Origin of the sequence: Streptomyces pallidus (ex Mingjun et al. 2026) (genome assembly GCF_051550185.1) — a bacterium.
Taxonomy (GTDB): Bacteria; Actinomycetota; Actinomycetes; order Streptomycetales; family Streptomycetaceae; genus Streptomyces.
Genome location: NZ_CP196181.1, coordinates 2,831,313 through 2,888,106, shown reverse-complemented (window position 1 = coordinate 2,888,106; position 56,794 = coordinate 2,831,313). Strand labels below are relative to the sequence as shown.

The following is a 56,794-nucleotide window of genomic DNA, read 5'->3' as shown; positions in this document are numbered from 1 at the left end:
CTGGAACCGTCGAACGCCGAGGTCGAGGGCGGCTGCCAGGGCACCCTGCGGGTACTGCTGCGCACCACCGGCGAGCGCGCCCACTCCGCCCGCAGCTGGATGGGCTCCAACGCCATCCACGCGACGGCGCCGATCCTGGCCCGGCTGGCCGCGTACGAGCCCCGCAGGCCCGTCATCGACGGCCTGGAGTACCACGAGGGCCTCAACGCGGTCCGCATCGAGGGCGGCGTCGCCAACAACGTCATCCCCGACGCCTGCACGGTGACGGTCAACTTCCGCTACGCCCCCGACCGCACCGAGGCCGAGGCCCTCGCCCACGTAGAAGAGGTCTTCGCGGACTGCGGCATCGCCGAGTTCGTCGTCGACGACTCCTCCGGCGGCGCCCTGCCCGGCCTGTCCCACCCGGCGGCGGTCGCCTTCATGGCGGCGGTCGGCGGCCGCGCGATGCCCAAGTTCGGCTGGACCGACGTCTCCCGCTTCAGCGCGCTCGGCGTCCCGGCGGTCAACTACGGCCCGGGCGACGCCCTGCTGGCGCACAAGGTCGACGAGCGGGTGGAGACCAAGGCGATCCTGCACTGCGAGGAACGACTCCGCGCCTGGCTGACCTCCTGAATTCCGCTTCCCTTCACCTTCGTGGGCCTAGGCTGGGCCAACGATCAGCAGGAGGGAGCACATCATGGGCAACCACCGCAACTCCGACGGTTCCGCCCGCCGACGTCCCGAGGAGCAGCAGCTCGGACCGGTACTGCGCCGACGGGGGCAGGTGCAGGCGGGCAGCACGACGGACCAGCGGCTGCTGGACTCGGCCGGCCCCACCGAGTGGGTGCACACCGATCCCTGGCGGGTCCTGCGCATCCAGTCGGAGTTCATCGAGGGCTTCGGCACGCTGGCGGAGCTGCCGCCCGCGATCAGCGTGTTCGGCTCGGCGCGCACGCCGGCCGGCTCGCCCGAGTACGAGGCGGGCGTCCGGATCGGCAGCGCGCTCGTCGACGCCGGCTTCGCGGTGATCACCGGTGGCGGGCCGGGCGCGATGGAGGCGGCGAACAGGGGCGCGCGGGAGGCCAACGGCATCTCGGTGGGCCTCGGCATCGAGCTGCCCTTCGAGCAGGGCCTCAACGCGCACGTCGATCTGGGGCTGAACTTCCGGTACTTCTTCGTCCGCAAGACGATGTTCGTGAAGTACAGCCAGGGGTTCGTGGTCCTGCCGGGCGGACTCGGCACGCTGGACGAGCTGTTCGAGGCCCTGACCCTGGTCCAGACCCAGAAGATCACCCGGTTCCCGATCGTGCTGTTCGGCACCGAGTACTGGAGCGGCCTGGTCGACTGGCTGCGCAACACGGTGGTCGCGCAGGGCAAGGCCTCCGAGCGCGACCTCTACCTCTTCCACGTCACGGACGACGTGGAAGAGGCGATCGCCCTCGTGACGAAGGAAGTCGGCAAGTAGCGCGGCGCCGCCGCGCAGCGGCGGCCGGATCCGGCCGCCGCGCCGGCCGGCCGGGGCCGTGCGGTCGCCGGGGACGGGCTCAGGCCAGTCCCCGGCGGGCCACCGCGGGCTCCCGCAGCCCCTGGATCGAGCGGACCATCTCCAGGACCTGCCGGGTCTCGGCGACCTCGTGGACGCGGTAGACCTGCGCGCCCAGCCAGGCCGAGACCGCCGTCGTGGCCAGCGTGCCCAGCAGGCGCTCCTTGACCGGCCGGTCGAGTGTCTCGCCGACGAAGTCCTTGTTCGACAGCGACACCAGCACCGGCCAGCCCGTCTCCGTCATCTCCGCCAGGCGCCGGGTGGCCTCCAGCGAGTGCCGGGTGTTCTTCCCGAAGTCGTGCCCCGGGTCGATCATGATCGCGTCCCGCCGGACGCCGAGGGCCGCGGCCCGCTCGGCCAGGCCCACGGTGACCCGCAGGATGTCCGCCATCACGTCCTCGTACCCGGTCCGGTGCGGCCGGGTGCGCGGCTCGACCCCGCCGGCGTGCGTACAGACCAGGCCCGCCCCGTACCGGGCGGCGACCTCCGCGAGCTTCGGATCCACCCCGCCCCAGGCGTCGTTGAGCAGGTCCGCGCCGGCCTCGCAGACGGCCTCGCCGACCTCGTGCCGCCAGGTGTCCACGCTGATCACCACGTCCGGGTGGCGCCGCCGGACCTCGGCCACGAAGCCGACCGTGCGCCGGGCCTCCTCGGCCGCGTCCACGTGCTCGCCCGGACCGGCCTTGACCCCGCCGATGTCGATGATCGCCGCGCCCTCGGCCACCGCCTGCTCGACCCGGTCCAGGGCGGGCTCGTCGCGGAACGTCGCGCCCTGGTCGTAGAAGGAGTCCGGCGTGCGGTTCACGATCGCCATGATCACCGGCTCGTGGGTGTCGAACTCGCGCCTGCCCAGTCGCAGCATCCCGTTCTTTCCTCCTCAGGCGGCCCGTGCGCCGCGCCTGTGACCTTAACCTGGTGATCGGAGTGGTCCCCAGCTACCGCTGGGAGGTGCCCCCAGAGTCTCTCAGGGAGTCGATCGTGTTCTGGTTCTTGCTGATCGCGCTGGTCGTGGTCGTCGCCGCGGTCACCCTGGCGGTGGTGGGCGGCGGCTCGGAGCCCGTACTGCCCGAGGCGGAGCCGGACCGCGTGGCCGACGCGCTGCCCGAGAGCCGCCCGGTCGTACCGGCCGACATCGACGCGCTGCGGCTGCCCGTGGCGCCCCGCGGCTACCGGATGGCCGAGGTGGACGACGTGCTGGAGCGGCTCGGGGCCGAGCTCGCCGAACGCGACGCCCGGATCGCCGAGCTGACGGCGGCTGCCGCGCACCGCGGGGCCCCGGGTGTCCCGGGTGTCCCGGATGTTGCCGGTGCATCCGCTGCCGGGGACGTCACCGCTGCTGCCGATCACGACGCCGACGCCGATGCCGGCGAAGCCGAGCGGTCGCAGGAGCCGGACGCCGTCGACCTGTCGAAGGACGCCCGGTGACTGCCCTCGCCGGACCCGACGGGGGTCTGCGCTGCCCGTGGGCGCTGTCCACCGAGGACTACATCGCGTACCACGACACCGAGTGGGGCCGCCCGGTGCACGGGGACGACGCCCTCTACGAGCGGCTCTGCCTGGAGGCCTTCCAGTCGGGGCTGTCCTGGCTGACGATCCTGCGGCGGCGCGAGGGCTTCCGCGCGGCCTTCGCCGACTTCAAGATCGCGGCAGTCGCCCGGTACGACGCGGACGACGCCGCCCGGCTGCTCGGCGACGAGCGGATCATCCGCAACCGGGCCAAGATCGAGGCGACCCTCGCCAACGCCCGGGTCCTCGCCGAGTGGGAGCCGGGCGAACTCGACGCCCTCGTCTGGTCCCACGCCCCGGAGCCCGGCCGGGCCGCCCCGCAGGACATCTCCGAGGTCCCGGCCGTGACCCCGGAGTCCACCGCCCTGGCCAAGGCCCTGAAGAAGGCCGGCATCCGCTTCGTCGGCCCCACCACCGCCTACGCCCTGATGCAGGCCTGCGGCCTGGTCAACGACCACCTGGCCGCCTGCACGGCCCGCACTCCCGCCCCCGCCGCCTGACGGGGGCGGGCCCGGGCGGCCGCCGCCCGGGCCCGCGCCCAGACGCACCGGTTAGCGGCCGGTGTACTTCGGCTTCTCCTTGGCCAGGAAGGCCGCGACCGCGATCGCGTGGTCCTCGGAGGCGCCCGACCGCGTCTGCAGCTCGTCCTCCTTCTCCAGCGCCTCGGCGAGCGACCGCCCCGCCCCGAACGCCAGCGCCTGCTTCAGCCCGGCGTAGGCGACCGTCGGCCCGTCCGCCAGCCGCCGCGCGACCTCGGCGGCGGTGTCCGCGAGCTCCGCCGTCGGCACCAGCCGGTTCACGAGGCCGAGCTCCTGGGCCTCCTGCGCGGAGATCGACCGCGGGAACAGCAGCAGGTCCGCCGCCCGGCCGGGGCCGATCAGCCGGGGCAGGGTCCACGACAGCCCGGAGTCGGCGGACAGCCCGACCCCGGCGAACGCGGTGGTGAAGCTCGCCGTGTCGGCCACCACCCGGTAGTCCGCGGCCAGCGCGAAGCCGAAGCCCGCCCCGGCGGCGACGCCGTTCACCCCGGCGACCACCGGCTTCGGCATCTCCGTGATCGCCCGCACGATCGGGTTGTAGTGCTCGCTCACGGTGCCCAGCGCATTGCCCGAGCCGGACTCCCGGGCCGCCTGGAGGTTCCCGACGTGCTCCTTCAGGTCCTGGCCCACGCAGAAGGCCCGACCGGTGGCCGTCAGCAGGACCGCCCGCACGCCCGGGTCGGCGCCCGCCGCCTGCAGGGTGTCCCGCAGGGCGACCTTCAGCTCCGTGTTCAGCGAGTTCATCGCGTCCGGACGGTTCAGCGTGATCGTGGCGAGCCCGTCGGTCACGTCGTACAGCACGGTGTCGGCCATGGCAGGTGGTGTTCCCCTCCGTCGCGGACCCGGCCAGCGGATCGATACTGGCCGGTACAGGGCCAGCATGGCGGACCCGGCCGGTCCAGGGCATGTGATGTGCGTCAAAGAAAGCGGTCGGCGGGCCGCCGCAGAGCGGGCGAAGTATCGCAGGCAGGTCCCCGAAATGAGTGGTTTTGGCAGAGCGCGTTGCGCAAGCGTTCCCCGCTGATGTTGGTCATCGGGTCCTGACATGCGGGATAATGGCCTGGAAGCAATGTGTTCGATGCCGGGTTCCAGGCGCCTGAATGGGGCCGTCGGCTGACGATGAGCTGGTTTCAGGAAGGGGAACGAGCATGGCGGCCATGAAGCCGCGGACGGGCGACGGCCCGCTCGAGGTCACCAAGGAGGGGCGGGGCATCGTCATGCGCGTACCGCTCGAGGGCGGCGGTCGGCTGGTCGTCGAGCTGACGCCGGACGAGGCGGACGCCCTGGGTGACGCCCTGAAGAAGGTCGTCGGCTGACCCGTCGGCACCACCTGCACACTCTGCACACTCTGCGCTGCCCCGGCCGCCGCGATCCGCGGCCGGGGCAGCGTTGTGCCGGGCGGGCTCTGACCGGCCCCCCGCGCCCGGGCCGCCGCTGATCCGGCTGCGGATCGCGTGCGCACGCGCGCCTGCCTCCCCCCGGTCCCTGCGTTCCCCTTCTTCCCCTTCCGTCCGCGCTCCCGCCGTCCGCAGCGCCGCGCGGGGCTGCCGCCTGCCGAGAGCCGTGCCGTGACCTTCACCGCCCCCGCCCCGCCCGCCTTCGCCGACTGCACCCCCCGTCAGAAGACGGCCCGGGTCCTCACCGACGCCCTGGCCCCCGCCCACCTCGTGGTCGCCCTGCTGCTCGCCGTCGGCTGGCACAGCACCCGCTCCTGGTCCGGCCTCGGTTGGGGGCTGCTCGCCGCCCTGTTCTGCGGGGTCGTGCCGATCGGGATCATCCGGGTCGGCGTGAAGCGCGGCGCCCTGACCGACCAGCACATCCGGGTGCGCCGCCAGCGGGTCGTGCCCATGGTGCTGAGCCTGGTCTCCGTCGCCGCGGCCATGGCCCTGGGCCACGTCCTCGGCGCGCCGCGCGAGGTGGTCGCGCTCGTCGTCGCCATGCTCGTCGGGCTGGTCTCGTCCCTGCTCGTCACCCTCGGCTGGCAGATATCCCTCCACATGTCGGTGGCCGGCGGGGCCGTGATGGTCCTGGTGCTGGCCTTCGGGACCCCGCTGCTGCTCGCGGTGCCCGCCGCCGTGGCCGTGGGCTGGTCCAGGCTGGTCCTCAAGGCGCACACGCCCGCCCAGGTCCTGGCCGGCACCGTGCTCGGCGCGACGACCGCTCTCACCTTCGCGCTGCTGCGCTGACGCCCCCACCCGCCGGGCCGCCCGGCACCGCCTTCCGCCTCCCGGCGCCTTCCGCCGTCCGGCGCGCCCGGGTCAGCGCCTGACCGCGCAGAGCAGGCCGTCGCCCACCGGCAACAGGGCCCCCTCCAGCGCGGGGCTCTCCCGGACGCTGCGCAGCAGCTCCCGGACCCGCAGCACCTCGGTCTCCTGGGCGGAGGAGTCGACCGTGCGCCCGTCGCAGAAGACCCCCTCGAAGCACACCAGTCCGCCGGGGCGCAGCAGGCGCAACGATTCAGCGAGGTATTCGAGGGACTCGGCGGGATCCCCGTCGCAGAACACGAGGTCGTACCCGCCGTCGGCGAGCCGGGGCAGCACGTCCAGCGCCCGGCCGGGGATGAAGCGGGCGCGGTTGCCCGCGAAGCCGGCGGCGCGGAAGGCCTGGCGGGCGAAGGCCTGCCGGTCCGGCTCGGGGTCGACGGTCGTCAGCACCCCGTCCGGGCGCATGCCGTGCAGGAGGTGGATGCCGGAGACACCGGTCCCGGTGCCGATCTCGGCGACCGCCTTGGCGTCGGCGCTGGCGGCGAGCAGGCGCAGCGCGGCCCCGGTGCCGGGGGAGACGGAGCGCAGGCCCGCTTCCCTGGCCCGGTCGCGGGCCCACCGCAGAGCGTCGTCCTCGGCGACAAACGCGTCGGCGAACGCCCAGCTCGTCTGCCGGTTGCCGGTAATGACCCTCTCCTGTCCCCATAGTTGGCGCAACGGTGACTGTATCCGCTGACGTCGGGAACCCGCAGATGGGACCGGGCGTTGGACCAGTGGCGGCAACGCGCCGACGAGCGAGGCAAAAGGGGCGTACGGGCGAGACGGGGGCGGGACGGATGGGGACGGCACCGGGCAGATCGGCGCCGCGGGCCCTCCGCGCCGCGGGCAAAGAGAAGGCAAAAAAGCTTATCCGGAGCTGACGGGAGGGGTGGCTATGGTAGGGGCTCCACTGGACACCACCAGAGCCGATAGGGGAGGTGCGGCTGCGCCTGTGGATCGTCGAGGCGTACTGAGGCGTCTCTTCTGGTCGGCGGGTGAGCCGAAATCCGTGACCGACATTGCTGACCGCATCCACACCGCCGACACCGCAACCACCGCGACCTTCGCCGCCGATGCGGGCTCGCAGGCGTGGACCCCTCCCACGTGGGAGGAGATCGTCAGCACGCACAGCGCGCGGGTCTACCGTCTCGCCTACCGCCTGACGGGAAATCAACACGACGCCGAGGACCTGACGCAGGAGGTCTTCGTCCGCGTCTTCCGCTCGCTGTCCACGTACACGCCGGGCACGTTCGAGGGCTGGCTGCACCGGATCACCACCAACCTCTTCCTCGACATGGTCCGCCGCAAGCAGCGGATCCGTTTCGACGCGCTCGCCGAGGACGCCGCCGAGCGGCTGCCGAGCCGCGAGCCGTCCCCGCAGCAGGTGCTGCACGACACCCATTTCGACGCCGACGTGCAGCAGGCGCTGGACACCCTCGCGCCCGAGTTCCGCGCGGCCGTGGTGCTCTGCGACATCGAGGGCCTGTCGTACGAGGAGATCGCCGCCACGCTCGGCGTGAAGCTCGGCACCGTGCGCAGCCGTATCCACCGCGGCCGTTCGCACCTGCGCAAGGCGCTGCGGCACCGCTCCCCCGAGGCGCGCGCGGAGCAGCGTGCGCTGACCGGAGCCGCCGTGGGTGCCCCGGGTGCCGGGGGAGAGGGCGGGGCCGAGTGAGCGGAGTCAGCCCTTCCCCCGCCGAACAGCACCTGGGTGACCGCCTGGCCGCCCTGGTCGACGGGGAGTTGAACCACGACGCGCGCGAGCGGGTCCTGGCCCACCTGGCCACCTGCGCCAAATGCAAGGCCGAGGCCGACGCCCAGCGCCGCCTGAAGACCCTGTTCGTCGAGAGCGCCCCGCCGCCGCTGTCCGCCGGACTGCTGGCGCGGCTCCAGGGGCTGCCCGGCGAAGGCCCGGACGGCGCGTCCGGCCCGCCCGGCGCTTCCGGGCCTTCAGGACCGTCCGCAGCCGGCACCTTCGGGTACACGGCTCCCGCGCCGCCGCAGCAGGGCTTCCGGATCCACGAGGTGGGGCGGCCGCGGCGCCGCTTCGCGTTCGTGGCGGCCGGGGCGGTGTCCCTGGCGGCGATCGCCCTGGGCGGGACGCTCCCGCTGGACCTGGTCGAGCCGAACGCACGGGGCGAGGCCCCGGCCTCCAGGCCCGGCTCCGCCGTGCCGGCGGCCCCCGTGTCCGGGACCGGTCCGGGCCCCGGCCTCGGCTCCGGCCCGGCCGTGTCCGTGGCCGACGCGGTGATCCGCGACCGGGAACCGCGCACCGGGATCACCGCCTCCCCGCTTCCCACGGCTCCGCTGCCGCCGGTCCACCCCTCGGCGTCCGCCACCCCGCGCCCGGTCTCGCTGCTCCGCTGACCCCTCGCCCGGGCGGGAGGGCGGTGGCCGCTCCCGGCCGGGCACCCGCCTGGTTGAATCTGCGCAGGCGCGCCGCCCGGCGGTGCCACAGGATTCCGGGGAGGGCCCATGGCCGACCAGCAGCAGTCCGACCCGGCCCCGACCTGGTGGAGCCGCCCCGCCGGTCCCCCTCCCGGGCTCCGCCCCGAACCCGAACCCACCCGCGCTGCCGGGCCGGGGCGGGTCGAGGAGCCCGGCGCGGAGCCCGCTGCCGCGGGCGACGGCGCCGACCACGGCGAGGTCGCCCCACCCCCGGCCGCAGCCGCCGCGGGAGGGCCCGAACCCGCGACCGGGCCGGCGTACGACCCGTGGAGCGTCGCCCCGCTCCAGGTCGCCGACCGGGGCCGGGAAGCCGGCGGCCGCGTGGTGCGGCTGCGCCACGTGCTGGCCCTCGGCCTCGGCATCGCCCTGCTCGCCGGCGGCGCCGGGGGCTGGCTCGGAGTGCTCGCCGAGCGCCGCAGCAGCACCCGCCTCGAACTCCCGCAGGCCGCCGTCGACGCCAAGGGCCGCGCCCCCGACAGCGTGGCCGGGATCGCCGCCGCCGCGCTGCCCGGCGTCGTCACCCTGCACGTCCGCGGTGCCACGGGCGGCGGCACCGGCACCGGCTTCGTCCTCGACCCGCAGGGCCACATCCTGACCAACCACCACGTCGTCGCCGGCGCCAAGGACATCACGGTCACCTTCGGCACCGGCGAGAGCGTCGACGCGGAGCTCGTCGGCCAGGACAGCGGCTACGACCTGGCGGTGGTCCGGGTCGCCGGGGTCCGGGGCCTGCAGCCGCTCGCGCTCGGCAACTCCGAGGACGTGCAGGTCGGCGATCCGGTGGTGGCCATCGGCGCCCCCTTCGACCTCTCCAACACCGTCACCGCCGGCATCATCAGCGCCACCGGCCGGCCCATCACCGCGGGCGGCGACAAGGGCGACGGCAGCGACATCAGCTACGTCGACGCCCTGCAGACCGACGCCCCCATCAACCCCGGCAACTCCGGCGGCCCGCTGCTGGACGCCAAGGCCCGCGTGATCGGCATCAACAGCGCCATCCGAGGAGCCGACAAGGCCGGCAGCGAGAAGCAGAGCGGCAGCATCGGCCTCGGCTTCGCCATCCCCGTCAACCAGGGCAAACGGGTCGCCGAGGAGCTGATCCGCACCGGCCGGGCCACCCACCCGGTCATCGGCGTCACCCTCGACATGCAGTACACCGGCGACGGCGCCCGCGTGGGCACCGAGGGCGAGGGGGGCAAGCCGGCCGTCACCCCCGGCGGCCCCGCGGCCCGCGCCGGGGTCAAGGCAGGCGACGTGATCACGAAGGTGGACGGCCGGCGCGTGCACGGCGGCGACGAGCTGATCATCAAGGTCCGTGCCCTCCGGCCGGGCGCCCCGCTGCGCCTCACCGTGCTCCGCGACGGCCGCGAGCTCACCCTGTCGCTCGTCCTCGGGTCGGCGAACGGATCATGACGAGCGGGGGAAAGCACGGCTGATGCAGTACCGATGTAGGGCCTGACCGGCCGGGCCGGGTACCGTTGTCGTGGCCCGACGGGAAGAGAGCCGAGGAGCGGCAAGGTGTTCAACGACATAGGCGCACTCGAGCTGGTCACCATCGTGGTTCTCGGCATCCTCATCTTCGGCCCGGACAAGCTGCCGAAGGTCGTCCAGGACGTCACGGGCTTCGTCCGGAAGATCCGCGCCTTCTCCGACAGTGCCAAGCAGGACATCCGCTCCGAACTGGGCCCGGAGTTCAAGGACTTCGAGTTCGAGGACCTGAACCCGAAGACGTTCATCCGCAAGCAGCTCGCCGAGAACGAGGACCTGCGGGACATCCGGAGCAGCTTCGACCTGCGCAAGGAGCTGAACGAGGTAACCGACGCCGTCAACAGCAGCGAGTCCGAGGCCGCCCCGGACCTGCTGAAGAAGCCGGCCGCCCCGGCCACGCAGCAGCGGACCTGGTCCGACGCCGACGCCACCTGAGCCTCGTCCTGCCCGGCGATCCGGGGTCCGGTGGCTATCCTCCATGAGTCCGGACCAGGGCGCCCGAGGTGGGGGTCCCCCCAACGACCTGTGGGGGAGGGCCGTTCCGGACCCAACGGAACGAGAGGCCGCATCGATGGAGACGACGAGCAGCAGCCGGGTCGGCGCACAGCCCGCAGAAGCACCCGAACTGCCCGAGCTACCCGACCCGCCCGCAGCCGCAGCACCAGCCGAACCCGCCGCGGCGCCCGCGGCGGCCGCAGCACCGGCAGTATCCGCCGCCCCGGCGACGGCCCCCGTGACGGCCCCGGCGGCCGCCGGGCCGTCCCAGGAGACCGCCCGGCCCGTGCCCGCGGCCCAGCGCACGGCCGAGGGCTTCCTGCGTGCCGACTTCCCCTGGTACGGGCTGGACGAGGCCTTCACCGGCCCGCGCTGGCTGATGCACGTCGGAACCGGTGCCGACGGCACCGTCGAGCACGGCTCCACCGGCCACGGCGACGAGCCGTCCGTCCGCGGGGAGATCGCCACCGGCGAGAAGGAGCGCTTCGCGGTGGTCGTCACCGTCGCGAGCAACCCGCTGCGCCGCAGCGGCGACGGCACCGGCGTCCTGGAGGCCACCTCGGTCTCCTCCGCGGCCTGGCTGGCCGGCTCCGGCCTGCTGGCCTACAGCTGGCCCGGCCAGATGGACCACAGCCTGCGCGACAACTGGCTGGAGCAGCAGACCGAAGCCGCCTGGGAGCTCGCCGACGACCTCGACGGGCCCGACTGGTCGGTGCTCTCGCTGCCCGTCGACGGCGAGCCGACGTCCTTCCACTACCGCGAGTCCGAGTTCGGCTGGGTGCTGGCCGGGTCCACCGCCGCCGGCGTGCACCTGGGCGCGTACGGGCGCGGCATGAGCGCCTACGGGCTCGGCTTCTCCGTCATCGGCGACCTCGCCGCCTACCAGCAGTAGCCCGCGGCCGGCAGAAGCCCACGGCCGGACGCAGCCCGCAGCGGGTACGCGAAAGGGCACCGCAGGCGGCGGTGCCCTTCGCGGAGGCGGCCCGGATCCCGGGCCGCGCGGTCAGAACTTGTTGCGCGGGGTGATGCCCAGCGACATGCCGGCCAGGCCCCGGGCACGGCCGCCCAGCTTGCCCGCGATGGCGCGCAGCGCCGCGCCGGCCGGAGAGTCCGGGTCGGCCAGGACGACGGGCTCGCCCGCGTCGCCGCCCTCGCGCAGCCGGACGTCGATCGGGATGGAGCCCAGCACCGGGACGGTCGCGCCGACCGTCCGGGAGAGGCCGTCGGCGACCTTCTGGCCGCCGCCCGTCCCGAACACGTCGACCATCTCGTCGCAGTGCGGGCAGGGCAGGCCGGACATGTTCTCGACCACGCCGACGATCTTCTGGTGGGTCTGGACGGCGATCGCGCCGGCCCGCTCGGCGACCTCGGCCGCGGCCTGCTGCGGGGTGGTGACGACGAGGATCTCCGCGTTCGGCACCAGCTGGGCCACCGAGATCGCGATGTCGCCGGTGCCCGGCGGCAGGTCGAGCAGCAGCACGTCCAGGTCGCCCCAGAACACGTCGGCGAGGAACTGCTGGAGGGCGCGGTGCAGCATCGGCCCGCGCCACACCACGGGCGCGTTGCCCGGGGTGAACATGCCGATGGAGATGACCTTCACGCCGTTGGCCGACGGCGGCATGATCATGTTCTCGACCTGGGTGGGCTTGCCCTCCACGCCCAGCATGCGCGGCACGCTGTGGCCGTAGATGTCCGCGTCGACGACGCCGACCTTCAGGCCGTCCGCCGCCATCGCCGCGGCCAGGTTCACCGTCACCGACGACTTGCCGACGCCGCCCTTGCCCGAGGCGACCGCGTAGACGCGGGTCAGCGAGCCCGGCTTGGCGAACGGGACCTCGCGCTCGGCGGTGCCGCCGCGCAGCGTGGCCGCCAGCTCCTTGCGCTGCTCGTCGCCCATCACGTCCAGCGACACGGAGACCGAGGTGACGCCGGGGACCTTCGCCACGGCCTCCGAGACGTTGCGCTGGATCGTCTCGCGCATGGGACAGCCCGACACCGTCAGGTAGACCGTGACGGCGACCGCGCCGCCGTCGCCGATCTCCACCGATTTGACCATGCCGAGCTCGGTGATCGGCCGGTGGATCTCGGGGTCGTTCACCGTCGCCAGTGCGTCGAGGATCGCATCCTGCTCGGGCACGGCGGCGGAGCTTGTGTCGGTAGCCATGCCCCCGATGGTACGGCTCGGTAGCCTGCCTCCGGTAAGGCTGCTAGCGGTCGCCTTCGTCACTCTCCGCTGGGAATAGACGACGCTCGTCCATCTCCTTGATCAGGTCCTGGAACTCCGAGCGGATCCAGTCGCGCGTCGCGACCTCGCCCAGGCCCATCCGCAGCGCGGCGATCTCCCGGGTCAGGTATTCGGTGTCCGCGATGGACCGCTCGTTCTGCTTGCGGTCCTGCTCCAGGTTGACCCGGTCGCGGTCGTCCTGCCGGTTCTGCGCGAGCAGGATCAGCGGGGCCGCGTACGAGGCCTGGAGCGACAGCATCAGCGTCAGGAAGATGAACGGGTACGGGTCGAAGCGCAGGTGGTCCGGGGCGAAGATGTTCCACAGCACCCACATGACGATGACCAGCGTCATCCAGACGATGAACCGGCCCGTGCCCAGGAACCGGGCCACCCGCTCCGACAGACGCCCGAAGGCCTCCGGGTCGTACTCCGGCAGCAGCGAGCGGCGCGGCGCCCGCGGCTGGTCCAGGCGCACCCGCGACCGGGTCAGCGCGCTCGACCCGGTCGACTGCCCGGACCTCGCGCGCTCCGCCCGCTCGGCGGCCCGCTGCTCCGCCCGCTCGGCCCCGTCCAGCAGCCCGCTCTCGCGCGCCTGGGCCCGCGCCTGCTCGCGCCGCTCGCGGATCTGCTCGCGGCGCCGCTCGCGGGCCTGCTCGCGGTCCCGCCCCCGGTCAGTAGCCACGTACGGCCTCCTCCGCGTGGAAGTCCGTCTCCCGCCAGTCGTCCGGCAGCAGGTGGTCGAGCACGTCGTCGACGGTCACCGCGCCCAGCAGCGCGCCGCCCTCGTCGACGACCGGTACCGCGACCATGTTGTACGCGGCCAGGAAGCTGGTCACCGCGGCCAGCGAGGCGTCGGGCCGCAGCGGCGGCAGGTCCGTGTCCACGATCGAGCTGACCAGGGTGAACGGGGGGTCCCGCAGCAGCCGCTGGAAGTGCACCGTGCCCAGGTACTTGCCGGTCGGCGTCTCGTCCGGCGGCCGGCACACGTACACCTGCGCGGCCAGGGCCGGCGACAGGTCCGCCTGCCGCACCCGGGCCAGCGCGTCCGCGACCGTCGCGTCCGGGCGCAGCACGATCGGCTCGGTGGTCATCAGACCGCCCGCGGTGTTCTCCTCGTACGACAGCAGGCGGCGCATGTCGGCCGCGTCGTCCGGCTGCATCAGCGTCAGCAGCCGCTCCTTGTCGTCCTCCGGCAGCTCCGACAGCAGGTCGGCCGCGTCGTCCGGGTCCATGGCCTCCAGGACGTCGGCGGCGCGCTCCTCCTTCAGCTTGCCGAGGATCTCCACCTGCTCGTCCTCGGGCAGTTCCTCCAGGACGTCCGCGAGCCGGTCGTCGTCGAGGGCGCTCGCCACCTCGGCGCGCCGCTTCGGGGTCAGGTGGTGCAGGACGTTCGCCACGTCGGCCGGGCGCATCTGCTCGAAGGTGGCGACCAGGTTCTCGGCGCCCTGGCCCTCCTCCTCCAGGGAGAAGCCGGTCACCGCCGACCACTCCACGGTCAGGGTCTCGCCGCGGCGGCGCAGCGCCCCGCCCTTGCCCTTGCGGACGAAGATCTTGTCGATCTCCCAGTCGCGGCGGGCCGGCAGCTGCTGGATGGCCACGTCGAGGACGGTGGCCTCCTCGCCGGTCGCGGTCAGCCGCACCCGCCGGTCGAGCAGTTCGCCGAGGACCAGGCGCTCGGTGGGCCGCTGCTCGAAGCGCCGCATGTTCACCACCCCGGTGGTGATCACCTGCCCGGACTCCACGCCCGTCACCCGGGTCATCGGCAGGAAGATCCGGCGTCGGCTGACCACCTCGACCACCAGGCCCAGCAGCCGCGGCGGGCGCCCGCCGACGCGCAGCATCGCCACGAGGTCGCGGACGCGGCCGACCTGGTCCCCGTTGGGGTCGAAGACGGGCACACCCGACAGATGGGACACGAAGATCCGCGGGGCGCCTCCAGCCATACCGGCGCCTCCTGTTGCCTCGTGTCCACCGACAGTCCTGCCGCCCCTCAGGCTAGCCCGTACGCCGCGCAGACGTCCTGGTGGGGCCGTCCGGCCGGGGAGGCCCCGCGGGCGCGGTGCCCGTCGTACGGCCGGGTACGCTGCCTGCTGCCCGAAGACGTACGACGAGAGGCACCTGCCCGTGACCGCCTACTTCCCCGCCGCGCGCCTGCGCCGGGCCGCGTTCGCCGGCGTCCTGTGCGCGGGCCTGGCCGTCACCGGCACGGGCTGCGGGGCGGACCCCGACGAGGGCACGAACGGGGTCGGCAAGCTCTCCGCGGGCCAGATCGAGGGCAAGGCGAAGGCCGCGGCCGGCGCCGCCTCCTCGGTGCACCTGTCGGGCACCCTGGTCAGCGGCGGAAAAACCTTCACGCTCGACGTGCGCCTGGGCAAGGACGGCGGCTCCGGCGAGGTGAAGTCGAAGGAGGACACCTTCCAGCTGCTGCGCGTCGGCGAACAGCTGTACCTGAAGGCGAGCGCCGCTTTCTGGGGGACGTCCGAGGCGGCCGGGAAGCTCGGCGACAAGTACGTGAAGGTGCCCGAGAGCGACCCGACGTACAAGCAGTTCCGCGGCTTCACCGACATGCACGTGCTGCTCGACGGGCTGCTCGGGCTCGACGGCAAGCTCGCCAAGATCGAGGACTACACCAAGGTCGGCCCCACCCGCGCGGTCCAGGTGACCGCCGACCAGGGCAAGGGCGGCAAGCTGTCGGTCTCGTTGGAGGGCACCCCGTACCCGCTGCGCATGGAGCGGGCCGGCGGCGCCGGCGCGGTCGACCTCAGCGACTGGGGCAAGCCCCTCCCGCTGGAGGCGCCCGCGGCGGACCAGACCCTCGACTACGGCTCCCAGCTGCCCACGACGAAGGACAAGGAGTCCGGCGGGTCGGCCTCCCCGGCGCCCGGCGGCAGCAAGGGCACGGGCCAGGGCTCGAACCCGGGGCAGTGAGCCCGGGCCCGCAGCCGGGGCCGGTGAACCCGGGCCGCCTAGCGGGCGGACCTGCGGCGCTTCAGCAGCAGCTTCGGCAGCCCCGCCGGGATCGGCCGGCGGGTGACCGCCGGCGCGCCCTGCGGGACGGCGGCCAGCGACCCGTCCGGCAGGTCCGTGGTCGCGGCGACGGGCTCCAGGCGCAGCAGCCGGCACTCGCGGGCCCACCGCGCGGTCATCGTCTCGGAGTCGGGGGCGTTCAGCCGCTTGCCCTTGAGCTCGGCGACGGCGGCCTCCCACGGCTCGCTGCCGGGCGCGAGCTCCCGTACCGCAGCCGTCCAGGCCACCAGCCGGCCGCCCTTGTCCTTGCTGCGCACGGTCACCTCGGCCGCGGCCCCGTCCGCGAGGTCCGGCAGCGGCTGCTCGCCGGGCCCGTCGCCCAGCACGTGGGCCGCGCCGTCCACCCAGGCGTGCCACAGGGCCCGGTCGGCCCCGGAGCCGCGGACCCAGATCAGGCCGGACTTCTTGGTGGCCTCCTCGACGAGGGCCAGGTCGAGCGTGCTGAGAGTCATGCGCACAGCGTAGGGGGTCGCGGCGGGCGGGCCGGGGGCCGCCCCGAGGGCCCTACAGCCAGCCGTTGCGGCGCAGCGCGCGGTGGATGGTGAAGCAGGAGCCGACGATGGCCGTCATCACCATCGGGTAGCCGTACTCCCAGTGGAGCTCGGGCATGTGGTCGAAGTTCATCCCGTAGACCCCGCAGATCATCGTGGGCACGGCGATGATCGCCGCCCAGGAGGTGATCTTGCGCATGTCCTCGTTCTGGGCGACGGTCGCCTGCGCCAGGTTCGCCTGGAGGATCGAGTTCAGCAGCTCGTCGAAGCCGACGACCTGTTCGTTCACCCGCGCCAGGTGGTCGGCGACGTCGCGGAAGTACTTCTGGATGTCCGGGTCGACCAGCCGCATCGGCCGCTCGCTGAGCAGCTCCATCGGCCGCAGCAGCGGGGCGACGGCCCGCTTGAACTCCAGGACCTCGCGCTTGAGCTGGTAGATGCGGCCCGCGTCGCCGCCGCGCGCGCTGCCCTTGGCGGGCGCGGCGAACACCGCGCTCTCCACCTCGTCGATGTCGTCCTGCACGGCCGCCGCGACCGCGATGTACCCGTCGACGACGTGGTCGGCGATGGAGTGCAGCACGGCCGAGGGGCCCTTGGCGAGCAGTTCGGGGTCGTCCTGGAGGCGGTGGCGCAGCCCCCGCAGGGAGCCCTGGCCGCCGTGCCGGACCGTGATGACGAAGTCGGGGCCGGTGAAGCACATCACCTCGCCGGTCTCCACGACCTCGCTGGTCGCGGTGAGTTCGGCGTGCTCGACGTAGTGGATGGTCTTGAAGACGGTGAAGAGGGTGTCGTCGTAGCGCTCCAGCTTCGGTCGCTGGTGTGCGTGGACCGCGTCCTCCACCGCGAGCGGGTGCAGACCGAAGACGGTGGCGATCCCCGCGAACTCCGCCTCGGTCGGCTCGTGCAGGCCGATCCAGGCGAAGCCGCCGTCCTCGCGGACCCGCCGGATCGCCTCACGCGGCGTCAGGCAGGCCGGTCCGGCGACGCGGCGGCCGTCGCGGTAGACGGCGCAGTCGACCACGGCGCTGCTCGCCGACGGGTCGCGGGTGGTGTCGTAGCCGGGCTGGACGGGAGTGGACCGGCGCAGGGCCGGGCGTACGGCGGCACGCAGGTAGGGCAGCATCGACATGGCAGGCTCCTTCGCACGCACGGCGGCAGCCGTACGGGGTGTGGAGGCCCCTTCCGGGCGGCACGGCACGACACCGTCGGCGGGCACGCGGAAGCGGCCGGAAGGAACAAACAGGACGGGAGGACAACGTTCTGCCGTCGCTCTTCTGCTGATCAGACGATCAAAACGGGCGGAAGGCGCCCGTACGGGACGCGGAAGAGCGGTTGGTACTGCACGATCGACTTCGCTTCATCGCAGTCCCCACCTCCTCCGGCCGGTCCTCCGTAGAGGACTTCCTGTCGCCTGATGCCCGGAGACATTCCCCAGCTACCGCTGGGGGCGCCCCCATACATGCGGCATCGGCCAGCGGACAACACTATCAGCCGACGGATGGTCAAGACCCGCCCTTTACCCGCCTCATACGAGTTCTATGCTCGCTCCATGGCAGAAATTCTGGCTCTCGTGGAAGCCCGGCTGCGCAGCGCCCTCGGTGAACCCGACGCCCGCGCCGCCGTCACCTTCCTCGGCACCGACCGCATCGAGGTGCTCCGTTTCACCGGCGGCGGACTCGTCCGGTACGCCACCCTCGGCATGTCCGCGAACCCGATGACCGATCCGACCGCCGTGGTCGCCGACCCGCTGCGCGGCCCCCGCGCCGAGCTGGTGCTGACCGTGCGGGCCGGCCGCGCGGCCACCGACAAGGTGCTGCGTCCGCTCGCCGTACTGGCCGCCTCCCCGCAGGTCGAGGGACTGGTCGTGGCACCCGGCGCCTCCCTCGACGTGGGGGAGCCGCTGTGGGAGGGGGCGCCGTTCACCTCGGTGCTCGTCGCCGAGCCCGGCGGGCTGGTGGAGGACCTCGAACTCGACGGGCCGAGCGACCCGGTGCAGTTCCTCCCGCTGCTGCCGATGACGTCCAACGAGGCGGCGTGGAAGCGGGTCCACGGTGCGGCCGCCCTCCAGGAACGGTGGCTGGCACAGGGTACGGACCTGCGTGACCCGCTGCGCTCCGCCGTGCCGCTGGACTGAGACATCCGGACGGGTGATCGTGTCTTGACGGGGCGCCGGGTGGGGAGGAGCGTGGCTTCTTATGAGGGGCGAACCGAGTTGCCCGAAGTGCGGTGGCCGGGTCAGGGCGCCCGGACTCTTCTCCGACTCCTGGCAGTGCGCGGTGCACGGCGCGGTGCAGCCGCTCCAGCCCGTCATCCCGCCCAGCGTGGAGGGTCTCAGCGTGGTGGTGCACCGGGCGCGGGTACCGGTGTGGATGCCGTGGCCGCTGCCGGTGGGCTGGCTGTTCACGGGGGTGGCCTCGGCCGGTGACGACCGCAGCGGCGGCAGGGCGACCGCGGTGGCCTGCTCGGGGCCCGGACCGCTCGGCGGAATGGGGGAGTTGCTGCTGATCGCCGAGGAGCTGGGCGTCGGACTGGGCGCGCGGTTCGCCGGTATCGACGGCCCCGACCCGGGCGCGTACCTCGACGTGTCGGCCCCTCCGCACGCCAAGGTCGTCGCGGCGGGCCGCCCCACGCCGCTGTGGCACGTGAAGGGCGCCCCCGACGACCGGGCCGTCTTCGCGGGCGAGGCCCGCGGGCTGTGGCTGTGGGCGATCGCCTGGCCGGAGCGGTCGGGCATGCTCATGTACGACGAGCTGGTCCTGACGGACCTGCGGGACGCCGGCGCCGAACTCGAACTCCTGCCCTGCGGCGCCGTGAGCCCGCGGATCCTGGACCCGTAGCGGCGGCGGTCAGCGGCGGCAGGGCGCCCGCCGCGGGGGCCGGGGCGGACGCCCGGGCGGCCGGACGCTATCCTGAGGTGTCCCCCGTACCCGCGACCCCTGGAGCCATGGCCGTGCGCATCGACCTGCACGCCCACTCCACGGCTTCCGACGGGACCGACACCCCCGCCGAGCTGGTCCTGGGCGCGGCCGCCGCCGGGCTCGACGTGGTCGCGCTGACCGACCACGACACCGTGCGGGGATACGCCGAGGCCCTCGCCGCGGCCCCGCGCGGACTCACCGTCGTCACCGGCATGGAACTCTCCTGCCGCCTCGACGGCATCGGCATGCACCTGCTCGCCTACCTCTTCGACCCCGAGGAGCCCGAGCTCGCCCGCGAGCGGGAGCTCGTCCGCGACGACCGCACGCCCCGCGCCCAGGCCATGATCGGCAAACTGCGGGCCCTCGGCGTGGACGTCACCTGGGAGCAGGTCTCCCGGATCGCCGGCGGCGGCTCCGTGGGCCGGCCGCACATCGCGACCGCCCTCGTCGAACTGGGCGTCGTCCCGACCGTGTCGGACGCGTTCACCCCGGACTGGCTCGCCGACGGCGGCCGCGCCTACGCCGAGAAGCACGAGCTCGACCCCTTCGACGCCATCCGCCTGGTCAAGGCCGCCGGCGGCGTCACCGTCTTCGCGCACCCCGCCGCCGTCAAGCGCGGCCGCTGCGTGCCGGAGACCGCGGTGGCCGAACTCGCCGCCGCCGGTCTGGACGGCATCGAGGTCGACCACATGGACCACGACGCCGACACCCGCAGCCGACTGCGCGCACTCGCCGGCGAGCTGGACCTCCTCGTGACCGGCTCCAGCGACTACCACGGCAGCCGCAAGAGCTGCCGGCTCGGCGAGTACACCACCGACCCCGAGGTCTACGGCGAGATCACGCGCCGCGCGACCGGGGCCTTCCCCGTGCCGGGCACCGGCGGAGCCGCCGGCGCGTAAGCCGCGCCCGCCCCTCTCCGGCCCCGACCGGAGGGCGCTCCGCGCTGCCCCGCCCCCCTCGTCCTCCTTCGAAACACCCCACTCTCTGCAAGGCATCACTGTGTTCGACTTCGCCGTCTTCGGATCCCTTTTTCTCACGCTTTTTGTGATTATGGACCCGCCGGGCATCACGCCGATCTTCCTCGCGCTGACCTCCGGCCGACCCGCCAAGGTGCAGCGCCGGATGGCCTGGCAGGCCGTCTGCGTCGCCTTCGGCGTCATCGCCGTGTTCGGCATCTGCGGCCAGCAGATCCTGGACTACCTGCACGTCTCCGTTCCGGCGCTGATGATCGCCGGTGGTCTGCTGCTCCTGCTCATCGCGCTCGACCTGCTCACCGGCAAGACCGACGAGCCCAAGCAGACCAAGGACGTGAACGTCGCCCTCGTGCCGCTGGGCATGCCGCTGCTCGCCGGGCCCGGTGCCATCGTCTCCGTCATCCTGGCCGTCCAGAAGGCCGACGACGTCAGCATGCAGGTCTCGGTCTGGTGCGCGATCATCGCGATGCACGTGGTCCTGTGGCTCACCATGCGCTACTCGCTGGTGATCATCCGGCTCATCAAGGACGGCGGCGTCGTCCTCGTGACGCGCCTCGCGGGCATGATGCTCTCCGCCATCGCCGTCCAGCAGATCATCAACGGCGTGCTCCAGGTCGTCCGGGGAGCATGACCCGGCCGGGCCCCGCCCCGGGCCACGCACGCGAACGCCCCCGCACCGATCCGGTGCGGGGGCGTTCGCGTGGGGCGCTGCGCGTCCCGAAGTGTCAGGAGGACGCACTCCCGGCCGGTCGGATCAGGATGCGCTGGCCGATGGCGGCCGCCTGCTGCACGATCCGGTTGACGGAGGCCGCGTCCACGACGGTGCTGTCCACGGCGGTTCCGTCGACGTCGTCCAGGCGCAGAATCTCGAAGCGCACGGCTTCTCCCTTCGTCAGTGTTCTCCTTGCATCGGTTCCCAACGAAGTGTAAGACTCAAACATTCCCTACGCTAAGGAAATTTTTTCCTTGGCTAACTACCGGGTCTCGACAGCAGCCCAGAACGCGGCCAACGCATCCGCCGTGACCTGGGGGTTCTCCGCATTCGGAGAGTGTTCCGCACCTGGCACCACCACGCGACGAGCTCCCAGACGCTGTGTCATGTCGTCCATCAGCGGGACCGGCCAGGCGTAGTCCACCTCGCCCGACAGCACCAGCTTCGGCAGGCCGACCCCGCTCAGCTCCGCCACCCGGTCCGGTTCGGAGACCAGCACCCGCCCCGTCGCGATCAGCTGCTCCGGTACGGTCGCCAGCCACCTGTCCCGCAGGAACTCCGCCAGCTCGGGGGCGTCGGGCACGGCGTCCTCCGGGTCGTACGCGCGCATGGCCGTCCACACGCCCGCCATGTCCTCCCGCATCGCCTCCAGGGTGGCGACCAGCAGCTTCGTCCGCTCCCGCTGCCCCTCGGCGATCGCGGCAGGACCGCTGCTCATCAGGGTCAGGGAGGCGAAGGGCGTCACGTCGCGCAGCACGGCGGCCCGCGCGATCAGCCCGCCGAGCGAGTGCCCGACCAGGTGGAGCGGGCCCACGTCGAGGGCGGCCGCCTGCGCCAGCACGTCCTGTGCCAGCTCGTCCAGGGCGTACGCCGACTCCTCGCGAGGCCCGGGGGTCTCGTGCTGGCCGCGCCCGTCGACGGCCACGACCCGGTAGCCGTGCGCGGCCAGCGGTTCCAGGAGGCCGATGAAGTCCTCCTTGCTCCCGGTGAAACCGGGAACCAGCAGGGCCGTACCGCGAACCGGCTCGCCCGCCTCGTGCACGGCGAACGCGCCGCGGGCGGTCGGGAGGCGGTACGCACGGGCGTCGGACGGCAGGGTAAGGCGCGGCGGCTTGCTCATGGCCCGAGGTTACCGGTCCGTAGCAAGCCGTCGGGACCGGGATCCCCGCCCCGTACGCCCGCGGGCCCCGGCCCCCTGCGAAGGGGAACCGGGGCCCGCGTCAGGGCACTGCGGGGGCTCAGGCCTCCGCGGTCGGCGCCACGGTCTTGCGGGTCCGGGTGCGCTTCGGCTTGACCGGAGCCTCCTCAAAGACCGCGGCGGCCTCGGCCACCGGGGCCTGCGCGGCAGCGGCGGTCTTGCGGGTCCGGGTGCGCTTCGGCTTCGCCGGAGCCTCCTCGGCCGCGGGAGCCTCGACCGCCGCGACCTCCGCGACCTCCGCGGCGGGTGCCACGGCCTTGCGGGTCCGGGTGCGCTTGGGCTTGACCGGGGCCTCCTCGGCGACCGGGGCCTCGGCGGCGGGCGCCGTGACGGCCGGCGCCACGACGGCCTCGACGGCCGGGGTCACCGCGGCGGCCGGGGCGGCCTTGCGCGGGGCCCGCGTGGTCCGGCGGGGCCGGGCCGGCTCGGACGGCGGGGCGATCTGGAAGTCGGGCTCGGGGCCCGCCGGGACCCGCACCGGAGCCTGGACGGGCGCGGCCGCGGCCGCCGCCAGGATCGAGGTCTGGGTGGGCTTGCGGGTCCGGGCCTGCCGCGGCGCGGCCGCGGCCCTGGCCGGAGCGGCGGGAGCCTCGGCGACGGGCGCCTCGACCACGCGGGCCTCGACCACGCGGGCCTCGACCACCGGGGCCTCGACGACCTGCACCCCGGCCACGGGAGCCGCGGCGACCGGAGCCGCCGGGGCCGCCGCGGCGGCTGCGGCCGTGGCCGACACCCGGGTGCGGCGGCGGCGCGGCCGGCGCGGCTGGTCCGCCGCGGCCTCGTCGACCGCCGGGGTCGCGGGAGCCTCGACGGCCTGCGCCTCCGGAGCCGCGTCCACCGTACCGGCGGAGGCGACCTCGGAACCGCCGCGCGTACGGCGGCGCTGGCGCGGGGTCCGCGTGCGCTCCGGGCGCTCGGCGGGAGCGGGGGCCGCACCGCGGCCGCCCCGGCCGCCGCGGCCGCCGGTCTCGCCCAGGTCCTCCAGCTCCTCGGCCTTCAGGCCGGCCCGCACGCGCTCGGAGCGCGGCAGGATGCCCTTGGTGCCGGCCGGGATGCCCAGCTCCTCGAACAGGTGCGGGGAGGTGGAGTAGGTCTCCACGGGGTCGTGGAAGTCCAGCTCCAGCGCCTTGTTGATCAGCTGCCAGCGCGGGATGTCGTCCCAGTCCACCAGGGTGATCGCGGTGCCCTTGGCGCCGGCGCGGCCGGTGCGGCCCACCCGGTGCAGGAACGTCTTCTCGTCCTCGGGCGTCTGGTAGTTGATGACGTGGGTCACGCCCTCGACGTCGATGCCGCGGGCGGCGACGTCGGTGCACACCAGCACGTCGACCTTGCCGTTGCGGAACGCGCGCAGCGCCTGCTCGCGCGCGCCCTGGCCCAGGTCGCCGTGGACGGCGCCGGACGCGAAGCCGCGCCGCTCCAGCTGCTCGGCGATGTCGGCGGCCGTGCGCTTGGTGCGGCAGAAGATCATGGCCAGTCCGCGGCCCTCGGCCTGCAGGACGCGGGCCACGAGCTCCGGCTTGTCCATGTTGTGCGCACGGTAGACGCGCTGGGTGATGTTGGCGACGGTCGCGCCCTCGTCGTCGGGCGAGGTGGCGCGGATGTGCGTCGGCTGCGTCATGTACCGGCGGGCCAGGCCGATGACCGCGCCCGGCATGGTCGCCGAGAACAGCATGGTCTGCCGCTTGGCCGGCAGCTGGTTGATGATCTTCTCGACGTCGGGCAGGAAGCCCAGGTCGAGCATCTCGTCCGCCTCGTCCAGGACCAGTGCCTTGACGTGCGAGAGGTCGAGCTTGCGCTGGCCGGCCAGGTCGAGCAGGCGGCCCGGGGTGCCGACGATCACGTCGACGCCCTTCTGGAGCGCCTCGACCTGGGGCTCGTACGCGCGGCCGCCGTATATGGCGAGGACGCGGACGTTGCGGACCTTGCCCGCGGTCAGCAGGTCGTTCGTGACCTGCGTGCACAGCTCGCGCGTCGGGACGACGACGAGGGCCTGGGGGGAGTCGGTCAGCTGGTCGGGGGTGGCCCGACCGGCCTCGACGTCCGCGGGGACGATGACCCGCTCCAGCAGCGGAAGGCCGAAACCGAGCGTCTTGCCGGTTCCGGTCTTCGCCTGGCCGATGACGTCCGTGCCGGAGAGGGCGACGGGGAGGGTCATCTCCTGGATGGGGAAGGGGGTCACGATGCCGACGGCTTCGAGGGCCTCGGCGGTTTCGGGAAGGATCCCGAGTTCTCGGAACGTAGTCAGGGTGCTGCCTCTTCTGTGAGACGCGGCGCGGGGCGGCGAGGGGGGTCCTACCGTGCCGGGCTTGCAGTACTGCACGTACGTACGAAGCTGCGCGGGACCACTGCCTTCGCTCAAGCGCTTGAGCCGCTGAGGGGGCCCCTCGTGGGAGGCGGTACGCATGGACGTACGCATCACCCGAGGGCGGTCGGGTTGGAGCCGATCGGGCCACCGACCGGGCATCCTCATTCGGATGGCCCGCCGAGTATTCGGCAGGCGCTTTACCACTGTACCCCGGAATCGCGCAGGCGTGTCGGGTGAATTCACCTGGTCGTCGCGTTCGGGTGGACGGAAGGCAGTGCGACGTGGTGGCGTCGGGGGTGTCGGGGCGGGCTATTGTGCGGAGCATGTCGACCGTAGAAAACGCATCGCCCGCCGACGACGGCGCCCCCGCCGAGGCGACCGGTATCGCCGCCCAGGACTGGGCGACCGCCTCCGCCTCGCCGCAGTACCGGGCCGCCGTCGTGGACCTGCTGGGCGCACTCGCGTACGGCGAGCTCGCGGCCTTCGAACGACTCGCGGAGGACGCGAAGCTCGCGCCCACCCTCGACGACAAGGCCGAGCTCGCGAAGATGGCCTCCGCGGAGTTCCACCACTTCGAGCAGCTGCGCGACCGGCTCGCGGCGATCGACGCGGAGCCCACCGCCGCCATGGAACCCTTCGCCAAGGGCGTCGACGACTTCCACCGCCAGACCGCCCCGTCGGACTGGCTGGAAGGCCTGGTCAAGGCCTACGTCGGCGACTCGATCGCCAGTGACTTCTACCGCGAGGTCGCCAGCCACCTGGACGCCGACACCCGCGCCCTCGTGCTCTCCGTCCTCGACGACACCGGCCACGGCGGCTTCGCCGTCGAGAAGGTGCGCGCCGCCATCGAGGCCGACCCGCGCTGCGGCGGCCGGCTCGCGCTGTGGGCGCGCCGCCTGATGGGCGAGGCGCTCTCGCAGGCCCAGCGGGTGGTCGCCGAGCGCGACGCCCTGTCCACCATGCTGGTCGGCGGCGTGGACGGGATGGCGGCCGGCTTCGACCTGGCGGCCGTCGGCGAGATGTTCGCCCGCATCACCAAGGCCCACACCAAGCGGATGGCGGCCCTCGGCCTCGCCGCCTAGGAGGGTGCGGCGGCCCCGGGCCGCCGCACCCCGCACACGCCGGCCCCGGCGCGCAGGCAGCGCGCCGGGGCCGTGGCGTACCGAGGGCCGGGGGACCGGAGCCGGGGAGCCGGCCGCGGCGCTAGCCGCGTCGGCGCCGGTCACCCCCGCGACGGAAGCGAAAAGGGGCGGTGGGCGGGGCGGGGGCCGGACTGCCGGCCTGGCCGCAGCAGCAGCGACAGCACCACCGCGGCCACGAGCACCGCGCCGACCAGAGTCGCGGTCACCGTGCCGTGCCCCGGGCCGAGTGCGTACTGCGTGAGGTACGCCCCGAACAGGGCGCCCAGCGCCCCGCTGACGAGCACGACGCGCGGCGACGGCAGCCGCGGGGCGAACAGTCGCAGGGCCGCTGCCGACAGGGCCAGGCCCAGGAGGGTGGAGCCGAGCGCCTCGATCAGCAGCATGGGGGCCTCCCGCAGTTCAGGGGCTAACCGGTCACAGCGGTCCTACCCGAAGCGGAAGACACGGAAACGGCCCGGTGGAATCAACCACCGGGCCGCTTCGCGTAGTTCCCGGAATCACCCCGGACCATGCCCGAACGGGACAGGTCGTGCCGGAACGGGTCAGGCCGTGCCGAAACCGACCTTGCGCGCGCTCGGCTCGCCCAGGTCGACGTACGACAGGCGGTCGGAGGGCACGAGGACCCGCCGGCCCTTGGTGTCGGTGAGGCTCAGCAGCGGTGCCGAACCGGTCAGCGCCTCGGAGACGATGCGTTCGAGCTCCTCGGCGCTCAGGTCGCTCTCCAGCACGATCTCCCGGGGTGCGTGCTGCACGCCGATCTTGACCTCCACGGCTTTGTCCCTCCGACGCTCGGTTGTGCGCGATCAGCCGCGCCGTACCCGGTCCACATTAGCCCGCAGAGGCGACACGCAAGCCGCGCAGCGGACACGCTGGCAGCGAACAGCCGATCACACGGGCGATCACACCGGGGTGATCACACCGGGGTGATCACGCCGGGCGGGCACCGGCGGGCGGTCACGCCGGGGCGACGTCCGAGCCGTGCAGCGGGAAGCCCGCGATGCCGCGCCAGGCCAGCGAGGTCAGCAGACCCACCGCCTTGTCGCGCGCGACCGGGCTCTCGCTGGAGAGCCAGTAGCGGGCCACGACCTGCGAGACCCCGCCCAGGCCCACGGCCAGCAGCATCGACTCGTCCTTCGAGAGGCCCGTGTCCTCGGCGATCACGTCCGAGATGGCCTCGGCGCACTCCAGCGAGACGCGGTCGACGCGTTCGCGCACCGCCGGCTCGTTGGTCAGATCGGACTCGAACACCAGCCGGAACGCGCCGCCCTCGTCCTCCACGTACGCGAAGTACGCGTCCATCGTCGCGGCCACGCGCTGCTTGTTGTCCGTCGTCGACTCCAGCGCCCCGCGCACCGCCTGCAGCAGGTTCTCGCAGTGCTGGTCCAGCAGCGCCAGGTACAGGTCGAGCTTGCCCGGGAAGTGCTGGTAGAGCACCGGCTTGCTCACCCCGGCCCGCTCGGCGATGTCGTCCATCGCCGCCGCGTGGTACCCCTGCGCGACGAAGACCTCCTGGGCCGCGCCCAGGAGCTGGTTGCGTCGGGCTCGGCGCGGCAGGCGCGTGCCCCGGGGACGCGCTGCATCCGTCTGCTCGATGGCTGTCACGCCGCCTCCCACTTTCTCTGTTGCCGCAGTGCCTCTGCGCCGCGCCCGCCATCGTACTTTTCGGTAACCGAATCTGTAGGGTCGAAGCCGAGTTTTCTCGCTGTACGGACGACCCGGAGGCGCTGGTCAGGGACGCCGGGGAGGGTTACCGAACGGTAGTCCGGGGTGCCGGGCACGGTCGGGCGCGGCCGGGCACCGCCCGACCGGAGGGACGCCCGGATCAGCGGTAGTCGTCCTCGTCCAAGGGCACCACCCGGGCCTGGTCGACGGCGTCCCCGTCGGTCGCCTCGTCCCGGTCGACCCCCGTGACCCGCTCGTCGTCGTCCTCGGGTTGCAGCTCGGCCTGCTGTTCCGCGGCATCCGCCTCGGGCGCCTCCGCGTCGAGGGCTTCCCGGATCCTGCCCCGGAAGGTCTCCGGCTCCGCCGGGTCGACACTCATCTGGCTCCCCTTCTTCCCTCACCCCTCGTGGTCCTGCCTCACCTACGAGCCTAGGAGGATCGCGGGTGCGCCGCTACGTGGATCCACGGCCATCCTGCGCGGGTCTGTGATGCCGAACACAAGAGTCCGGACGTGATCGTCTCGTAACATTGCCCGCATGTCTTCGACCGAGCTGCCGGGTGTGCGATCGGCCACCGAGGCGTCCTTCCGGGCGGGATCCGCCCGGGTGGCCGAGGGGGAGCAGCTGCGCACGGCCCTGCTGCCCGGCCTGGAACTGACCGTGCGGTCCCGGCCCGCGACCCGTACGGGACTGCCGCCCGCCCTCTTCGTGCACGGCCTCGGCGGCTCCTCCACCAACTGGTCCGCCCTCATGGCCCTGCTGGAGGACTCCGTCGACTGCGAGGCCGTGGACCTGCCCGGCTTCGGCTGGTCCCCACCCCCGGCCGACCGGGACTACTCGGTCGCCGCGATGGCCCGCGCGGTCATCCGCCACCTCGACGCCGCCGGCCGCGGCCCGGTCCACCTCTTCGGCAACTCCCTCGGCGGCGCCGTCAGCACCCGGGTCGCGGCCGTCCGCCCCGACCTGGTGCGCACGCTCACGCTGGTCTCGCCCGCCCTGCCCGACCTGCGCATGCAGAAGGCGGCCCTGCCGACCGTACTGCTCGCCGTGCCCGGCATGGCCGGCCTGCTGCACCGCATGGCCGCCGGCCTCACCGCCGAGCAGCGCACCCGCGGCGTGATGGAGCTCTGCTACGGCGAGCCCTCCCGGGTGCGCGCGGAGGACTTCCGCGCCGCCGTCGAGGAGATGGAGCGGCGGATGGCCCTGCCGTACTTCTGGGAGGCGATGACCCGCACCACGCGCGGCATCGTCGACGCCTACACCCTCGGCGGGCAGCACGGGCTCTGGCGCCAGGCGCAGCGCGTCCTCGCCCCGACCCTGCTGGTCTACGGCGGCCGTGACCAGCTGGTGGCCTACCGCACGGCCCGGAAGGCGGCGGCGTCCTTCCGCGGCTCAAGACTCCTGAGCCTTCCCGAGGCCGGACACGTGGCGATGATGGAACACCCCGAGACGGTGGCGAACGCCTTCCGGGAGCTGCTGCACGACACCGACCGATCCATCGAAGACGGCAGGGGCTGACCACCGTGGGACGACATAGTCGCAAGGGCCCTGCTCCTGCTCCCGCCCCGGAGCGCCCGGCCCCGGCGCCCGAGACGCAGCCCTCGTACGACGCGTACGACCCCTTCGCGGACCACTCGGCGTACCAGGGGGGCGGGCCCGCGGGGTACGGGCAGCAGCCGGCCCACGGCACGTACCCCGGGTACGAGCAGCCGGCCCGGTACGAGCAGCCGGCCCGGTACGAGCAGCCGGCCCGGTACGAGCGGCCGCCCGCCGCCCGTGAGCCGCAGCCCCCGTACGAGCAGTTCCCTGCCGGTGACCCGTTCGCCCCCGGTGAGCCGTTCCCGCCCCGCGACCCGCTCCGGCCCCACGGGCAGAACCCCAACCGGCAGGAGCCGCGCGGGCGCCGCCGCCGCACCGAACCCACCGTCGCCCACCAGGGCTACGCCCCCGCCGCCCCCCGGCCCGGGGCCCGGCCCGGCGGCCGCCCCGAGCAGCGCGAGCCCGGCGGCGCGTGGGGCGCCGACACCGGATCCGCCCGCGGTGACCTGCGCGGCGCTCCGCACGGCCGCGGCGCGCCCGCGGCCCTGCTGGACGACGGCACCCCGCCCTTCGGGACCCCGCCCTTCGGGACCCCGCCCTTCGGCACCCCGGCGGCCGGGTTCCCGCAGGTCGCCGCCGAACGGCAGCCCGCGCCCGGCCCGGCCGACCCCTTCACCTCCACCGGCGCGCAGCGCCGCGTGGTGCCCGCGCCCCGCGAGGAGGCCGCGCCCGCCGGCACCGAGGAGGAACGGTCCTCCGGACGCAGCTCGAAGGCCCGCACGTACGGCGGGGTGGCCGCCGTCGCCGTCACCACGGCCCTCGCGGTCGTCGTCGGCACCCAGATGCTCACCGGCGGCGACTCCGGCTCCTCCGCCCCGCAGGCCGCGGGCAGCGCCTCCGACCGCGCCCAGCCCGGCCAGTCCCCGGCCTCCCGTTCCGACGGCCGCGGCGCGCCCCAGGCCCAGGCGCCGGCCCCGGCCGCACCCGAGCTGCCGTACGAGCAGAAGATGGCCCAGCAGTACCCGATCGACGCGAAGCTCAAGGGGTCCGGCAGCTTCGACACCGTGCCCGGTGTGGCGGCCGCCCCCGGCAAGGGCAAGGTGGTCCGCTACCGCGTCGACGTCGAGCAGGGCATCGGCCTCGACGCCCAGCTGTTCGCGGAGGCCGTCCACCGCACCCTCAACGACGACCGCAGCTGGGGCCACGGCGGCAGCAAGACCTTCGAGCGCGTCCCGGGCGGCGAGGCCGACTTCGTGATCACCCTGGCCAGCCCCGGCACCACCGGCGTGTGGTGCGCCAAGTCCGACCTGGACACCACCATCGACAACGTCTCCTGCGACTCCGCCTCCACCGAGCGCGTCATGATCAACGCGTTCCGCTGGGCGCAGGGCTCGACGACGTACGGCCCCGACCAGATGCTCGCCTACCGCCAGATGCTCATCAACCACGAGGTGGGCCACCGGCTCGGCCACGGCCACGTGAACTGCCAGACCCCGGGCGCCCTCGCGCCGATCATGCAGCAGCAGACGAAGTCCCTCGACATCGGCGGGATCTCCTGCAAGCCCAATCCCTGGGTGTTCCCCGGCAACTGACGCGCCGCGGGCAGCGCCCGCAACTACCCCGTTGCTAGCGCTCTCGAACGCGAACCGTACGGGAAAGTTACGACTCTTCACCCCTTCCGGTGGCGCGACGGACAACCGTCCGCCGCGCCACCGGCACATCCGCTTGAGTTTCCCCGCGGCGGGTCACCGGACCGACGGAGGCCGCCGGAAACGGAGATCGGGGGTGCCACTCGTGCGGATCGGACTGCTCACGGAAGGTGGTTATCCGTATGCGACGGGAGAGGCGAGGCTGTGGTGCGACCGCCTGGTGCGCGGGCTGCCTCAGCACGAGTTCGAGCTCTACGCGCTGAGCCGCAGCGCCGAACAGGAGGAGCGCGGCCGGGTCGTGCTCCCCGAGCACGTCACCCGCGTCTGGACCGCCCCGCTCTGGGCCCCCGCGGACGACGGGCGGAGCTACTCCCGGCGTGAACGCAGGCGGTTCGCCGACTGCTTCAAGGAACTGGTGCGGGGCATCTGCGCCGGCGAGGCCGAACCCTTCGCGGCCGGCCTGTACGGACTCGCCGAACTCGCCCGCGAGCAGGGCGGCCTGTACGCCGCCCTGCGCTCCGAGACCGCGGTGCGCGCCGTGGAGGCCGCCTGTCGGGCCCCCGGCGCGCGCCGCTCCGTCCAGCGCGCGCAGGTCGCCGACCTGTTGGAGTTCGTCGACGCCCTGGAGCGGCTGCTGCGGCCGCTGTCCCTCGACTGGTACGAGGACCTGTGCGAGGTGGACGTCTGCCACGCGGCCGCGGGCGGGGTGGCGGCCCTCCCCGGGCTGCTGGCCAAACGCTTCTTCGGGGTGCCGCTGCTGGTCACCGAGTACGGGGTCCGGCTGCGGGCGCACTACCTGGAACGGCCCGCGGACGGGGGCCCAGGGCCGGACGGGCCCGCGGACGGCCCGAGGCTCGCCGTCCGGGCCCTGCTCGCGGCCTTCCACGTACGCCTCGCCTGCGAGATCTACGCCCGCGCCGACCTTCTCGTCGCAGGCAACACGCACGCCCGGCGCTGGCAGGAGCGGTGCGGGGCTGCCCGGGACCGGATGCGGACCGTGTACCCGGGGATGGAGGCGGACCGATTCGCCGCCGTCGGCGAGGACCCAGACCGCGGTGACCCGGACACGCTGGTCTGGGTCGGCCGGGTCGAGCCCGCCAAGGACCTGGTCGGCCTGCTGCACGCCTTCGCCGAGGTCCGCAGGAACGCCCCGGACACCCGGCTGCGGATCTTCGCCACGGCCGTGGCGCCCGGCTACCTCGCCGACTGCCGCTCCCTCGCCGCGCAGCTCTTCCCCGACGAGGCCGCCGACGCGGTCACGGCGGGGGAGAACCCGGTCACCTTCGAGGAGATCGGCGGCCCCGAGGCCCCCACCCCGGCCGACGCCTGGGGATGCGGGCGGGTGGCCGTGCTGTCCTCGGTGATCGAGGGCTTCCCGATCACCCTGGCCGAGGCCATGTTCTGCGGCCGGGCCACCGTCTCCACCGACGTCGGGGCCGTCTGCGAGGTCATCGGCGGCACCGGCCTCGTCGTCCCGCCGCGCAACCCGCGGGCCCTCGCCGACGCCTGCCTGTCCCTGCTGAACGACCCCGAACGGGCCCGGCGCCTCGGCGCGGCCGCCCGGGCCCGCGCCCTGGAGCTCTTCACCGTCGAACAGAACGTGGCCGCCTTCCGCGAGGCCTACCTGTGGCTGCTGGCCCGCGGACCCGGCCGCACCGACCCCACCGTCCCCTTCGAACAACCCCCCGAGGCCCGGGTCCCGGGCCACTGGACGAGCCCCGCGTGGGCCCCGAACCCGGAGGCCGCGGTATGACCCTCGACGAAGCCGCCCCGCCCGCCGCGGCCGCCGCGCCCACCCGCCGCCGGGCCGCCGGCGACCCCGTCAAGATCCTGCTGCACCGCCACCGCGACCTGTGCGCGCGGGCCGTGGACCCGCTGGAGATCGCCGCCGGGCTGGAGGCGCAGGGCATCACCGACCGGACCGCCGCCCGGTTCCGGCACCGCGACGTGTTCTCCCTCGCCGAGGAGCTGTACGCCCGCACCCCGCGCGAGGAGGAGGCGCCCGCGCCCTCCGCCGCAGGCCCCGCCGACGCCCGCGCCGTGCGCCGCTTCGGACTCGCCCTGCTGCCCGGCGCCCTCGCCTGCGCTGCGGCCGCCGCCGCGGTGCCGTACGCGGAAGCCGTCGTCGCCCTCGCCGCGGCCGCCGCCCCCGTCCTGCCCGGACCTCCCGGGCGGGCCGCCACCGGACGGGCCGCCTGGACCGCGCGGGCCGTCCTGCTGCTCGCCGCGGCCGCCGCCGGCTGGGCCGTCCACCGCCACGGCACCCCCCTCGGGACCGCCCTCGCCCTCTCCGCCGCCCCCGGCCACCTCGCCGCCGCCGGGTACGCCGCCCGGGCCCGGCGCCGCCTCGCCGCCAGCCGCGCCCTGGAGGACTTCGCCGACGGGACCCGACCGCTGCTCCTCGGCACCGTCGCGGGCTTCACCGCGGCCGCCGCCGGGGCGGCCCTCCTCGCCGGAGCCGCCGTCCCCGTCGCCCTCCCGGTCGCCCTGCTGCTGTTCCTCACCCTGCTGCTGACCGGCCACGGCGCCCCCCGCGGGCCCGTAGCCGCCGCCCTCGTCCTCGCCCTGGTCCCGCTCCCGGCCGCGGTGCCCGCCGCCGCGGCAGGACTCCTCGTACTCGCCGTCCCCGTGCTGGCGCGAGCCTCCGCGCACGCCCGGCCCTGAGCGGCGTACCCCCTCTGCCCCGGCGCCCGACGCCCGACCCGCCGCTCCCTGCGGCCGGGGCCGGAGCGCCGCGCCCGTCCCCTTCCGCTTCCCCTTCTCATCCCCATCCCCAGCCCATCGACCAAGGAGACACAGCATGACCGGCCAGCCCACCGACCGAGGGACCGCGCGATGAGGGTGCTGCTGATCGGAGCCAACGGATACCTCGGCCGCTACGTCGCCGACCGGTTGCTCGCCGACCCCGCCGTCCAGCTCACCGCGCTCGGCCGCGGCGACGACGCCGACGTCCGCTTCGACCTCGCCACCGGCAGCCCCGGCGCCCTCACCCGGTTCCTCGACGCCGTCCACCCCGGTGTCGTCATCAACTGCGCCGGCGCCGCCCGCGGCGGGGCCCGCGAGCTCACCCGGCACAACACCGTCGCCGTCGCCACCATCTGCGAGTCCCTGCGCCGCAGCGGCTGCGGCGCCCGACTCGTCCAGCTCGGCTGCTCCTCCGAATACGGGCCCAGTCAGCCCGGATCGTCCACGGCCGAGGACGCCGTCCCCAGACCCGGCGGGCCCTACGGCGTCAGCAAGCTCGCCGCCACCGAGCTCGTGCTCGGCTCCGGGCTCGACGCCGTCGTCCTACGGGTCTTCTCACCCGTCGGACCCGGCACCCCGGCCGGCTCCCCGCTCGGCCGGCTCGCCGAGGCCATGCGGCGCGCCATGCAGTCCGGCGACGGTGAGCTCAAGCTCAGCGGGCTCGGCGTCCAGCGCGACTTCGTTGACGTACGGGACGTGGCGCGGGCCGTGCACGCCGCCTCGCTCTCCGCCGCCCAGGGCGTCGTCAACATCGGCACCGGCCGCGCGGTCCGGCTGCGCGACGCGGCCGCCGTCCTCGCCCGGGTCGCCGGATACGGCGGAGCCCTGCACGAGATCGACGTCCCCCACGGCGGACCGCACGCCGGACCGCAGCAGTCGCACCCCGGGTCCCACGGGCTCCACGGATCCCACGGCTCACACGGGCACCCGGGGGCCCGGACCGGAGCGCTCGCCGCCATCGGCGCCCCCCGCTCCGAGGCCACCGCCGAGCAGCTGGCCGCCGCGGCCCCGCCCCCGGCCGCGTACCCCTACCCCGACGGATGCGGCGCCTGGCAGCAGGCCGACGTGCGCACCGCCCGGGACCGGCTCGGCTGGCGGCCCCGGATCAACCTGGAGGAGTCCCTCGCGGACATCTGGATGGAGGCGGCATGCCGCATCTGAGCACCCAGGCCGCGGCGCCCGCCGCCACCGGGGCCGACCGCCTCCGCCTCGGCATCCCCGGCTACGCGCACCCCCTGCTCGCCCCGGTCGAATGGGCCGAGCTGACCCGCCCCGGCACCCCGCTGCACTGGGTCGTGCTCAACGTCGCGGACGGGCCCGGCAGCCGGCCCGACCCGCACTGCACGGAGGCCGTCGGCCGGCTCCGGGAGGCCGGCGGCACCGTCCTCGGGCACCTCGCCCTGCGCGACGGGGCGCGGTCGTTCGGCGAACTCGTCTCCGACGCCCACCGCTTCGTCGACTGGTACCGGGTGGGCGGCTTCTACCTGGACCGGGCCCCGGCCGGCCCGGCCGAACTGGCCGAGGTGCGCCGGGTCACCGACGCCCTGCGCGGGCTCGGCGACGACCTGCGGATCGTCCTGGGCCACGGCACCCACCCCCACGAGGGCTATGCGGAGGCCGCCGACCAGCTCGTCACCTTCTGCGGCGGCTGGACCGACTACCGCTGGTCGCAGGTCGCCGAGTGGACCGCCGAGTACCCGCCGGAGCTGTTCTGCCACCTCGTCCACGGGGTCCCGCGCAACCACCTGGAGGAGGCGCTGCGGATCGCCCGCTGGCAGGGGGCCGGCACGATCTGGTTCACCGACCGGCGCGGGAGCGGCGACCGGGACCCCTGGGCCTCCATGCCCGCGTACTGGGACGAAATCGTCTCAAGGATCGGACCAGGTGTCTCGGAATGAAGAAGGGCGTGGCAGTGTTACGGGAGAACCACCGTTCGACTTACCCATCTACGGAGTCCACGTGTCGCTGCCACCCCTGGTCGAGCCAGCTGCTGAGCTCACCGTTGACGAGGTCCGTCGGTACTCCCGCCACCTGATCATCCCGGACGTCGGGATGGACGGCCAGAAGCGCCTGAAGAACGCCAAGGTGCTCGCCGTCGGAGCGGGCGGCCTGGGCTCGCCCGCCCTGATGTACCTGGCCGCGGCCGGCGTCGGCACCCTGGGCATCGTCGAGTTCGACGAGGTCGACGAGTCGAACCTGCAGCGCCAGATCATCCACAGCCAGTCGGACATCGGCCGCTCCAAGGCCGAGTCCGCGCGCGACACCGTGCTGGGCATCAACCCGTACGTGAACGTGGTCCTCCACGAGGAGCGGCTCGAAGCCGACAACGTGATGGACATCTTCGGCCAGTACGACCTGATCGTCGACGGTACGGACAACTTCGCCACGCGCTACCTCGTCAACGACGCGTGCGTACTGCTGAACAAGCCGTACGTCTGGGGCTCCATCTACCGCTTCGACGGCCAGGCCTCGGTCTTCTGGTCCGAGCACGGCCCCTGCTACCGCTGCCTCTACCCGGAGCCCCCGCCGCCGGGCATGGTCCCCAGCTGCGCCGAGGGCGGCGTCCTGGGCGTGCTGTGCGCGTCCATCGGCTCCATCCAGGTCACCGAGGCCATCAAGCTCCTCGCGGGCGTCGGCGAGCCGCTGGTCGGCCGACTGATGATCTACGACGCCCTGGAGATGCAGTACCGCCAGGTCAAGGTCCGCAAGGACCCCGACTGCGCGGTCTGCGGACCGAACGCGACCGTCAAGGAGCTCATCGACTACGAGGCCTTCTGCGGCGTCGTGTCGGAGGAGGCCCAGGAGGCCGCGGCCGGCTCGACGATCACTCCCAAGCAGTTGAAGGAGTGGATCGACGAGGGCGAGAACATCGAGATCATCGACGTCCGTGAGAAGAACGAGTACGAGATCGTCTCGATCCCCGGCGCGAAGCTGATCCCCAAGGGCGAGTTCCTGATGGGCTCCGCCCTCCAGGACCTGCCGCAGGACAAGCGCATCGTCTTGCACTGCAAGACGGGTGTCCGCAGTGCGGAAGTCCTCGCCGTCCTGAAGTCCGCCGGCTTCGCCGACGCGGTCCACGTCGGCGGCGGCGTCATCGGCTGGGTCCACCAGGTCGAGCCGCAGAAGCCGGTCTACTAGGACCACCCACCGGACCCACCCGGCGGTCCGAAGGAAGTCCGTCCGTAGGGGCCCCGCCGCGCACGAGCGCGGCAGGGCCCCTACGGCGTTCGCCCCGTCAGACGGCGGGGGCCGCCGTCGGGCTGGCGGGCTGGGAGGGGGCCGGGGTGCACACCCTGCCGGAGGACGGCACCTTCCCGTCCAGCAGGTAGGAGTTCACCGCCTGCTGCACGCACGGGTCGCCGCTGTTGTACGCCCCGTGCCCCTGCCCCTCGTACGTGAGTTCCACGCCGACGCCGGGGCCGAGCCGCTCGACCATGTGCCGGGCGCCCTCGTACGGGGTCGCCGGGTCGCCGGTGTTGCCGATCACCACGATCGGGGCCGCGCCGGGCGCCGACACGTCCGGCGTCTCCCACGCGCCCGCCACCGGCCAGCCGGTGCAGCTCGTCAACGCCCAGCCCAGGAAGTCCCCGAAGACGGGGGAGGCCGCCCGGAACTCCGGCAGTTTCGCCTTGGCCTGGGCGAGGTCGACCCGGTCCTTGAAGTCGGCGCAGTTCACCGCCGTGTTGGCGGCGCCGATGTTGCTGTAGCGGCCGCTGCGGTCCCGCCCGTTGAGCGCGTCGGACAGCGCCATCAGCAGCTGCCCCTGCCCGCCCTCGGCCTCGTCGATGCCCTGCTCCAGCAACGGCCACAGCTCCTGCGAGTACAGGGCCTGCGCGATCCCGTTGGTCGCCGCGGAATCAGTCAGCATCCGGCCCCCCACGCCCGGGATCGGCTTGTCGGCGAGGCTCTTCTGCAACCGGACGATGTCGTCCTCGATCTCCTTGGCGGTACTGCCCCGGAGCCGGCACTCCTCGCCGCGGTCCACGCAGTCCTGCGCGAAGTTCCCGAGGGCCAGCTGGAAGCCCTTGGCCTGGCCGAGCGCGCCCCCCTCATAGGTCTTGGTCGGGTCCACGACGGCATCGAAGACGGCCCGCCCGACGTTCTTCGGGAACAGGTGGGCGTAGACCCCGCCGAGCTCCGTGCCGTACGAGATCCCGAAGTAGTTCAGCTTCTCGTCACCGAGCGCCTGGCGGATCCGGTCGAGGTCGCGGGCGGCGTTCTCGGTACCGACGTACGGCAGCACCTTCCCGGAGCGGGCCTTGCAGGCCGCCTGGTAGCGGCGGATCGCATCCGTGAAGGACTTCTCCTCCTGGGGCGTGTCCGGGGTGGAGTCCTGCGCGTAGTACTGGTCGAGCTGCTTGTCCGTCTCGCACAGCACGGGCGCGCTCCGCCCCACCCCGCGGGGGTCGAAGCTCACCAGGTCGTACCGCTTGCGCAGGGCCTCGTAGTCCTTGGCGGCGCCCGGCAGCGTACTGATCCCCGACCCGCCCGGTCCGCCGAAGTTGAACACGAGCGAGCCGAGCCGCTCGTCCTCGTTGCGGGCCTTGGCCCTGATCAGCGCGATCGGGATGGTCTCGCCCTCCGGCTGCGCGTAGTCGAGCGGGACGTGCAGCGTGGCGCACTCCCAGCCCTTCGGCGGGGCCTGCCCGCCTCCCTGCGCGGCATCGGGCGCGGGGCACGCGCCCCACTTGAGCGGCGGGGCCCCCTTGGTCCCGCCGGCCCGGGGCGTCGCCCGGTCCTCCCCGCCGGCGCACGCACCGACCGTCACCAGCGCTCCCACGAGACCAAGGACACCGGCAAGGCGCAGCACGTTCGTCGACATACCCCCATCCTGCGACCGCGGCCGGCGACCCGCCCGTGCAGGCACCCGTCCGGGCGCCCGCCCGGCGAGGGCCCCGGGTCCGGCGGGGGGCCCGGGTCCGGCGGGGGCCGCGGCTAGATGGCTTCCTTGCGGGTCAGATAGTTGAAGGACACCCACCCGGGGAGGACGGGCAGCCAGAACGTCATCAGGCGGAACAGCAGGACCGCCGAGATGGCGACCTCCTTCTCCAGGCCGGCGGCGATCAGGCCCAGCGTCAGCGTGGTCTCCACCGCGCCGATGCCGCCCGGCGTCGGCGCCGCCGAGCCGAGGGCGTTGCCCGCCAGGAAGACCACCGCGATGCTCGCGTAGCTGAGGGCCTCGCCGCCCCCGAACGCGCGGATCGACGCGTCCAGGCACATCACGAAGCAGCCCGTCAGCAGCACCATCCCGCCGATGCCCGTGAGCAGCTTCTGGGGCCGCTGGAGCACGTCCAGCATGCGCGGCACCACACCCGCGAACAGCGCCCGCACCCGGGTCACCACGAACTTCCGCAGCAGCGGCACCGCCGTGACGACGAGGACCAGCACCGCCACCGTCAGCAGACCCGCGATGACCGTCCGCGACGGGGTCATCTCCGGGGTCTTCTCGGTGCCCGTCAGATAGCCGAAGGCCAGCAGCAGCAGGATGTGGCACGCCAGCCCGAACAGCTGGGAGGCGCCCACGCTCGCCACGGCCAGCCCGGGCCGGACCCCCGCCCGCTGCAGGAACCGCGCGTTCAGCGCGACACCGCCGACCGCCGCCGGGGCGACCAGCTTCACGAAGGACCCGGCGACCTGCGCGACGACCGTCCGCAGGAACGGCACCCGTTCGGGCACGAAGCCCAGCAGGCTCATCGCCGCCGCGACGTACGAGAGCGCCGAGAAGGCCAGCGCGGCCCCCACCCAGCCCCACTCCGCCTGGCCGACGACCGTCGCGAAGTCCACGTGGGCCAGCTGCGTGAGCAGGAAGTACGCGCCGAAGGCGCCCGCGATGAACGACACCAGCGTGCGCGGCCGGATCCGTTCCAGCCGGGCCGGCTCCACCGGGGCCTGCGGCCGGATCAGCAGCACCTGCCGGCGGATCTGGCTCAGCAGGTCCTCTTCGCGGGCCCCGTCCAGGGCGTCGTCCAGTGCCTTCTTCTCCGCCTTGCGGTCCGCGGCGCGGTCCGCGGCCGAGACCGTCCCGGCCTTCGCCCCGGCGGCCGCCTCCCGCGCGGCCTTCGCCGCCCGCGAGGACTCCAGCACGGCCTCCCGCTGCCGGTCGGCGCGCTCCCGGGCCAGCCGGCGCAGCGTCGCCCGGGTGGACCGGCTGAGCGCGATCGGCTGCAACAGCGGCAGGCAGTCCGCCACCGCGTCCGGGCCGAGCACCGACACCGCCGAGGCCACCGCCCGCTCCGCGCCGACCCGCAGGCCGAGGGTGGTCAGCAGCTGGGCGATGTCCATCCGCAGGACCAGGTCGCCGGCGGCGATCTCGCCGCCGCGCAGGTCGGTCAGGACCACGTTGCCGGAACGATCCACCAGCAGGGCGTCACCCGTGAGCCGGCGGTGGGCGATCCGCCGCGACTGCAGGGCCCTCACCTGCTCCCACGCGTGGTGGGCGAGGCGGTCGGTGATCTCCGCGTCGGGGAGGGAGTCCAGGGGCCGCCCGTCCAGGTGTTCGTACACGAGCATGACGGCGTCCGGGCCGAGCTCGGAGGTGGCGATCAGCTTCGGCGCGTTCGCCCCGGCCGCGATGGCCGCGTACGCGAGCAGAGCCTCCTGCTCCAGCGCCTGCCGCAGCGACTGCAGGCTGCGCCGGGTGGTGATGCCGCGCAGGGTCATCCGGCGCCACACCCGGTAGAAGAAGCCGTGGGCCTGCTGCTCGCGGTCGACGACGGTGACGTCGAGCGGCGGGCCGTCCTCCAGGGTCACGTGGTAGCGGCGGCCGCGGTCGCTGACCTCGGAGGCGTCGGCGCCCTCGGTGACCTCCGCGCGCATGGCGCTGACCGGCTGGAAGCCGACGCGGCGCAGACCGGCGAGGAGGTGCTGTCCGGTCGGGCGAACGTTCGGCGAACCGACGGCGTACAGCGTGCCGTACGCGACGCTCCAGCCGATCAGCACCGTCAGGATGATCGAGAACGGGGTGGTGTAACCGCTCACCAGCATCGCGAACGCGTCCAGGAGCAGCACCACCCACAGGGCGACCCGCCAGCGCGGCCGGCGCGTCATCCCGACCGCGGTCATGTACGCGATGACCGGCGCGAGGTAGCCGTGCACCGGGTCGGTGAGGGCCCCGCCGGCGCCGGCGGCCCGGGTCAGGGCGTCCTGGATGGAGGCGGGGGCGGCTTCGGAGACCCACAGGTCGGTGGCGAGGGTCACCCCGTGGGCGAGGACGGCCGCGAGCACGCCGTCGGCGATGCGCAGCCCGTCGCGTTTGATCAGGCGTTCGATGGCGAAGGCGACGGGCACGAGCAGGACGGCGATGCTCGACACCAGGCCGGCGACCTGGATCAGCAGGTCGGGGGCGGCGCCGGTGCCCTGGCTGATGTCGGCCTCCAGGCCGGCGGTGGTGCCGTGCGCGAAGGCGGCGATGGCCAGCACGACCGCGATGCCGAGGACGCCGACGAGGAGGCGGACCAGGTCCGAGGGCCGGTGCACGCGGGCGGCGAGCAGCGGCTCGTCGACCTCGACGACCTCGACGACCTCACCCGGCTCGGCGGAGTCCGGGCGACCGGTCGGTTCGCCGGGGTGCGGGCCCGAGCGAGGGCTCGGCTCCGGGGCCGGCTCCGGTTGCGGGCGCGGCTCTGGGCGCGATCCGTCGTCCTCGGTCGCGCCGTCCGGAGGGCTCACACCCTGCTCCTTCGTCGTCACATCCGTCTCTTCTTGATCGCGTATCACCAGTCACCGCCCGGAAGATGGTGGCACGGACCGGCGGGCGCGGGGGGCATCAGGGTGCGCGCCGGTACGGGAACGAAACACTCCGCAGAGGCCTGCGCCGCGTGCGGCACCATGGGCGGAATGAGCGAGGAGCTGCCCGCGTACGCGGAGCGCGTGCTGGAGGTGGCCGAGCGGATTCCGCCCGGCCGGGTGATGACCTACGGGGACGTCGCCGAATGGCTCGGCGAGGGGGGCCCGCGCCAAGTCGGCCGCGTGATGGCCCTGTACGGGGGCGGCGTGCCCTGGTGGCGCGTCGTGCGGGCCGACGGCCGCCCCCTGCCGGGCAGCGAGCACCGGGCCCTGGAGCACTACCGCGCCGAGTCCACCCCGCTGCGGCTGACGACCGACGGGGAGGCGCGCCTGGACATGCGGCGGGCCCGCTGGGACGGGAGCGGCGCGAGCGCGGAACGGGACGAGGGTCACATCTGACAGCTTCGGCCACGGAGCGCCCCGGAGGGGAGTGGGCCGCCCCCGCGGAGGACCGTACGGGGGAGCGGCGACGGCCCGCCCGGGGCGGCTCCCGCCGTCCGCGACGGTGTCCCGTCCGGCACCCGGGACGGCCGCCCGCTCCGGACCTCGGCGAACTGCGCGGGGCGTCCCGCTTGCCGTAGCGTTGCCTCTTCGGCATGCGCCACGGCAGCAACCGCAGCAACCGCAGCAACCGCAGCAACCGCAGCAGACCCACCAGGACCGGCACCCCACGTGATCACCTCTTCCTCCGACCGTTCCGAGCGGCGGCGTACCCGGACCCCGGACGCGTACCGCCTCGTGCGCGGTCGGCAGCGGCGGGTGGAGCCCCCTGTGCTGGACGCAGCCCAGCGGGCGGTGGTTGATCACACCGCCGGACCGCTGCTGGTCCTCGCCGGACCCGGCACCGGGAAGACCACCACCCTCGTCGAGGCCGCGGCCGCCCGCGTCGAGGCCGGCACGGACCCGGCCCGCATCCTGATCCTCACCTTCAGCCGCAGGGCCGCCGTGGAACTGCGCGACCGGGCCGCCCTGCGGCTCGGCGGCGCCCGCGCCCCGCAGGCCACCACCTTCCACTCCTTCTGCTACGGGCTGGTCCGCGCGCACCAGGACACCGACCTGTTCGCCGACCCGCTGCGGCTGCTGTCCGGTCCCGAGCAGGACGTGATGGTCCGCACCCTGCTGGAGGGCCAGCGCGAGATCCGGTCCATCCGCTGGCCCGACGACCTGCGGGCCGCGCTCACCACCCGCGGCTTCGCCGACGAGGTCCGTGCGGTCCTCGCCCGCGCCCGCGAGCTGGGCCTCGGCCCGGGTGCGCTGGACGCGTTCGCCTCCCGGCAGGGCCGCCCGGACTGGAAGGCCGCCGCCGCCTTCCTCTCCGAGTACCTCGACGTCCTCGACATGCAGGGCACGATGGACTACGCCGAGCTCCTGCACCGGGCCGTGCTGCTCGCCGAGCGGACGCCCGCGCTGTCCGCCGCGTACGACGTGATCTACGTCGACGAGTTCCAGGACACGGACGCCTCGCAGCTGCGCCTGCTCCAGGCCCTGGCCGGGCCGGGCGGCACGCTGGTCGCGTTCGGCGACCCGGACCAGTCGATCTACGCCTTCCGCGGCGCGGACATCAACAACACGCTGGACTTCGAGGGGGCCTTCCCCGGCGCTGCCGTCCGCGCGCTGACCGTCGGCCGCCGCTCGGCCGCGAACCTGCTGGCCGCCACCCGCCTGCTGACCACCCGCATGCCGGTGCCGCGGCTGCCCTCCGACGCCGTCCGGGCCCACCGCGGGCTCGCCCCGACGCGGGACGGGGGCCGGGTCGAGGTGTACACGTACCCGACGGCCGGCGCCGAGCTGGACAACATCGCCGACGTCCTGCGCCGCGCACACCTGGAGGACGGCGTGCCGTGGCAGGACATGGCCGTCCTGGTCCGCGCCGGCGGCCGCACCCTGCCGGCGATGCGGCGGGCCCTGATCGCGGCGGGAGTCCCGGCCGAGACGGACGGCGCGGACATCCCGCTGCGCCACGAACCGGCCGTCTCCCCCCTCCTGACGGCCCTGCGCGCCGCCGCCCGCGCGACGCCGGCCCCCGGCAGCGAACCCGCGGAGCACGCCGAAGCCCCGGAGACGCCCGCCGCGGTCGGGGCGGCGGCCGAAGTCCGCGAGGCGTCTGACGCAGTCGAGACGGACGGGGCCGCCGGGGCTGGCGGGGCCGGCGGCGACGCCGGGTGGGTCGGGGTCGAGGCAGCCCTCACGCTGCTCGCCTCGCCGCTCGGCGGGATGGACGCCGCCGACCTGCGGCGCCTCGGGCGCGCCCTGCGCGAGGAGGAGCGGGCCGCCGGCGTCACGGTGCCCGCGCCCTCCGACGTGCTGCTCGCCCGCGCCCTCGCCGAGCCGGAACGCCTCGTCGCGCACGACCCGGCGTACGCCCGCGGCGCGCAGCGCCTCGGCCTGCTCCTGCGCAAGACCCGTGAGCTGCTCCAGGGCGGCGGCACCGCCGAAGAGGCCCTGTGGACCCTCTGGGACGGCACCCCCTGGCCCCAGCGGCTGGAGCGCAACGCCCGCCGCGGCGGCCCCGCCGGCCGCAACGCCGACCGTGACCTCGACGCCGTCTGCGCCCTGTTCGACACCGCCGCCCGCGCCGAGGAGCGCACCGGCGGCCGCGGCGCCCTGAACTTCCTCGAACAGCTCGAAGCCGAGGACATCGCCGCCGACACCCTCACCCGCCGCGCCACCCGCCGCGAGGCCGTCCGGCTGATGACCGCGCACCGCTCCAAGGGCCTGGAGTGGGGACTCGTCGTCGTCGCCGGCGTGCAGGAGGGCCTGTGGCCCGACCTCCGCCGCCGCGGCTCCCTCCTGGAGGCCGACCGGATCGGCCGCGACGGCCTCGCCGAGCCCCTCAGCGCCGGCTCCCTCCTCGCCGAGGAGCGCCGCCTCTTCTACGTCGCCGCCACCCGGGCCCGCGAGCGGCTCGTCGTCACCGCCGTCAAGGCCCCGGCCGAGGACGGCGACCAGCCCTCCCGCTTCCTCACCGAACTCGGGGTCACCCCCAAGGATGTCTCCGGCCGTCCGCGCCGCCCGCTGGCCGTGCCCGCGCTCGTCGCCGAGCTGCGCGCCACCACCGTCGACCCCGACGCCTCGCCCGCCCTGCGCGACGCCGCCGCCCGACGCCTCGCCCGCCTCGCCGCGCTCACCGACGAGGACGAGCGGCCGCTGGTCCCCGCCGCGCACCCGCAGCGCTGGTGGGGCCTGTACGAGCCCACCCGCAGCAGCGTCCCGCTCCGCGACCGCAACCGGCCCGTCGCCCTCTCCGGCAGCGCCCTGGACCAGCTCGCCAACACCTGCTCCCTCCAGTGGTTCCTCGGCCGCGAGGTCAAGGCCGACGCCCCGGCCACCGCCGCCCAGGGCTTCGGCAACGTCGTCCACGTCCTCGCCGACGAGGTCGCCTCCGGCCGCACCCCCGCCGACCTCGCCGTCCTCATGGAGCGCCTGGACTCGGTCTGGGACGCCCTCGCCTTCGACGCCCCCTGGAAGTCCCGCCAGGAGAAGGACAACGCCCGCGCGGCCCTGGAGCGGTTCCTGCGCTGGCACACCACCGACCGCGGGGGCAGGGCGGCCGTCGCCACGGAGCACGATTTCGACGTCACGCTCGAAGCGGGCGAGTACGCCGTCCGGATCCGGGGCTCCATGGACCGGGTCGAGGCGGACCCGCAGGGGCGTGCGTACGTCGTCGACTTCAAGACCGGCAAGTCCGCGCCGACCAGGGACGAGGTCGCCCGCCACCCGCAGCTCGCCGTCTACCAGCTCGCCGTCCGCGAGGGCGCGGTCGACGGGGTCTTCGACGGGACGCGGCCCGCGCCGGGCGGCGCCGAGCTGGTCCACCTGCGCCAGGGCGCGCCCGTGCGCGACGGCGGGGAGACCGTCCCCAAGGTGCAGGGGCAGGAGCCGCTGTCGCCCGGATCCTCCGGAGAGTGGGTCGGCGACCTGCTGGCGACCGCCGCCGGGAAGGTCCTCGACGAGCGGTTCGTTCCCGCGCCCGGCCGGCAGTGCGACCACTGCTCCTTCCGCAGCTCGTGCAGCGCGCGCCCGGAGGGCCGCCAAACCGTCGAGTGAGCCGCGTGAGCCGCGTGAGCCGCGGCGGAGCGGACGGGGGAGTGCCCCGGCGCGGCGGAAGGCGGGAGTGACCCGTGTCGCAGCCGCCCGCGGTGTGAGGCGGATCGCGGGGGATTGTCGGCCCGGACGGCTAGCCTTTCCGGGTGTCCGCGCGCCCCTCCCCCCGCCTCACCGACCCCGAGCAGCTCAAGGAGCTCCTCGGCATCCCGTTCACCCCCGAGCAGCTGGACTGCATCACCGCCCCGCCCGCCCCGCAGGTCATCGTGGCCGGCGCCGGGTCCGGCAAGACCACGGTCATGGCCGCCCGGGTGGTGTGGCTGGTCGGCACCGGAACGGTCGCCCCCTCCCAGGTCCTCGGCCTGACCTTCACCAACAAGGCCGCCGGCGAGCTCGCCGAGCGCGTACGGGCGGCCCTGGCGCAGGCCGGCATCACCGACCCGGACCCCTCCCCGGCCGACGCCGCCGACATCGCGGGCACCGCCGGTGCCGATGCGGCGGCCGGCGGCGAGCCCCGCATCTCCACCTACCACGCCTTCGCCGGCCAGCTGCTGAAGGACCACGGCCTGCGCATCGGTCTGGAGCCCAGCGCCCGGCTGCTCGCCGACGCCACCCGCTTCCAGCTCGCCGCGCGCGTGCTGCGCGAGGCCCCCGGCCCGTACCCCGCACTGACCAAGTCCGTCCCCGACCTGGTCAGCGACCTGCTCGCGCTCGACGCGGAGCTCTCCGAGCACCTGGTGACCCCCGGGCGGCTGCGCGCGTACGACACCGCGCTGCTCGACGAACTCGCCGGCGCCCGCCTCAGCAACGAGGAGCTGCGCAAGATCCCCGAGGCGGTCCGCGGCCGCCTGGAACTGCTGGAGCTCACCGAGCGCTACCGCGCCGCCAAACGCTCCCGCGACCTGCTCGACTTCAGCGACCAGATAGCCCTCTGCGCGGAGCTCGCCACCACTAGGCCCGAGGTGGGGGCGCTGCTGCGCGAGGAGTTCCGGGTGGTCCTCCTCGACGAGTACCAGGACACCTCCGTCGCCCAGCGGCTGCTGCTGTCCGGCCTGTTCGGCGGCGGCACCGGGCACGCCGTCACCGCCGTCGGCGACCCCTGCCAGGCGATCTACGGCTGGCGCGGCGCGTCCGTGGCCAACCTGGACGACTTCCCCGCGCACTTCCCCCACGCCGACGGCAGCCCCGCCACCCGCTTCTCGCTCAGCGAGAACCGGCGCAGCGGCGGCCGCCTCCTCGAACTCGCCAACGGCCTGGCGGCCCCGCTGCGCGCCATGCACGAGGGCGTCGAGGCCCTGCGCCCCGCGCCGGGCGAGGAGCAGGCGGGCTCCGTCCGCTGCGCGCTGCTGCCCACGCACGCCGAGGAACTCGACTGGCTCGGCGACTCGGTCGCGCACCTGGTGCGGACCGGGACCGAGCCCCGGCAGATCGCCGTGCTCTGCCGGGGCGCGGCGGACTTCGCGCAGATCCAGGCGGCCCTGGTGGCCCGGGACGTGCCGGTGGAGGTCGTCGGCCTGTCCGGGCTGCTGCACCTGCCCGAGGTCGCCGACCTGATCGCGGTGTGCGAGGTGCTCCAGGACCCGGGCGCCAACGCCTCCCTCGTCCGCCTCCTGATCGGCCCCCGCTGGCGCATCGGCGCCCGCGACCTGGCCCTGCTGGGGCGGCGCGCCCGGCAGCTGGTGGGGCGCGCGCAGGGTGGCACCGACCCGGAGGGGCGGCTGGCGGCCGCCGTGGAGGGGGTGGACCCGGTCGAGATCGTCTCCCTGGCCGACGCCCTGGAGACCTTCCTGGACGGCGCCCCCGGCACCGCTGCCGTGGACGACCTGCCGTTCTCGCCGGACGCCCGCGTCCGCTTCGCGCACCTCGCCCAGGAACTGCGCGACCTGCGGCGTTCGCTCGCCGACCCGCTGATGGACGTACTCCACCGGGTGCTGGCGGCGACCGGCCTGGACGTGGAGCTGTCCGCGTCCCCGCACGCCCTGGCCGCGCGCCGCCGCGAGACCCTGTCGTCCTTCCTGGACGTCGCCGCCGGCTTCGCCTCCCTCGACGGCGAGGCGTCCCTCCTCGCCTTCCTGGGCTTCCTGCGGACCGCCGTTCAGTACGAGAAGGGCCTCGACCACGCCCTGCCGGGCGGCGAGAACACGGTCAAGGTGCTGACCGCCCACAAGTCCAAGGGGCTGGAGTGGGACGTGGTCGTCGTCCCCGACCTGTGCGCGGGCTCGTTCCCGAAGCAGAAGCCGCCGGAGGCCTGGACCTCGTACGCGAGGGTCCTGCCGTACGCGCTGCGCGGCGACGCGCCCACCCTGCCGGCCGACCCCGCGTGGACCTCGGTCGGCCTGAAGTCCTTCAAGGCGGCCCTGAAGGAGCACAAGGAGGTGGAGGAGCTCCGCCTGGGCTACGTGACCTTCACCCGGCCGCGCTCGCTGCTGCTGGCCTCCGCCCACTGGTGGGGTCCGACGCAGAAGAAGCCGCGCGGGCCGTCGCCGTTCCTGCAGGCGCTGTACGAGCACTGCGCCGCCGGCCACGGCGAGATCGAGGCCTGGGCCCCGGAGCCGGGGGAGGACGAGGAGAACCCTGCCCTGGCCGCCGAGTCCGCCCCGGAGCACTCCTGGCCCCTGCCGCTGGACCCGCAGTCGCTGGCCCTGCGCCGCGCGGCGGCGGCCCTGGTCGAGTCCCACCTGGCGGCCCCCCGCCCGGAGCCCGCCCCGCCGGCCCCGGACGAGTACCTGTGGCCCCCGCACTGCGAGGACCCGTCCCACGACGAGGACCCGCCGGACGACGGGGCCCCGCCGTACGACGAGTACCCGCCCTACGACGGGTACCCGCCCTACGACGAGTACCGGCCTCACGACGAGGAGCCGTCCCGCGAGGAGGCCCCCGACGCGCTGTGGCTGCCCGGTGATGCGGCGACGCGGACGGCCCCGGCCGCCCCCGCCCCCCGGACCGTCCCGGCACCCCGGGCCGCCCCCGGGGCCTGGGACGGTCCCGACGCGGACCTGTGGCTGCCCGGCGACGTCCCGCCGGAGGCGGGGCCCGACGACCGGCCGGCCGGCGGCTCCGCCGCGGCCACCGCGCTCACCCCCGAGGAGGCGCGGGCCGTCGCCTCCTGGGACCGCGACCTCGACGCCCTGGAGGGGGAACTCCGCCGTACCCGCGAAGCCGTCCGCGACATCGAGCTGCCCCCCGCCCTGTCCGCGAGCCAACTCCTCCGCCTCGCCGCGGACGAGCAGGCCTTCGCCCGCGACCTGGCCCGCCCGATGCCCCGCCCCCCGCAGCCGGCGGCCCGCCAGGGCACCCGTTTCCACGCCTGGGTGGAGTCCCGCTTCGACGAGCTCCCGCTCCCCTTCCTCGACGTCCTGGAGCCGGAGGCGGACCTCCCCGGCACCGACCAGGAGGTCGCGGACGAGGCCGACCTCGCCGCCCTCAAGGAGTCCTTCGAGCGCAGCGAGTACGCCGAGCGCACCCCGTACCGCCTGGAGGCCCCGGTGCAGGTCACCCTGGCCGGCCGGGTGGTCCGCGGCCGGATCGACGCCGTCTACCGCAACCCCTCGGGCAGCAAGTACGCGTACGAGATCGTCGACTGGAAGACCGGCCGCAGCACCGAGGCCGACCCGCTCCAGCTCGCGATCTACCGCCTCGCCTGGGCGGAGACCACCGGCACCCCCCTGCGCCGGGTCGGGGCGGCCTTCCTCCACGTCCGCAGCGGCCGTGTGATCCGCCCGCGCCGACTGCCCGGCCGGATCACCATTGAGCGGATCCTCCAAGGCGGATCGGGCGCCGCCGGTGGCCGCCGGGCCGACCGATAGGCTCGTGTGCATGAGCGAAACCCCGGCGGACAACGTCGTCCGCACGTACATCGACACGCACCGCGCCGCCTTCCTCGACGACCTCGCCGAGTGGCTCCGCATCCCCTCCGTCTCGGCCCAGCCCGAGCACGCGGGCGACGTACGACGCAGCGCCGAGTGGCTCGCCGCACAGCTCGCCAAGACCGGCTTCCCGGTCGCCGAGGTCTGGGAGACCGACGGCGCGCCCGCCGTCTTCGCCGAGTGGCCCGCCGACGACCCGGACGCCCCGACCGTCCTGGTGTACGGGCACCACGACGTGCAGCCCGCCGCGCTCGCCGACGGCTGGCACACCGAGCCGTTCGAACCGGTCGTCGCGGACGGGCGGATGTACGCGCGCGGCGCCGCCGACGACAAGGGCCAGGTGTTCTTCCACACCCTCGGCGTCCGCGCCCACCTGGCCGCGACCGGCGCCGCCGCCCCCGCCGTACACCTGAAGCTGCTGGTCGAGGGCGAGGAGGAGTCGGGCTCCCCGCACTTCCGTGCCCTGGTCGAGCGGGAGGCGCACCGCCTCGCCGCCGACGTGGTGATCGTCTCCGACACCGGCATGTGGTCGGAGACCACCCCGACCGTGTGCACCGGCATGCGCGGCGTCGCCGACTGCGAGATCGACCTGCACGGGCCGGACCAGGACGTCCACTCGGGCGCGTTCGGCGGGGCCGTGCCCAACCCGGCCACCGTCGCCGCCCGCCTGGTCGCGGCGCTGCACGACGCCGACGAGCGGGTCACCATCCCCGGCTTCTACGACGGCATCGCGGAGCTGACGGACGAGGAGCGGGCGCTGATCGCCGAGCTGCCTTTCGACGAGGCCGAGTGGCTGGGCAACGCCAAGTCGCACGCGACGGCGGGCGAGAAGGGCTACTCCACCCTGGAGCGCGTCTGGGCCCGCCCCACGGCCGAGGTCAACGGCATCGGCGGCGGCTACCAGGGTCCCGGCGGCAAGACCATCGTGCCCGCCTCCGCCCACCTGAAGCTGTCGTTCCGCCTGGTGTCGGGACAGGACCCGTACGAGGTCGAGGCCGCCGTCCGGGACTGGGTCGCGGCCCGCATTCCGGACGGGGTCCGCCACTCCATCGTCTTCGGCGCCCCGACCCGGCCGTGCCTGACCCCGCTGGACCACCCGGCGCTCCAGTCCGTCGTCCGGGCCATGGGCCGCGCCTTCGGCAAGAAGGTCCGCTTCACCCGCGAGGGCGGCTCGGGGCCGGCCGCCGACCTCCAGGACGTCCTGGGCGCCGCCGTGCTGTTCCTCGGCATCTCGGTGCCGTCGGACGGTTGGCACGCGCCGAACGAGAAGGTCGAGCTCGACCTGCTCCTCAAGGGCGTGGAGACGGCCGCCTACCTGTGGGGGGACCTGGCGGCGCACTGGAAGCCGGCGCGCGCCTGACCCGCCGCCCCGGACCCGGCGCCCGCACCGCGCACCCCAGTCATGCAGCACGCATTACGCATCACGCGACACGAGTCACGAGTCACCGAGCCTGCCCGTCCACGCCACCGGGGGAGTTGGAAGTACCTGTGAGCACGTATACCGAGCACCCGATCTCGCTGGCCGCGCCCAGCGGGATCGACCGCGCCGCGCACCACCGCCTCGACGAGGCCTGGCTCGCCGCCGCCTGGAGCCACCCGACGACCCGCGTCTTCGTGGTCTCCGGGGGCCAGGTCCTGATCGACGACACCCCCGACGGCGGCACCGGGATCGTGATGACCCCGGCCTTCGAGGCCCCGCTCACCGAGACCCACCGCTACTTCCTCGGCACGGACGAGGACGGCGTACGGTACTTCGCGCTGCAGAAGGACGCCCTGCCCGGCCGCATGGACCAGTCGGCCCGCCCGGCCGGGCTGCGCGAGGCCGGAATGCTGCTGTCCCCGCGCGACGCGGGGCTGATGGTGCACGCGGTCGCCCTGGAGAACTGGCAGCGGATGCACCGCTTCTGCTCCCGCTGCGGCGAGCGCACGGTGGTCGCGGCCGCCGGCCACATCCGCCGCTGCCCGGGCTGCGGCGCCGAGCACTACCCGCGCACCGACCCCGCGGTGATCATGCTGGTCACCGACGACCAGGACCGGGCCCTGCTGGGCCGCCAGGTGCACTGGCCGGAGGGCCGCTTCTCGACGCTCGCCGGGTTCGTGGAGCCGGGTGAGTCCATCGAGCAGGCGGTGGTCCGCGAGGTGTGGGAGGAGGCGGGCGTGCGGGTCGGCGAGGTCGACTACGTCGCCAGCCAGCCCTGGCCTTTCCCGTACAGCCTGATGCTCGGCTTCACCGCCCGGGCCGACTCCTACGAGATCAACGTCGACGGCGAGGAGATCCAGGAGGCCCGCTGGTTCTCCCGCGAGGAGCTGCGCCGCGCGTTCGAGACGGGCGAGGTGCTGCCGCCGTCGGGGATCTCCATCGCCGCCCGGCTGGTCGAGCGCTGGTACGGCGAGCCCCTGCCGCGGCCGGCCGCGTAGCCCGCGGGGCCGGGCCGGGCCGTGCCGGGACCGGGCATTGCCGCCGGGTGACGGGACGGCCGCCCGGCAGCCCCGGGCAAGCGAAAGGCCCCCGCCTCGGCGGGGGCCTTTCCGCGAGCGCACGTCCCGCGCGCCGGCCGCCGGCCCGCGGCGGATCCGGCTCAGACGGCTCTACCTTCTTGATCGGGTTGATCGAGCCATTCGTAGGGTTGGGTCGCCCAGGGGTGCCGGGTGTGGCTATCAGGCGGCTGCCGTCTCGTGGTTTCCCTGGCTTCGCCGCCCGGCGCCCCACGACGACTCGGCCGCCGATTAGGAAGTGCGAACAAGTCGCTGTGTAGAGCAATGCCGGCGAGGTCGTCCGTGGTACGAACCGAACGAACACGTACGTCAGGAGCGCGATGAGCCGGATATGGGCGGGGATCGACAGCGGCAAGGGCCACCATCACGGCCTCGCCCTGGACGCGGACGGCAAGACGCTGCTGTCGCGGCGGGTGGCCAACGACGAACCTGAGCTGCTGAAACTGATCGGGGATGTCCTGGATCTGGCCGACGGCCGTGAGGTCACCTGGGCCATCGACATGACCGGCGGGGAGCCCGCGCTGCTGCTGGCCCTGCTCGTCGGCCACGGCCAGCAGGTCCTCTACATGCCGGGGCGGCTGGTGAACCGGGCTTCCGACGGCTACCGCGGTGAGGGAAAGACCGACGCCCGCGACGCCTACGTCATCGCGGACCAGGCCAGGATGCGCCGCGACCTGCGGCCCATCCGCCCCGCCGACGAGGCCGCCGTCGAGCTGAAGCTGCTGACCGGCCGCCGGGCCGACCTGGTCGAGGACCGCACCCGCTCGGTCAACCGGCTGCGTGGCACCCTACTGTCCATGTTCCCGGCCCTGGAGAGGGCCCTGGACGTGACGAACACCGGGCCGCTCAGGCTGCTGACGGGCTACCAGGCCCCGGCCGCGATCCGCCGTGCCGGGGCCACTCGGCTGACGACGTGGCTGGCCAACCGCAAGGTCCGCAATGCCAGAGCCCTGGCCGAGGCGGCCGTCGAGGCCGCCGCGCGACAGCACACCGCTGTCCCGGGGGAGAAGACCATCGCCAAGCTGGTCCACACCCTGGCCGAGGAGGTGATGACCCTCAACGAGCAGATCGCCGAGATGGACAAGCTCATCGAGGGCCGGTTTCGCGAGCACGAACTCGCCGACATCGTCCTGAGCGTTCCCGGCATAGGCGCGACACAGGAGCCGAGTTCCTCGCCGCTGTCGGCGGCAGCCTTGACGAGTTCGATTCCCCGGACGCGCTGGCGGCCTTCGCCGGCGTCGCCCCGCGACCACATGATTCCGGCAAGGTCAGCGGCAACCTCCACCGCCCGCTCGTCTATCACCGCAGACTTCAGCGGGTCTTCTACACCTCCGCGCTGGTCAGCGTCCGGTACGACCCGAACTCGCGGAGGTTCTACGACCGCAAACGCGCCGAGGGCAAGAAGCACGTCCAGGCCGTTCTCGCCCTCGCCCGCCGACGCGTCAACGTCATCTGGGCCCTGATCCGTGACCGGCGGTGCTACGAAGTGTCACCGCCGGTCACGACGGCCGCTTGACAACACGATTAGGAAGCCAGTGCCTGCTGCACCTGGGCCAGGCTCGGGTTCGTCATGACCGACTCGGTGCCCGCGGAGGACACGACCAGCACGGTCGGAACGGTCTGGTTCCCGCCGTTCGCCTTCTCGACGAACGCCGCGGACTCCGGGTCCAGCTCGATGTTGATCTCGTTGTACGCGATGCCTTCCCGGTCCAGCTGGGTCTTCAGCCGGCGGCAGTAGCCGCACCAGGTCGTGCTGTACATCGTGACGGAACCCGTGTCCTGCATGCTGCGCTCCTCGTGGGGTGGGTGGTCCAGGGCGGGCCTGGGTGGTCCGGGTACTCGAACGTACGGGAGCCCCGAGCCATTCCCGCACCCGTCGCACGGCGCATACGTCAAGTACGACGGTGTGACCGCGGCGACGGTCCTGTGGACGGATTTCCCGCCCCCGGGTCCGGACCTGGCAGCATGGCGGGGTGACAGCAGCAACGCCCTTCCCGTCCTTCCCCGCCGGCGCAGACGACTCGGCCGGCTCGGCCGACGCGGTGCTCCTGGGCCTGGACCCGGAGCAGCGCCAGGTCGCCACGACCCTGCGCGGACCGGTGTGCGTGCTGGCCGGCGCCGGAACCGGCAAGACCCGGGCGATCACCCACCGCATCGCCTACGGCGTCCGGTCCGGGCAGCTCATGCCCGCCAGTGTGCTGGCCGTCACCTTCACCAACCGCGCCGCGGGCGAGATGCGCGGCCGGCTGCGCACCCTCGGCGCGGGCGGGGTCCAGGCCCGCACCTTCCACTCCGCCGCCCTGCGCCAGCTCCAGTACTTCTGGCCGCGGGCCGTCGGCGGCGAGCTGCCCCGGCTCCTCGAACGCAAGGTCCAACTGGTCGCCGAGGCGGGCACCCGCTGCGGCGTCCGCCTGGACCGCAGCGAGCTGCGCGACGTCACCGGCGAGATCGAATGGGCGAAGGTCACCCAGACCGTGCCCGCCGACTATCCGGCGGCCGCCCTCAAGGCGGGCCGCGAAGCCCCCCGCGACATGGCCGAGATCGCCCAGCTGTACGGGACGTACGAGCAGCTCAAGCGTGAGCGCGGCACGATCGACTTCGAGGACGTGCTGCTGCTCACCGTCGGCATCCTCCAGGACCGGCACGACATCGCCGAGCAGATCCGCGCCCAGTACCAGCACTTCGTGGTGGACGAGTACCAGGACGTCAGCCCGCTCCAGCAGCGGCTGCTGGAGCTGTGGCTCGGCGACCGGGACAGCCTCTGCGTCGTCGGCGACGCCAGCCAGACGATCTACTCCTTCACCGGGGCCACCCCGGACCACCTGCTGGACTTCCGCATCCGCTACCCGCAGGCCACGGTCGTCAAGCTGGTCCGCGACTACCGCTCCACCCCGCAGGTGGTCCACCTCGCCAACGGGCTCCTCTCCCAGGCGAGCGGCCGGGCCGCCGCCCACCGCCTGGAGCTGCTCTCCCAGCGCGAACCCGGCCCCGACCCGGTGTACGCGGAGTACGCGGACGAGCCCGCCGAGGCCGAGGGCGTCGCCGCCCGGATCCGGAAGCTGATCGCCGGCGGCGTCCCGGCCGGCGAGATCGCCGTGCTGTTCCGCATCAACGCCCAGTCCGAGGTCTACGAGCAGGCCCTCGCCGACGCCGGCGTCCCCTACCAGCTGCGCGGCGCCGAGCGGTTCTTCGAGCGGGCCGAGGTGCAGAAGGCGCTCCTCGCCCTGCGCGGCGCAGCCCGCTCCGCCGGCAACGACCCGCTGCTGGACGACGTCGTCGAGCTCGGCGCCCAGGTCCGGGCGGTGCTCAGCGCCACCGGCTGGACCGCCGAACCGCCCGCCGGCTCCGGGGCCGCGCGCGAGCAGTGGGAGTCGCTGGCCGCGCTGGTCCGGCTCGCCGAGGACTTCGCCAGGGCCCGGGCCGGGGCCAGCCTCGCCGACCTGGCGGTGGAGCTGGAGGAGCGCCGGGCCGCCCAGCACGCGCCGACCGTCCAGGGCGTCACCCTCGCCTCGCTGCACGCGGCGAAGGGCCTGGAGTGGGACGCCGTGTTCCTGGTCGGCCTCACCGACGGCATGCTCCCGATCACCTACGCGAAGACCGACGAGCAGATCGAGGAGGAACGACGGCTCCTCTACGTCGGCGTCACCCGGGCACGGCACCACCTGACCCTCTCCTGGGCCCTCTCGCGCTCCCCGGGCGGCCGCCCCTCCCGTCGGCCCAGCCGCTTCCTGAACGGGCTCAGGCCGGGCTCCGGGGCCCTCGCCGCCCGGGCCGGCGCCCCGGCCGAGCGGGAGGGGACCGAGCGGGACAGCCGCCGCCGCACCCGGCGCGGCCCCGCCCGCTGCCGGGTCTGCGGCAGGACGCTGACCGCCGCCGCCGAACTCAAGCTGATGCGCTGCGAGGACTGCCCGTCCGACATGGACGAGGGGCTGTACGAGCGGCTGCGGGAGTGGCGCGCGATACAGGCCCGGGAGCAGAAGGTGCCCGCGTACTGCGTCTTCACGGACCGGACGCTGATGGCGATCGCCGAGGCCTCGCCCGCCGAGCCGGGCGAGCTCGCGGTCATCCCCGGCGTGCCTGGACGCAAACTTGACCGGTACGGATCCGAGGTCCTGGCCATCTGCGCAGGTCAGGAGCCTGACGCCGGGCACGGCGCCGACGCGTAGAAACTCGTCGGAAAAATAGTTTGCACATGCCCAGCCGATCCCCATAGGTTCTTAGCAACGGAAACGGTGGCTTCTGACGAAGCTTCCGATCCGTGCTGTACTTATCCGAATACACGGGACGGGCCCCCGGGCCCCGTCCCCGAGACGCCGAGAGGAGGCGAGACCAGTGACCAGCTTCATCACCACCACCAAAATGACCGATCGCTCGGTCGCCGCTTCCTGCACGCTCGGCTCCTCCTCGCTCCTCCCGCTCATGGGCACCGGTCTGTCCGCGATTTCCGCCGACAGCCGCGCCCTGCTGGCCGCGCCCGCCGCGCTGCTCGCGAGCGAGCGGAATGAGCGACCGACCCAGGCACCGGTGGCAGTGCTGGCAGAAGCCCAGGCCCAGGCCTATGGATTTGCCTTCGCGGCCGGTGCCGGATCCAAGACGACGCAGACGAAGCAGCAGCACCACCACCTGATGTGGGCCTTCCGCGGGCTCGAACCCTGGAGTGATCCAGCCTGATCCGATGATCAGGCCGGCGCCTTCAGGGCCGCGGAACCCCACCCGGGATCCGCGGCCCTTCTGTTTGTCCCCGAACGGGGACGACGGCGAGAAGGAGCCACGGGACTGGCAAGACCAGGTACCAGCCGCCCCCGGCCGAACCCGGCCGGAACGACTAGACGAACAAGACGAGGAAGAACACACCGTGCAACTCGAAGAGCACGCCCCGTCCGTACCGCAGACCCAGACGATCTCCCCGCCCTCAGTCCCGGAGGACTCCGCCTTGACTCCCCTCACCGCGCTCACCGCGCTCGACGACGCCATCGAGAACCTCGGCGTGCCCGTCGCCTGCCGTACCTACGACCCCGAGGTCTTCTTCGCCGAGGCCCCGGCCGACGTCGAGTACGCCAAGTCCCTGTGCCGCACCTGCCCGCTGGTCGAGGCCTGCCTCGCCGGTGCGCTCGAGCGCCGCGAGCCCTGGGGCGTCTGGGGTGGCGAGCTCTTCGTCCAGGGTGTGGTCGTCGCCCGCAAGCGTCCCCGTGGCCGCCCGCGCAAGAACCCGGTTGCCTCGGCATGAACGCCATCGGAACCATCGACCGCCCCGTGACGCACGACCCCCTGAAGCAGGCCCCCATGACCGCCCACACGACGAGCGAGAAGCCGCACGGCTCCGCCACCGCAGACTTCATCACCACCGGCGCGATCACCTCGCGTCAGAACAGGACCCGCGAAATGCAACTCATCCCAGAAGCCCTGGCCCGTGCGCATATGGACGACCGCATGCGTGAGGCCGACGCCGAGCGTCGCGCCCTGCGCCTGGTCGCCGCCCGCCGCATGCAGCGTCGCGCCGAGCGCGTCTCCATGCGCGCCCGCCGTGCACTGGCCATGGCCGTCATGCACTGAGACCGGCCCGCCCGCGCCGCCGCCCGGCGGCGCGGGCAGCACACCGGGGGGACCGGTCCGAACGGACCGGTCCCCCCGGTGCGTTGCGGCCCTCTCCACCTCCCCGCGGGGATATCGTCGTGAGGTGGCCCAGCCGACTCCCCCTCCCGACCCGTCGGGACCCGAGGCCCAGCCCGTCGTCTGCGCGCGCTGCGGCACACGGTCCCCCAACGGCCCCCCGCCCA

52 protein-coding genes and 1 pseudogene (2 of these 53 only partly in view) are annotated in these 56,794 nt (G+C 74.1%); 35 read left to right on the top strand and 18 right to left on the bottom strand.

What is annotated here, in order from left to right:
- Both dapE and ACSHWO_RS12350 read left to right on the top strand, forming a co-directional pair.
- Nucleotides 1-612, top strand: the 3' portion of a protein-coding gene (gene dapE, locus ACSHWO_RS12355; RefSeq protein ID WP_361089241.1) for a succinyl-diaminopimelate desuccinylase. 468 nt of this gene lie to the left of the window's left edge; the window shows 612 of its 1,080 coding nt (coding positions 469-1,080); its start codon lies beyond the left edge, outside the window; its stop codon occupies nt 610-612.
- A gap of 64 nt (nt 613-676) precedes the next feature.
- Nucleotides 677-1,444 (top strand): TIGR00730 family Rossman fold protein, encoded by a 768-nt coding sequence (locus ACSHWO_RS12350; RefSeq protein WP_361089239.1) that lies wholly within the window; start codon nt 677-679, stop codon nt 1,442-1,444.
- Between the two features lie 79 nt (nt 1,445-1,523).
- Here ACSHWO_RS12350 and folP read toward each other — a convergent pair whose 3' ends face one another.
- Entirely contained in the window at nt 1,524-2,384 is an 861-nt protein-coding gene (gene folP / locus ACSHWO_RS12345; RefSeq protein WP_385849366.1) for a dihydropteroate synthase, read from the bottom strand.
- A gap of 116 nt (nt 2,385-2,500) precedes the next feature.
- Between folP and ACSHWO_RS12340 the strand changes: the two genes are divergently transcribed.
- Entirely contained in the window at nt 2,501-2,947 is a 447-nt protein-coding gene (locus ACSHWO_RS12340; RefSeq protein WP_438311778.1) for a DivIVA domain-containing protein, read from the top strand.
- The gene (locus ACSHWO_RS12335; RefSeq protein ID WP_361089232.1) at nt 2,944-3,528 is read left to right on the top strand and encodes a DNA-3-methyladenine glycosylase I; all 585 of its coding nucleotides are present in this window, start codon (nt 2,944-2,946) and stop codon (nt 3,526-3,528) included. Before ACSHWO_RS12340 ends, ACSHWO_RS12335 begins: the two co-directional genes overlap by 4 nt.
- Nucleotides 3,529-3,579: 51 nt before the next feature.
- Here the strand turns inward: ACSHWO_RS12335 and ACSHWO_RS12330 are convergent, their stop codons facing one another.
- Nucleotides 3,580-4,380 carry an enoyl-CoA hydratase/isomerase family protein gene (locus ACSHWO_RS12330; protein WP_385849363.1) on the bottom strand — a complete coding sequence of 267 codons (801 nt, stop codon included), beginning with the start codon at nt 4,378-4,380 and terminating at the stop codon, nt 3,580-3,582.
- Between the two features lie 335 nt (nt 4,381-4,715).
- On the opposite strand from ACSHWO_RS12330, the gene ACSHWO_RS12325 reads away from it, so the two are divergent.
- Both ACSHWO_RS12325 and ACSHWO_RS12320 read left to right on the top strand, forming a co-directional pair.
- Nucleotides 4,716-4,883, top strand: coding sequence for a DUF3117 domain-containing protein (locus tag ACSHWO_RS12325; protein WP_003966491.1), 168 nt, complete (start codon nt 4,716-4,718; stop codon nt 4,881-4,883).
- A gap of 252 nt (nt 4,884-5,135) precedes the next feature.
- Entirely contained in the window at nt 5,136-5,753 is a 618-nt protein-coding gene (locus ACSHWO_RS12320; protein WP_385849362.1) for a phosphatase PAP2 family protein, read from the top strand.
- A 72-nt stretch (nt 5,754-5,825) separates the two neighbouring features.
- Here ACSHWO_RS12320 and ACSHWO_RS12315 read toward each other — a convergent pair whose 3' ends face one another.
- The gene (locus ACSHWO_RS12315; protein WP_361089226.1) at nt 5,826-6,488 is read right to left on the bottom strand and encodes an O-methyltransferase; all 663 of its coding nucleotides are present in this window, start codon (nt 6,486-6,488) and stop codon (nt 5,826-5,828) included.
- A 217-nt stretch (nt 6,489-6,705) separates the two neighbouring features.
- Here ACSHWO_RS12315 and sigE point away from each other — a divergent pair, with 217 nt between their 5' ends.
- From sigE to ACSHWO_RS12290, 5 genes are all read left to right on the top strand, one after another.
- Nucleotides 6,706-7,485, top strand: a complete 780-nt coding sequence (gene sigE, locus ACSHWO_RS12310) for an RNA polymerase sigma factor SigE (RefSeq protein WP_361089224.1) — start codon at nt 6,706-6,708, stop codon at nt 7,483-7,485.
- On the top strand, nt 7,482-8,177 hold the full coding sequence (locus ACSHWO_RS12305; RefSeq protein WP_438311773.1) for a zf-HC2 domain-containing protein: 696 nt from the start codon (nt 7,482-7,484) through the stop codon (nt 8,175-8,177). Before sigE ends, ACSHWO_RS12305 begins: the two co-directional genes overlap by 4 nt.
- A 108-nt stretch (nt 8,178-8,285) precedes the next feature.
- Nucleotides 8,286-9,671, top strand: coding sequence for a S1C family serine protease (locus ACSHWO_RS12300; protein ID WP_438311772.1), 1,386 nt, complete (start codon nt 8,286-8,288; stop codon nt 9,669-9,671).
- A 105-nt stretch (nt 9,672-9,776) separates the two neighbouring features.
- On the top strand, nt 9,777-10,181 hold the full coding sequence (locus tag ACSHWO_RS12295; RefSeq protein ID WP_438311769.1) for a sec-independent translocase: 405 nt from the start codon (nt 9,777-9,779) through the stop codon (nt 10,179-10,181).
- A gap of 136 nt (nt 10,182-10,317) precedes the next feature.
- On the top strand, nt 10,318-11,133 hold the full coding sequence (locus ACSHWO_RS12290; RefSeq protein ID WP_361089216.1) for a hypothetical protein: 816 nt from the start codon (nt 10,318-10,320) through the stop codon (nt 11,131-11,133).
- A 111-nt stretch (nt 11,134-11,244) separates the two neighbouring features.
- Here ACSHWO_RS12290 and ACSHWO_RS12285 read toward each other — a convergent pair whose 3' ends face one another.
- The 3 genes from ACSHWO_RS12285 to ACSHWO_RS12275 form a co-directional block, all read right to left on the bottom strand.
- Nucleotides 11,245-12,405: an Mrp/NBP35 family ATP-binding protein gene (locus ACSHWO_RS12285; protein ID WP_404234074.1), complete on the bottom strand. Its 1,161-nt coding sequence runs from the start codon at nt 12,403-12,405 to the stop codon at nt 11,245-11,247.
- 43 nt (nt 12,406-12,448) lie between these two features.
- Nucleotides 12,449-12,955, bottom strand: coding sequence for a DUF1003 domain-containing protein (locus ACSHWO_RS12280; RefSeq protein ID WP_361089335.1), 507 nt, complete (start codon nt 12,953-12,955; stop codon nt 12,449-12,451).
- Nucleotides 12,956-13,136: 181 nt separating this feature from the next.
- Nucleotides 13,137-14,408 (bottom strand): magnesium transporter MgtE N-terminal domain-containing protein, encoded by a 1,272-nt coding sequence (locus tag ACSHWO_RS12275; RefSeq protein ID WP_404234072.1) that lies wholly within the window; start codon nt 14,406-14,408, stop codon nt 13,137-13,139.
- Nucleotides 14,409-14,589: 181 nt separating this feature from the next.
- On the opposite strand from ACSHWO_RS12275, the gene ACSHWO_RS12270 reads away from it, so the two are divergent.
- Nucleotides 14,590-15,393, top strand: a complete 804-nt coding sequence (locus ACSHWO_RS12270; RefSeq protein ID WP_385849357.1) for a hypothetical protein — start codon at nt 14,590-14,592, stop codon at nt 15,391-15,393.
- 38 nt (nt 15,394-15,431) lie between these two features.
- Here the strand turns inward: ACSHWO_RS12270 and ACSHWO_RS12265 are convergent, their stop codons facing one another.
- Together ACSHWO_RS12265 and ACSHWO_RS12260 are read right to left on the bottom strand one after the other, a co-directional pair.
- Complete coding sequence (locus ACSHWO_RS12265; protein WP_361089208.1) at nt 15,432-15,944, bottom strand: hypothetical protein; 513 nt, start codon at nt 15,942-15,944, stop codon at nt 15,432-15,434.
- A gap of 52 nt (nt 15,945-15,996) precedes the next feature.
- Nucleotides 15,997-17,112 (bottom strand): magnesium and cobalt transport protein CorA, encoded by a 1,116-nt coding sequence (locus tag ACSHWO_RS12260; protein WP_361089206.1) that lies wholly within the window; start codon nt 17,110-17,112, stop codon nt 15,997-15,999.
- 420 nt (nt 17,113-17,532) lie between these two features.
- Between ACSHWO_RS12260 and ACSHWO_RS12255 the strand changes: the two genes are divergently transcribed.
- The 4 genes from ACSHWO_RS12255 (at nt 17,533) to ACSHWO_RS12240 (ending at nt 20,506) form a co-directional block, all read left to right on the top strand.
- Nucleotides 17,533-18,117, top strand: coding sequence for a suppressor of fused domain protein (locus ACSHWO_RS12255; protein WP_361089204.1), 585 nt, complete (start codon nt 17,533-17,535; stop codon nt 18,115-18,117).
- Nucleotides 18,118-18,178: 61 nt separating this feature from the next.
- A complete protein-coding gene (locus ACSHWO_RS12250; protein ID WP_361089202.1) occupies nt 18,179-18,820 on the top strand; it encodes a DUF6758 family protein in 642 nt (213 codons plus the stop codon).
- A 113-nt stretch (nt 18,821-18,933) separates the two neighbouring features.
- On the top strand, nt 18,934-19,800 hold the full coding sequence (locus ACSHWO_RS12245) for a PHP domain-containing protein (protein ID WP_438319057.1): 867 nt from the start codon (nt 18,934-18,936) through the stop codon (nt 19,798-19,800).
- 100 nt (nt 19,801-19,900) lie between these two features.
- Nucleotides 19,901-20,506 (top strand): MarC family protein, encoded by a 606-nt coding sequence (locus tag ACSHWO_RS12240; protein WP_385849356.1) that lies wholly within the window; start codon nt 19,901-19,903, stop codon nt 20,504-20,506.
- Nucleotides 20,507-20,600: 94 nt separating this feature from the next.
- On the opposite strand, the gene ACSHWO_RS12235 is transcribed toward ACSHWO_RS12240, so the two are convergent.
- The 3 genes from ACSHWO_RS12235 to ACSHWO_RS12225 form a co-directional block, all read right to left on the bottom strand.
- Nucleotides 20,601-20,753 (bottom strand): hypothetical protein, encoded by a 153-nt coding sequence (locus ACSHWO_RS12235; protein WP_361089198.1) that lies wholly within the window; start codon nt 20,751-20,753, stop codon nt 20,601-20,603.
- A gap of 96 nt (nt 20,754-20,849) precedes the next feature.
- Nucleotides 20,850-21,707 (bottom strand): alpha/beta hydrolase, encoded by an 858-nt coding sequence (locus ACSHWO_RS12230; protein ID WP_438311764.1) that lies wholly within the window; start codon nt 21,705-21,707, stop codon nt 20,850-20,852.
- Nucleotides 21,708-21,825: 118 nt separating this feature from the next.
- Nucleotides 21,826-23,964 carry a DEAD/DEAH box helicase gene (locus ACSHWO_RS12225; protein ID WP_438311762.1) on the bottom strand — a complete coding sequence of 713 codons (2,139 nt, stop codon included), beginning with the start codon at nt 23,962-23,964 and terminating at the stop codon, nt 21,826-21,828.
- A 449-nt stretch (nt 23,965-24,413) separates the two neighbouring features.
- On the opposite strand from ACSHWO_RS12225, the gene ACSHWO_RS12220 reads away from it, so the two are divergent.
- Nucleotides 24,414-25,172, top strand: coding sequence for a ferritin-like fold-containing protein (locus tag ACSHWO_RS12220; RefSeq protein WP_361089192.1), 759 nt, complete (start codon nt 24,414-24,416; stop codon nt 25,170-25,172).
- Nucleotides 25,173-25,312: 140 nt separating this feature from the next.
- On the opposite strand, the gene ACSHWO_RS12215 is transcribed toward ACSHWO_RS12220, so the two are convergent.
- From ACSHWO_RS12215 to ACSHWO_RS12200, 4 genes are all read right to left on the bottom strand, one after another.
- Entirely contained in the window at nt 25,313-25,612 is a 300-nt protein-coding gene (locus ACSHWO_RS12215; protein ID WP_361089331.1) for a hypothetical protein, read from the bottom strand.
- 162 nt (nt 25,613-25,774) lie between these two features.
- Nucleotides 25,775-26,002, bottom strand: coding sequence for a DUF3107 domain-containing protein (locus ACSHWO_RS12210; protein ID WP_361089190.1), 228 nt, complete (start codon nt 26,000-26,002; stop codon nt 25,775-25,777).
- 184 nt (nt 26,003-26,186) lie between these two features.
- Nucleotides 26,187-26,834 (bottom strand): TetR/AcrR family transcriptional regulator, encoded by a 648-nt coding sequence (locus ACSHWO_RS12205; protein ID WP_361089188.1) that lies wholly within the window; start codon nt 26,832-26,834, stop codon nt 26,187-26,189.
- Between the two features lie 220 nt (nt 26,835-27,054).
- Complete coding sequence (locus ACSHWO_RS12200) at nt 27,055-27,273, bottom strand: hypothetical protein (RefSeq protein WP_361089186.1); 219 nt, start codon at nt 27,271-27,273, stop codon at nt 27,055-27,057.
- A 157-nt stretch (nt 27,274-27,430) separates the two neighbouring features.
- On the opposite strand from ACSHWO_RS12200, the gene ACSHWO_RS12195 reads away from it, so the two are divergent.
- The 7 genes from ACSHWO_RS12195 to moeZ all read left to right on the top strand — a co-directional run bounded on the left by ACSHWO_RS12195 (nt 27,431) and on the right by moeZ (nt 35,964).
- Nucleotides 27,431-28,411, top strand: coding sequence for an alpha/beta fold hydrolase (locus ACSHWO_RS12195; protein WP_438311759.1), 981 nt, complete (start codon nt 27,431-27,433; stop codon nt 28,409-28,411).
- Nucleotides 28,412-28,416: 5 nt separating this feature from the next.
- Complete coding sequence (locus ACSHWO_RS12190; protein WP_438311757.1) at nt 28,417-30,024, top strand: DUF3152 domain-containing protein; 1,608 nt, start codon at nt 28,417-28,419, stop codon at nt 30,022-30,024.
- A 202-nt stretch (nt 30,025-30,226) separates the two neighbouring features.
- The gene (pelF, locus tag ACSHWO_RS12185; protein WP_438311755.1) at nt 30,227-31,834 is read left to right on the top strand and encodes a GT4 family glycosyltransferase PelF; all 1,608 of its coding nucleotides are present in this window, start codon (nt 30,227-30,229) and stop codon (nt 31,832-31,834) included.
- Nucleotides 31,831-32,745, top strand: a complete 915-nt coding sequence (locus tag ACSHWO_RS12180) for a hypothetical protein (RefSeq protein WP_438311753.1) — start codon at nt 31,831-31,833, stop codon at nt 32,743-32,745. The genes pelF and ACSHWO_RS12180 overlap by 4 nt, the downstream gene beginning before the upstream one ends.
- A 171-nt stretch (nt 32,746-32,916) precedes the next feature.
- Nucleotides 32,917-33,987: an NAD-dependent epimerase/dehydratase family protein gene (locus tag ACSHWO_RS12175; protein WP_361089176.1), complete on the top strand. Its 1,071-nt coding sequence runs from the start codon at nt 32,917-32,919 to the stop codon at nt 33,985-33,987.
- The gene (locus tag ACSHWO_RS12170) at nt 33,975-34,724 is read left to right on the top strand and encodes a spherulation-specific family 4 protein (RefSeq protein ID WP_438311750.1); all 750 of its coding nucleotides are present in this window, start codon (nt 33,975-33,977) and stop codon (nt 34,722-34,724) included. Before ACSHWO_RS12175 ends, ACSHWO_RS12170 begins: the two co-directional genes overlap by 13 nt.
- Nucleotides 34,725-34,785: 61 nt before the next feature.
- Nucleotides 34,786-35,964, top strand: a complete 1,179-nt coding sequence (gene moeZ, locus ACSHWO_RS12165; protein ID WP_385849423.1) for an adenylyltransferase/sulfurtransferase MoeZ — start codon at nt 34,786-34,788, stop codon at nt 35,962-35,964.
- 97 nt (nt 35,965-36,061) lie between these two features.
- On the opposite strand, the gene ACSHWO_RS12160 is transcribed toward moeZ, so the two are convergent.
- Both ACSHWO_RS12160 and ACSHWO_RS12155 read right to left on the bottom strand, forming a co-directional pair.
- Entirely contained in the window at nt 36,062-37,648 is a 1,587-nt protein-coding gene (locus ACSHWO_RS12160; protein ID WP_385849422.1) for an alpha/beta hydrolase, read from the bottom strand.
- Between the two features lie 113 nt (nt 37,649-37,761).
- On the bottom strand, nt 37,762-40,494 hold the full coding sequence (locus ACSHWO_RS12155; protein WP_438311748.1) for a lysylphosphatidylglycerol synthase transmembrane domain-containing protein: 2,733 nt from the start codon (nt 40,492-40,494) through the stop codon (nt 37,762-37,764).
- 159 nt (nt 40,495-40,653) lie between these two features.
- Here ACSHWO_RS12155 and ACSHWO_RS12150 point away from each other — a divergent pair, with 159 nt between their 5' ends.
- The 6 genes and pseudogenes from ACSHWO_RS12150 to ACSHWO_RS12125 all read left to right on the top strand — a co-directional run bounded on the left by ACSHWO_RS12150 (nt 40,654) and on the right by ACSHWO_RS12125 (nt 52,533).
- On the top strand, nt 40,654-41,010 hold the full coding sequence (locus ACSHWO_RS12150) for an MGMT family protein (RefSeq protein WP_385849420.1): 357 nt from the start codon (nt 40,654-40,656) through the stop codon (nt 41,008-41,010).
- 273 nt (nt 41,011-41,283) lie between these two features.
- Nucleotides 41,284-44,658: an ATP-dependent helicase gene (locus ACSHWO_RS12145; protein WP_438311744.1), complete on the top strand. Its 3,375-nt coding sequence runs from the start codon at nt 41,284-41,286 to the stop codon at nt 44,656-44,658.
- Nucleotides 44,659-44,801: 143 nt separating this feature from the next.
- A complete protein-coding gene (locus ACSHWO_RS12140) occupies nt 44,802-48,461 on the top strand; it encodes a UvrD-helicase domain-containing protein (protein ID WP_438311742.1) in 3,660 nt (1,219 codons plus the stop codon).
- A 10-nt stretch (nt 48,462-48,471) separates the two neighbouring features.
- Entirely contained in the window at nt 48,472-49,881 is a 1,410-nt protein-coding gene (locus ACSHWO_RS12135) for a dipeptidase (RefSeq protein WP_438311740.1), read from the top strand.
- A 116-nt stretch (nt 49,882-49,997) separates the two neighbouring features.
- On the top strand, nt 49,998-50,939 hold the full coding sequence (gene nudC, locus ACSHWO_RS12130) for an NAD(+) diphosphatase (protein ID WP_361089157.1): 942 nt from the start codon (nt 49,998-50,000) through the stop codon (nt 50,937-50,939).
- Between the two features lie 398 nt (nt 50,940-51,337).
- Nucleotides 51,338-52,533: pseudogene (locus tag ACSHWO_RS12125) on the top strand (IS110 family transposase).
- Between the two features lie 8 nt (nt 52,534-52,541).
- Here the strand turns inward: ACSHWO_RS12125 and ACSHWO_RS12120 are convergent.
- Nucleotides 52,542-52,802: a mycoredoxin gene (locus tag ACSHWO_RS12120; RefSeq protein ID WP_438311737.1), complete on the bottom strand. Its 261-nt coding sequence runs from the start codon at nt 52,800-52,802 to the stop codon at nt 52,542-52,544.
- A 188-nt stretch (nt 52,803-52,990) separates the two neighbouring features.
- Between ACSHWO_RS12120 and ACSHWO_RS12115 the strand changes: the two genes are divergently transcribed.
- The 5 genes from ACSHWO_RS12115 to ACSHWO_RS12095 form a co-directional block, all read left to right on the top strand.
- Complete coding sequence (locus tag ACSHWO_RS12115; RefSeq protein ID WP_385849415.1) at nt 52,991-55,183, top strand: ATP-dependent DNA helicase UvrD2; 2,193 nt, start codon at nt 52,991-52,993, stop codon at nt 55,181-55,183.
- 166 nt (nt 55,184-55,349) lie between these two features.
- On the top strand, nt 55,350-55,688 hold the full coding sequence (locus tag ACSHWO_RS12110) for a hypothetical protein (protein ID WP_385849414.1): 339 nt from the start codon (nt 55,350-55,352) through the stop codon (nt 55,686-55,688).
- Between the two features lie 184 nt (nt 55,689-55,872).
- Entirely contained in the window at nt 55,873-56,244 is a 372-nt protein-coding gene (locus tag ACSHWO_RS12105) for a WhiB family transcriptional regulator (RefSeq protein WP_361089149.1), read from the top strand.
- Nucleotides 56,241-56,570 carry a hypothetical protein gene (locus tag ACSHWO_RS12100; protein WP_361089147.1) on the top strand — a complete coding sequence of 110 codons (330 nt, stop codon included), beginning with the start codon at nt 56,241-56,243 and terminating at the stop codon, nt 56,568-56,570. The genes ACSHWO_RS12105 and ACSHWO_RS12100 overlap by 4 nt, the downstream gene beginning before the upstream one ends.
- Before the next feature lie 124 nt (nt 56,571-56,694).
- A protein-coding gene (locus tag ACSHWO_RS12095) for a hypothetical protein (RefSeq protein WP_385849120.1) crosses the window boundary here: on the top strand, nt 56,695-56,794 show its 5' portion. The gene runs 107 nt beyond the window's last position; 100 of the gene's 207 nt are visible here — the first part of the coding sequence; the start codon lies at nt 56,695-56,697; its stop codon lies beyond the right edge, outside the window.

What these genes read in the sequence shown, in the direction of transcription:
- ACSHWO_RS12350 (WP_361089239.1), top strand. Translation starts at nt 677, where the DNA reads ATGGGCAACCACCGCAACTCCGACGGTTCCGCCCGCCGACGTCCCGAG.
- folP (WP_385849366.1), bottom strand. Translation starts at nt 2,384, where the DNA reads ATGCTGCGACTGGGCAGGCGCGAGTTCGACACCCACGAGCCGGTGATC.
- ACSHWO_RS12330 (WP_385849363.1), bottom strand. Translation starts at nt 4,380, where the DNA reads ATGGCCGACACCGTGCTGTACGACGTGACCGACGGGCTCGCCACGATC.
- ACSHWO_RS12325 (WP_003966491.1), top strand. Translation starts at nt 4,716, where the DNA reads ATGGCGGCCATGAAGCCGCGGACGGGCGACGGCCCGCTCGAGGTCACC.
- sigE (WP_361089224.1), top strand. Translation starts at nt 6,706, where the DNA reads ATGGTAGGGGCTCCACTGGACACCACCAGAGCCGATAGGGGAGGTGCG.
- ACSHWO_RS12300 (WP_438311772.1), top strand. Translation starts at nt 8,286, where the DNA reads ATGGCCGACCAGCAGCAGTCCGACCCGGCCCCGACCTGGTGGAGCCGC.
- ACSHWO_RS12290 (WP_361089216.1), top strand. Translation starts at nt 10,318, where the DNA reads ATGGAGACGACGAGCAGCAGCCGGGTCGGCGCACAGCCCGCAGAAGCA.
- ACSHWO_RS12285 (WP_404234074.1), bottom strand. Translation starts at nt 12,405, where the DNA reads ATGGCTACCGACACAAGCTCCGCCGCCGTGCCCGAGCAGGATGCGATC.
- ACSHWO_RS12275 (WP_404234072.1), bottom strand. Translation starts at nt 14,408, where the DNA reads ATGGCTGGAGGCGCCCCGCGGATCTTCGTGTCCCATCTGTCGGGTGTG.
- ACSHWO_RS12265 (WP_361089208.1), bottom strand. Translation starts at nt 15,944, where the DNA reads ATGACTCTCAGCACGCTCGACCTGGCCCTCGTCGAGGAGGCCACCAAG.
- ACSHWO_RS12260 (WP_361089206.1), bottom strand. Translation starts at nt 17,112, where the DNA reads ATGTCGATGCTGCCCTACCTGCGTGCCGCCGTACGCCCGGCCCTGCGC.
- ACSHWO_RS12255 (WP_361089204.1), top strand. Translation starts at nt 17,533, where the DNA reads ATGGCAGAAATTCTGGCTCTCGTGGAAGCCCGGCTGCGCAGCGCCCTC.
- ACSHWO_RS12250 (WP_361089202.1), top strand. Translation starts at nt 18,179, where the DNA reads ATGAGGGGCGAACCGAGTTGCCCGAAGTGCGGTGGCCGGGTCAGGGCG.
- ACSHWO_RS12230 (WP_438311764.1), bottom strand. Translation starts at nt 21,707, where the DNA reads ATGAGCAAGCCGCCGCGCCTTACCCTGCCGTCCGACGCCCGTGCGTAC.
- ACSHWO_RS12220 (WP_361089192.1), top strand. Translation starts at nt 24,414, where the DNA reads ATGTCGACCGTAGAAAACGCATCGCCCGCCGACGACGGCGCCCCCGCC.
- ACSHWO_RS12200 (WP_361089186.1), bottom strand. Translation starts at nt 27,273, where the DNA reads ATGAGTGTCGACCCGGCGGAGCCGGAGACCTTCCGGGGCAGGATCCGG.
- ACSHWO_RS12195 (WP_438311759.1), top strand. Translation starts at nt 27,431, where the DNA reads ATGTCTTCGACCGAGCTGCCGGGTGTGCGATCGGCCACCGAGGCGTCC.
- ACSHWO_RS12180 (WP_438311753.1), top strand. Translation starts at nt 31,831, where the DNA reads ATGACCCTCGACGAAGCCGCCCCGCCCGCCGCGGCCGCCGCGCCCACC.
- ACSHWO_RS12175 (WP_361089176.1), top strand. Translation starts at nt 32,917, where the DNA reads ATGAGGGTGCTGCTGATCGGAGCCAACGGATACCTCGGCCGCTACGTC.
- ACSHWO_RS12170 (WP_438311750.1), top strand. Translation starts at nt 33,975, where the DNA reads ATGCCGCATCTGAGCACCCAGGCCGCGGCGCCCGCCGCCACCGGGGCC.
- ACSHWO_RS12160 (WP_385849422.1), bottom strand. Translation starts at nt 37,648, where the DNA reads ATGTCGACGAACGTGCTGCGCCTTGCCGGTGTCCTTGGTCTCGTGGGA.
- ACSHWO_RS12150 (WP_385849420.1), top strand. Translation starts at nt 40,654, where the DNA reads ATGGGCGGAATGAGCGAGGAGCTGCCCGCGTACGCGGAGCGCGTGCTG.
- ACSHWO_RS12135 (WP_438311740.1), top strand. Translation starts at nt 48,472, where the DNA reads ATGAGCGAAACCCCGGCGGACAACGTCGTCCGCACGTACATCGACACG.
- ACSHWO_RS12120 (WP_438311737.1), bottom strand. Translation starts at nt 52,802, where the DNA reads ATGCAGGACACGGGTTCCGTCACGATGTACAGCACGACCTGGTGCGGC.
- ACSHWO_RS12100 (WP_361089147.1), top strand. Translation starts at nt 56,241, where the DNA reads ATGAACGCCATCGGAACCATCGACCGCCCCGTGACGCACGACCCCCTG.